The 57538-nt window shown below is 70.3% G+C and carries 44 protein-coding genes and 1 pseudogene (1 of these 45 running past the window's edge); 28 read left to right on the top strand and 17 right to left on the bottom strand.

Features of this window, described 5'->3' with window-relative positions; translation table 11 throughout:
• Positions 1-382: 382 nt before the first annotated feature.
• Positions 383-907 (top strand): annotated as a pseudogene (locus Aco03nite_RS17725) (regulatory protein RecX); the annotation flags it as partial.
• Positions 908-3893: 2986 nt separating this feature from the next.
• The gene (rny, locus tag Aco03nite_RS17720) at positions 3894-5618 is read left to right on the top strand and encodes a ribonuclease Y (RefSeq protein WP_203796451.1); all 1725 of its coding nucleotides are present in this window, start codon (positions 3894-3896) and stop codon (positions 5616-5618) included.
• Positions 5619-5638: 20 nt separating this feature from the next.
• On the opposite strand, the gene Aco03nite_RS17715 is transcribed toward rny, so the two are convergent.
• Genes Aco03nite_RS17715 through Aco03nite_RS17700 form a run of 4 tightly spaced genes read right to left on the bottom strand, consistent with a single transcriptional unit; the run spans position 5639 to position 9054 of the window.
• Entirely contained in the window at positions 5639-6625 is a 987-nt protein-coding gene (locus tag Aco03nite_RS17715; RefSeq protein WP_203796450.1) for an amino acid ABC transporter permease, read from the bottom strand.
• Positions 6622-7332, bottom strand: coding sequence for an amino acid ABC transporter permease (locus Aco03nite_RS17710; protein WP_203796449.1), 711 nt, complete (start codon positions 7330-7332; stop codon positions 6622-6624). The genes Aco03nite_RS17715 and Aco03nite_RS17710 overlap by 4 nt, the downstream gene beginning before the upstream one ends.
• 37 nt (positions 7333-7369) lie before the next feature.
• Complete coding sequence (locus Aco03nite_RS17705; protein ID WP_203796448.1) at positions 7370-8257, bottom strand: glutamate ABC transporter substrate-binding protein; 888 nt, start codon at positions 8255-8257, stop codon at positions 7370-7372.
• Positions 8258-8310: 53 nt separating this feature from the next.
• Positions 8311-9054: an amino acid ABC transporter ATP-binding protein gene (locus Aco03nite_RS17700; RefSeq protein ID WP_203796447.1), complete on the bottom strand. Its 744-nt coding sequence runs from the start codon at positions 9052-9054 to the stop codon at positions 8311-8313.
• A 129-nt stretch (positions 9055-9183) separates the two neighbouring features.
• On the opposite strand from Aco03nite_RS17700, the gene Aco03nite_RS17695 reads away from it, so the two are divergent.
• The 4 genes from Aco03nite_RS17695 to Aco03nite_RS17680 are packed head-to-tail and all read left to right on the top strand — an operon-like array spanning position 9184 to position 13482.
• Positions 9184-9657, top strand: a complete 474-nt coding sequence (locus Aco03nite_RS17695; protein ID WP_203796446.1) for a hypothetical protein — start codon at positions 9184-9186, stop codon at positions 9655-9657.
• A 21-nt stretch (positions 9658-9678) separates the two neighbouring features.
• Positions 9679-11166 carry a tRNA (N6-isopentenyl adenosine(37)-C2)-methylthiotransferase MiaB gene (gene miaB, locus Aco03nite_RS17690; protein WP_203796445.1) on the top strand — a complete coding sequence of 496 codons (1488 nt, stop codon included), beginning with the start codon at positions 9679-9681 and terminating at the stop codon, positions 11164-11166.
• A gap of 22 nt (positions 11167-11188) precedes the next feature.
• The gene (locus Aco03nite_RS54090) at positions 11189-12988 is read left to right on the top strand and encodes an NAD-binding protein (RefSeq protein ID WP_203796444.1); all 1800 of its coding nucleotides are present in this window, start codon (positions 11189-11191) and stop codon (positions 12986-12988) included.
• Complete coding sequence (locus tag Aco03nite_RS17680; RefSeq protein ID WP_203796443.1) at positions 12985-13482, top strand: hypothetical protein; 498 nt, start codon at positions 12985-12987, stop codon at positions 13480-13482. Before Aco03nite_RS54090 ends, Aco03nite_RS17680 begins: the two co-directional genes overlap by 4 nt.
• On the opposite strand, the gene Aco03nite_RS17675 is transcribed toward Aco03nite_RS17680, so the two are convergent.
• Positions 13463-14416 carry an SCO2521 family protein gene (locus tag Aco03nite_RS17675; protein ID WP_203796442.1) on the bottom strand — a complete coding sequence of 318 codons (954 nt, stop codon included), beginning with the start codon at positions 14414-14416 and terminating at the stop codon, positions 13463-13465. The two genes, Aco03nite_RS17680 and Aco03nite_RS17675, sit on opposite strands and share 20 nt — an antisense overlap.
• Positions 14417-14592: 176 nt before the next feature.
• On the opposite strand from Aco03nite_RS17675, the gene Aco03nite_RS17670 reads away from it, so the two are divergent.
• The gene (locus tag Aco03nite_RS17670) at positions 14593-15549 is read left to right on the top strand and encodes an FAD-dependent oxidoreductase (protein WP_203796441.1); all 957 of its coding nucleotides are present in this window, start codon (positions 14593-14595) and stop codon (positions 15547-15549) included.
• A gap of 16 nt (positions 15550-15565) precedes the next feature.
• Positions 15566-19729 carry a HEAT repeat domain-containing protein gene (locus Aco03nite_RS17665; protein ID WP_203796440.1) on the top strand — a complete coding sequence of 1388 codons (4164 nt, stop codon included), beginning with the start codon at positions 15566-15568 and terminating at the stop codon, positions 19727-19729.
• Here the strand turns inward: Aco03nite_RS17665 and Aco03nite_RS17660 are convergent.
• The 4 genes from Aco03nite_RS17660 to Aco03nite_RS17645 form a co-directional block, all read right to left on the bottom strand.
• Positions 19698-20669: an SCO2522 family protein gene (locus Aco03nite_RS17660; RefSeq protein ID WP_203796439.1), complete on the bottom strand. Its 972-nt coding sequence runs from the start codon at positions 20667-20669 to the stop codon at positions 19698-19700. The two genes, Aco03nite_RS17665 and Aco03nite_RS17660, sit on opposite strands and share 32 nt — an antisense overlap.
• On the bottom strand, positions 20666-21583 hold the full coding sequence (locus tag Aco03nite_RS17655; protein ID WP_203796438.1) for an SCO2523 family variant P-loop protein: 918 nt from the start codon (positions 21581-21583) through the stop codon (positions 20666-20668). Before Aco03nite_RS17655 ends, Aco03nite_RS17660 begins: the two co-directional genes overlap by 4 nt.
• On the bottom strand, positions 21583-23478 hold the full coding sequence (locus Aco03nite_RS17650) for an SCO2524 family protein (RefSeq protein WP_203796437.1): 1896 nt from the start codon (positions 23476-23478) through the stop codon (positions 21583-21585). Before Aco03nite_RS17650 ends, Aco03nite_RS17655 begins: the two co-directional genes overlap by 1 nt.
• Before the next feature lie 237 nt (positions 23479-23715).
• The gene (locus Aco03nite_RS17645) at positions 23716-24924 is read right to left on the bottom strand and encodes a DUF349 domain-containing protein (protein ID WP_203796436.1); all 1209 of its coding nucleotides are present in this window, start codon (positions 24922-24924) and stop codon (positions 23716-23718) included.
• A gap of 158 nt (positions 24925-25082) precedes the next feature.
• On the opposite strand from Aco03nite_RS17645, the gene miaA reads away from it, so the two are divergent.
• The 3 genes from miaA to Aco03nite_RS17630 are packed head-to-tail and all read left to right on the top strand — an operon-like array spanning position 25083 to position 27585.
• On the top strand, positions 25083-26009 hold the full coding sequence (miaA, locus tag Aco03nite_RS17640) for a tRNA (adenosine(37)-N6)-dimethylallyltransferase MiaA (RefSeq protein ID WP_203796435.1): 927 nt from the start codon (positions 25083-25085) through the stop codon (positions 26007-26009).
• Positions 26010-26017: 8 nt separating this feature from the next.
• Positions 26018-26866, top strand: a complete 849-nt coding sequence (gene dapF, locus Aco03nite_RS17635; protein ID WP_203796434.1) for a diaminopimelate epimerase — start codon at positions 26018-26020, stop codon at positions 26864-26866.
• Complete coding sequence (locus Aco03nite_RS17630; protein WP_203796433.1) at positions 26863-27585, top strand: glycerophosphodiester phosphodiesterase; 723 nt, start codon at positions 26863-26865, stop codon at positions 27583-27585. Before dapF ends, Aco03nite_RS17630 begins: the two co-directional genes overlap by 4 nt.
• A gap of 45 nt (positions 27586-27630) precedes the next feature.
• On the opposite strand, the gene Aco03nite_RS17625 is transcribed toward Aco03nite_RS17630, so the two are convergent.
• Positions 27631-29091 carry an NAD-dependent malic enzyme gene (locus Aco03nite_RS17625; RefSeq protein WP_203796432.1) on the bottom strand — a complete coding sequence of 487 codons (1461 nt, stop codon included), beginning with the start codon at positions 29089-29091 and terminating at the stop codon, positions 27631-27633.
• A gap of 161 nt (positions 29092-29252) precedes the next feature.
• Between Aco03nite_RS17625 and hflX the strand changes: the two genes are divergently transcribed.
• Positions 29253-30665, top strand: a complete 1413-nt coding sequence (hflX, locus tag Aco03nite_RS17620; RefSeq protein ID WP_203796431.1) for a GTPase HflX — start codon at positions 29253-29255, stop codon at positions 30663-30665.
• A 201-nt stretch (positions 30666-30866) separates the two neighbouring features.
• The gene (locus Aco03nite_RS17615; RefSeq protein ID WP_203796430.1) at positions 30867-32729 is read left to right on the top strand and encodes a hypothetical protein; all 1863 of its coding nucleotides are present in this window, start codon (positions 30867-30869) and stop codon (positions 32727-32729) included.
• Positions 32730-33052: 323 nt separating this feature from the next.
• Here Aco03nite_RS17615 and lexA read toward each other — a convergent pair whose 3' ends face one another.
• Positions 33053-33829, bottom strand: coding sequence for a transcriptional repressor LexA (gene lexA, locus Aco03nite_RS17610; RefSeq protein WP_203796429.1), 777 nt, complete (start codon positions 33827-33829; stop codon positions 33053-33055).
• A 250-nt stretch (positions 33830-34079) separates the two neighbouring features.
• Here lexA and Aco03nite_RS17605 point away from each other — a divergent pair, with 250 nt between their 5' ends.
• The 3 genes from Aco03nite_RS17605 to Aco03nite_RS17595 all read left to right on the top strand — a co-directional run bounded on the left by Aco03nite_RS17605 (position 34080) and on the right by Aco03nite_RS17595 (position 38017).
• Positions 34080-34217 carry a hypothetical protein gene (locus tag Aco03nite_RS17605; RefSeq protein ID WP_203796428.1) on the top strand — a complete coding sequence of 46 codons (138 nt, stop codon included), beginning with the start codon at positions 34080-34082 and terminating at the stop codon, positions 34215-34217.
• 341 nt (positions 34218-34558) lie between these two features.
• Positions 34559-35077, top strand: a complete 519-nt coding sequence (gene nrdR, locus Aco03nite_RS17600; RefSeq protein ID WP_203796427.1) for a transcriptional regulator NrdR — start codon at positions 34559-34561, stop codon at positions 35075-35077.
• 54 nt (positions 35078-35131) lie between these two features.
• A complete protein-coding gene (locus Aco03nite_RS17595; RefSeq protein WP_203796426.1) occupies positions 35132-38017 on the top strand; it encodes a vitamin B12-dependent ribonucleotide reductase in 2886 nt (961 codons plus the stop codon).
• Between the two features lie 51 nt (positions 38018-38068).
• On the opposite strand, the gene Aco03nite_RS17590 is transcribed toward Aco03nite_RS17595, so the two are convergent.
• Positions 38069-39232 carry a Shedu anti-phage system protein SduA domain-containing protein gene (locus Aco03nite_RS17590; protein WP_203796425.1) on the bottom strand — a complete coding sequence of 388 codons (1164 nt, stop codon included), beginning with the start codon at positions 39230-39232 and terminating at the stop codon, positions 38069-38071.
• A 154-nt stretch (positions 39233-39386) separates the two neighbouring features.
• On the opposite strand from Aco03nite_RS17590, the gene Aco03nite_RS17585 reads away from it, so the two are divergent.
• Positions 39387-39929, top strand: coding sequence for a hypothetical protein (locus tag Aco03nite_RS17585; protein ID WP_203796424.1), 543 nt, complete (start codon positions 39387-39389; stop codon positions 39927-39929).
• Here Aco03nite_RS17585 and Aco03nite_RS17580 read toward each other — a convergent pair.
• Together Aco03nite_RS17580 and Aco03nite_RS17575 are read right to left on the bottom strand one after the other, a co-directional pair.
• Entirely contained in the window at positions 39926-40834 is a 909-nt protein-coding gene (locus tag Aco03nite_RS17580) for an alpha/beta fold hydrolase (RefSeq protein ID WP_203796423.1), read from the bottom strand. The two genes, Aco03nite_RS17585 and Aco03nite_RS17580, sit on opposite strands and share 4 nt — an antisense overlap.
• Positions 40831-41277 carry a hypothetical protein gene (locus Aco03nite_RS17575; RefSeq protein ID WP_239145227.1) on the bottom strand — a complete coding sequence of 149 codons (447 nt, stop codon included), beginning with the start codon at positions 41275-41277 and terminating at the stop codon, positions 40831-40833. Before Aco03nite_RS17575 ends, Aco03nite_RS17580 begins: the two co-directional genes overlap by 4 nt.
• A gap of 96 nt (positions 41278-41373) precedes the next feature.
• Here Aco03nite_RS17575 and Aco03nite_RS17570 point away from each other — a divergent pair, with 96 nt between their 5' ends.
• The gene (locus Aco03nite_RS17570; protein ID WP_203796422.1) at positions 41374-41940 is read left to right on the top strand and encodes a hypothetical protein; all 567 of its coding nucleotides are present in this window, start codon (positions 41374-41376) and stop codon (positions 41938-41940) included.
• Positions 41941-41943: 3 nt separating this feature from the next.
• Here Aco03nite_RS17570 and Aco03nite_RS17565 read toward each other — a convergent pair whose 3' ends face one another.
• Positions 41944-42633, bottom strand: coding sequence for an iron-dependent transcriptional repressor DtxR (locus Aco03nite_RS17565; protein WP_275415877.1), 690 nt, complete (start codon positions 42631-42633; stop codon positions 41944-41946).
• 151 nt (positions 42634-42784) lie between these two features.
• Between Aco03nite_RS17565 and Aco03nite_RS17560 the strand changes: the two genes are divergently transcribed.
• On the top strand, positions 42785-43966 hold the full coding sequence (locus Aco03nite_RS17560) for an acetoin utilization protein AcuC (protein ID WP_203796420.1): 1182 nt from the start codon (positions 42785-42787) through the stop codon (positions 43964-43966).
• A 3-nt stretch (positions 43967-43969) separates the two neighbouring features.
• Complete coding sequence (locus Aco03nite_RS17555) at positions 43970-46525, top strand: bifunctional acetate--CoA ligase family protein/GNAT family N-acetyltransferase (protein ID WP_203796419.1); 2556 nt, start codon at positions 43970-43972, stop codon at positions 46523-46525.
• A gap of 2 nt (positions 46526-46527) precedes the next feature.
• Here the strand turns inward: Aco03nite_RS17555 and sigB are convergent, their stop codons facing one another.
• Positions 46528-47481, bottom strand: coding sequence for an RNA polymerase sigma factor SigB (gene sigB, locus Aco03nite_RS17550; protein ID WP_307837644.1), 954 nt, complete (start codon positions 47479-47481; stop codon positions 46528-46530).
• Between the two features lie 274 nt (positions 47482-47755).
• On the opposite strand from sigB, the gene Aco03nite_RS17545 reads away from it, so the two are divergent.
• On the top strand, positions 47756-48544 hold the full coding sequence (locus Aco03nite_RS17545) for a sporulation protein (RefSeq protein WP_203796417.1): 789 nt from the start codon (positions 47756-47758) through the stop codon (positions 48542-48544).
• Positions 48545-48548: 4 nt separating this feature from the next.
• Here Aco03nite_RS17545 and dtd read toward each other — a convergent pair whose 3' ends face one another.
• Positions 48549-48968, bottom strand: a complete 420-nt coding sequence (gene dtd, locus Aco03nite_RS17540) for a D-aminoacyl-tRNA deacylase (protein WP_203796416.1) — start codon at positions 48966-48968, stop codon at positions 48549-48551.
• Positions 48969-49131: 163 nt separating this feature from the next.
• Between dtd and Aco03nite_RS17535 the strand changes: the two genes are divergently transcribed.
• The 7 genes in view from Aco03nite_RS17535 to Aco03nite_RS17505 are tightly spaced (at most 53 nt apart) and all read left to right on the top strand, a layout consistent with a single transcriptional unit that may run on beyond the window.
• Positions 49132-51066, top strand: a complete 1935-nt coding sequence (locus Aco03nite_RS17535) for a methyl-accepting chemotaxis protein (protein ID WP_203796415.1) — start codon at positions 49132-49134, stop codon at positions 51064-51066.
• 53 nt (positions 51067-51119) lie between these two features.
• On the top strand, positions 51120-52691 hold the full coding sequence (locus Aco03nite_RS17530; protein ID WP_203796476.1) for a chemotaxis protein CheW: 1572 nt from the start codon (positions 51120-51122) through the stop codon (positions 52689-52691).
• A 14-nt stretch (positions 52692-52705) separates the two neighbouring features.
• A complete protein-coding gene (gene cheB, locus Aco03nite_RS17525) occupies positions 52706-53746 on the top strand; it encodes a chemotaxis-specific protein-glutamate methyltransferase CheB (protein ID WP_203796414.1) in 1041 nt (346 codons plus the stop codon).
• Positions 53747-53773: 27 nt separating this feature from the next.
• Positions 53774-54397 (top strand): HEAT repeat domain-containing protein, encoded by a 624-nt coding sequence (locus tag Aco03nite_RS17520; protein WP_203796413.1) that lies wholly within the window; start codon positions 53774-53776, stop codon positions 54395-54397.
• Complete coding sequence (locus Aco03nite_RS17515) at positions 54397-55266, top strand: CheR family methyltransferase (protein ID WP_203796412.1); 870 nt, start codon at positions 54397-54399, stop codon at positions 55264-55266. Before Aco03nite_RS17520 ends, Aco03nite_RS17515 begins: the two co-directional genes overlap by 1 nt.
• Entirely contained in the window at positions 55266-55667 is a 402-nt protein-coding gene (locus Aco03nite_RS17510; RefSeq protein ID WP_203796411.1) for a response regulator, read from the top strand. The genes Aco03nite_RS17515 and Aco03nite_RS17510 overlap by 1 nt, the downstream gene beginning before the upstream one ends.
• Positions 55664-57538 carry the 5' portion of a chemotaxis protein CheA gene (locus Aco03nite_RS17505; protein WP_203796410.1) on the top strand. It continues 471 nt past the right edge of the window, so the window shows 1875 of its 2346 coding nt (coding positions 1-1875); its start codon is at positions 55664-55666; its stop codon lies off the right edge, out of view. Before Aco03nite_RS17510 ends, Aco03nite_RS17505 begins: the two co-directional genes overlap by 4 nt.

Raw genomic sequence — 57538 nt, 5'->3', positions numbered from 1 at the left:
GAGTGACGATGGGTCTGCCGATGACAGCGGTGGCTACCTGAGTGGTAATGGGCCTGCCGGTGGCGGTTACCCGCTGGGTGGTGGAACCGTCGATCGCGGTGGGTATCCGCTTGGTGGTGGAGCCATCGATCGCGGCGGTTACCCGTTGGGCGGCGGGACCGTTGACCGTGGGGGGTATCCGCTCGGCGGTGCGGCTGTTGAGCGTGGGGGGTATCCGCTTGGTGGCGGGTCCTCGGGGTGGGACGACGGGGCCTCTGGCGGCGGTCGGGGGCGTTCGGGCCGGCGGCGGGGTTCTGAGCGCGGGCAGGGCTCGGCTGAGCGTGGGCAGGGTGCTGCGGGCCGTGGGCAGGGTGCGGCTGGGCGGAACGAGCCGCCGCGTAGTGAGTCGGAAGTCGCCAGGGAGATCTGTCTGCGGCAGCTCGCGGTTCGGCCGCGGACCCGGGCGGAGCTGGCGAAGGTTCTGGTTCGTAAAGAGATCTCCGAAGAGGTGATCGCCGAGGTTCTCGATCGGTACGACGAGGTCGGGATCATCGATGACGCCGCCTTTGCGCGGGCCTGGGTCTCCAGCCGGCATCACGGGCGAGGACTGGCGCGACGGGCGCTCGCCAACGAGCTGCGGCAGCGCGGTGTCGATGCCGAGGTGGCCGACGAGGCTCTGGAAGTGGTCGACGAGGAAGCGGAGGCCGCTGCGGCGCGGGCGCTCGTCGATCGGAAGTTGCGTACCGCGCGGGGCGAGCCGGATGCGATCTTCCGCAGGCTGGTGGCGATGCTCGCTCGCAAGGGCTACCCAGCCGGCATCGCGATCAGGGCGGTGAAGGACGCACTGGCGGCCAGGGACGCCGAGGCGGCGGAGTTCGCCGATGCGATCGACCCCGACGCTTTGGCCGACGACACCACCGGCCTCTGACCCGGATCGGTCACACCGGCGCCCGATCAATGCGCCGATGCGGCGCGGGCATCGCAATCGGCGCCGTGTGGCTGTATGGCGCGCTGCTCGCCGTTCGTGCGGTCCCCGTAGTGCCGGACCCGCAGTTTGCGCCGGAACTTCAGCCCCTCGATCTTCTCCCAGTATGAGCGGCGGCCGATCCGCCGTGTAGCTGTCCGATCTGGTCGCGGCAGGCCAGCTTGGTCGAAGCAGGCCGTCCTGATCGAAGCGGACCGGCCTGGCTGAAGCGGACCGGCCTGGGCGAGGCGGGCCGACTCTGAGGAACCAGGTCGACCCTGTGGAAGCGGCCAGCCTGGTTGCAGCAGGTCGACCCTGTGGAAGCGGATCGACCCTGGGAAGCGAGCCTTCCCGGTTTCAGCGGACCGGCCTGGTCGAAGCGGATCGACTTGGTTGTGGCGGACCGGCCTGGTTATGGCGGATCCGTGGCAGTGGTGTGACGGGTGGGACGCTCCTGGTCAGGCGTTGGCTTTGCGATCCTTCGGTGGAACGCGGCCCGGGTGAATGTGCTGGCTGCTACTTCGTATGCTTCGGCTCGAGCTTGGCCCTTGGGGGTCTCGCCTGGATGGTGTGCCTGGTCCGGCGGCCCTGATCATCTGTGGTCGGGAGGTTTCCTCCGGCTGAGGTGGTTGGGTTCAGGTCGCTCGGTGGTGCTGTGAATCTGCTGGATGTTTGGTGGATTTCGGGGCGGTGGGCTGGTTGGCTCCGGGCCCGGGCTCAGTGGTCGGCGTCGCCTGGTTCGCTGGTGGTGGTCACTCGGGCGGCTTAACCCGATTGTGGGCTTGGTTACCCGTACCGGATGACGGTTGTCGGGGTGGGGGGTTCGGGAGCGCCGATATAGTTGTGATGTGAGGATTGTTCCTCTGGCACCTATTCGGTGGGTATCACTCGGTGATTGAGCAGGCGGGATGGTCGATAGGTTCCGTTACTGTCGGTGTCTGTCACGCTCCGTGTCGCGCGTGAGGGCGGCGGTGGCGGTGGCGATAATGGTGAGGGTGGCGATGGCACGGCGTGATCGCACGGTACGTCTGGAATGTCCTGTGGGATCGTGAGCTGGGCGTAAGGAAGTCTGTGCCGTACGTCCCATCCGCTGCCGAATCATGAGTCCTTGACCGAAGCGGTGCTTGCGACCTAACCTCGCGTTACACAAGGTTTGTTCGACCATCGCATGCAACAGGCACAACATAGATCGCATTACATTACGGCATCACTTGGGCGGTCAGCCGCTCAGGCGATGCCTCCGTCGGCCGCTGACCGCGTGGCCGACGGCGCGACATACCGGCGGTCAACCCCACAACTCCACATACTCCTGATTCGAGCGGCCTACCGGGCGGTTCGACGACGGGGCGATCCGAGCCGGAAACGGGATCGCCGGGGTCTCGGGTGGCGACAGCCGTTCAAGACGACCGGATATCCCACTGACGGTAACGAGCGTTCCCGTTCGTTGGGACGACCACGATGGCGTGGCTACGCAGGGAAACGTTGCACGGATCGCCGGATGGCGATCATCGGGCAGCGCTGCCGGCCGAAGCTCCGGCCCGGAAACTGTCGGCACGTGCTGACGGCGACGGTGTCGTGGGCGTCGGCCGCCGGAAGCTGAGAGGCGACCGGGGAGCCCAGGTGTCCGAGGATTTCGACACGACCGGGTGAGACGGCACCGAGCCGAACCGGAAGTGACGAGTCCCGGTGATGCCGGATCCGGCGACGATCGGCGCGAGCCGACGGAACCGGACGCCAGCACCGGCCGGCGGATGATCAGCAGGACCGATCGCGGACACCGGCGAAATGGCCACCGCGAGAGATCCGGCGACATCACCCGCCGATCAGCCGGTCAATGTCCCGGAAGGCCGAGCCCGCCGAGCCGAAAGCCCGCGACGGACCAGCAGACCGCAAGGTCGACTGGCCAGGGCCGAAGGCCCGCGAGGGCCGGACAGCCGGAACCCGCAAGCCGGGCCGTAACGACCGGAAGGTTCGCGAGAGCCTGACAGCCGTGGCGACAAGGTTCGCGTGAGCCGCGTGGCCGTTGCCGAAAGTTTCGCAATGACTGGAAAGCCGCGAAGCGGCGGCTGGAAAGCCGCGAAGCGGCGGCTGGAAGGTCGCTAGGCAATGGCTGAAGGCCGCAAAGCGGTGGCTGGAAGGCCGCGGACCATAGGATCCACGACCGACAAGGCACGCGAGCCGGACAGCAAGCGGGCCACGGGCCGGTGAGCCGGGCAAGCGGGCCCTCCGGGTTTCGTGAGCCGGGCAGGCCGGACCTCGCGGGTTTGGTGAGCCGGGCTAGCCGGGTCCTATGGGCTTGGCGAGCCGGGCAGGCCGGATCCTACGGGCTCGGTGAGCCGGGCAGGCCGGATCCTAAGGGCTTGGTGAAGCCGAACCCGACGGGCTTGGTGAGCCAGGCAGGCCGGACCTCGCGGGCTGGTGAGCCGGACCCTACGGGTCTGGTGAGCCGGGCGAGCGGGCCCAACGGGTCTGGTGAACCGGGCGGCCGCGAGTCGAAGGACGGCGTTACCCGCAAGGTGCACGATCGGATGGCCTGAGCAGGCCGGATGTTCGCGAACCGTGAGGGTGCGCAAGGTCAGCGGATCGGACGGCGGCGAGCCGGAAGGCGACGTCGATCAGCGAACCGGCGGCTTGCCGGCCGAGGGATCGCCGTGGCCGGCGGGTCGCGAAAGCCACGCGTTGCGGAAGCCGCGGGTCGCGGAAGCGGCGCGTTGCAGAAGCCGCGGGTCGCGGAAGCAGCGCGTTGCGGAAGCCGCGGGTCGCGGGTCGCAAGGGCCGCAGGTCGCGGGTCGCGGGGCTGGACGGACGGAGACTGGAGTCTCGGGGTAGCCGAAGGCGGAGCGTGTGCTCCCGGGCTTGCCGCCCGCGGTCAGCTGCCTTGGTCGGGCATCCCGCAAGAGATGCTCGCGCGCGTGTGCACCGCGCCGGCGGCGAAGGGAGACGCGGCGAGATGGATCCCGTGGACTGGGTGCTCGTGGTTGCGATCATCGTGCTTGCCGCACTGGTGACAGTCGGGCTGATTCTCGGGACCAGAGCGCTGCGTCAGCTACGCACCGATCGGCAGGTCGCCCAGGAACGCCAGGAGCAGGCGTTCGGTGACGCGCAGGCCAAGGTCGAGGACGCCAATGCCAAGGCCGCTTCGGTACGGGCGGAGACCGCCGCTGCGAAAGCCGAGGCCAGTGCCGCCCGGGCGGAGGCCCGCCGGGTGCTGGAGGCGGCGCACGGTGAGGCCGACACGATCCTGGAGCACGCCCACCGGCAGGCGGAGGCCGACGCCGAACAGTTGCGGAGCGCGGCCCGCCGGTCCGGTGAGCGGGAGACCGCGCTGATCAACGCGACGGTGAAGGAGCAGTCGGCGGAGGTGGAGCGCCGGGCCGCGCGCATCGACGAGCGGGAGCGCCTGCACGGCGAGGCGGTGGAGCGCCTGGTGGAACGGGAGCGCCGCCTGGCCACGCTGGAGGCCGAGCTGTCGAAGCGGGAGTCGGCGCTGACCGGGCGTGAGGCCGAGCTGACCAAGGCGGAGGAGGTCAAGCGCCGGGAGCTGGAGCGGATCGCCGGTCTCAGCGTGGACACCGCCCGGACCGAGCTGATCGAGGCGATCGAGGGCCAGGCGAAGCGGGAGGCGGCGATCCTGGTCCGCGACATCGAGAACGACGCGCGGAACACCGCGGACACCCGGGCCCGGCACATCGTGGTCGACGCGATTCAGCGGATCGCCAGCGAGCAGACCGCGGAGAGCGTGGTCAGCGTGCTGCATCTGCCGAGCGACGAGATGAAGGGCCGGATCATCGGCCGTGAGGGCCGCAACATCCGGGCGTTCGAGTCGACCACCGGCGTGAACCTGATCATCGACGACACCCCGGAGGCGGTGCTGCTGTCCTGCTTCGACCCGGTGCGCCGCGAGGTGGGCCGGCTGACGCTGGAGAAGCTGGTGTTGGACGGGCGGATCCACCCGCACCGGATCGAGGAGGTCTTCGACAGCGCCAAGAACGAGGTGGAGCGGCTCTGCGACCGGGCGGCCGAGGAGGCCCTGGTGGACGTGGGGATCACCAGCATCCACCCGGAGCTGGTGAAGCTGCTGGGCCGGTTGCGGTACCGGACGAGTTACGGCCAGAACGTGCTCAAGCACCTGGTGGAGACCGCGCACATCGCCGGGATAATGGCGGCCGAGCTGCGGCTGGACGTGCCGACGATGAAACGGGCCGCGTTCCTGCACGACATCGGCAAGGCCCTCACCCACGAGGTGGAGGGCAGTCACGCGCTGATCGGCGCCGACCTGGCCCGCAAGTACGGCGAGCACGAGGACATCGTGCACGCGATCGAGGCGCACCACAACGAGGTGCCGCCGCAGACGATCGAAGCGGTTCTCACGCAGGCTTCCGACGCGTGTTCCGGTGGTCGCCCGGGTGCCCGGCGCGAGAGCTTGGAGGCGTACGTCAAGAGGCTCGAAAGGATCGAGGAGATCGCCGGCGGCAAGATCGGGGTGGAGAAGGTGTTCGCCATGCAGGCCGGCCGGGAGATCCGGGTGATGGTCCGCCCGGACGACATCGACGACATCGGCGCCGCGGTCCTCGCCCGTGATGTGGCGAAGCAGATCGAGGAGGAGCTGACCTACCCGGGCCAGATCCGGGTCACCGTGGTCCGTGAGTCCAGGGTGACGGAGCTGGCCCGGTAAAGGGCGAAACGGAAAAGAAGTCAGGAAGCGCCGCCGCCGGCGCCGCCACCCCCGCCGCCTTCGGCCTGCGAGATGAGCGCGGCCGGCGGCGGGTTCTGCGGAGGCAGGGCGGCGGTCTTGCGGCCGCGGGCCAGGCGCTTCTGGACGTACTGGGCGAGCTTCGACAGCGAGTAGTTCACCAGGATGAAGAGCACCGCGATGATCACGTAGACCTGGATCGGGTTGCTCAGCGCGCCGATGATCTGCTTGCCGATGTTGAGGGTCTCCTCGTAGCTGATGATGAAGCCCAGCGAGGTGTCCTTGAGGACCACGACGAGCTGGCTGATCAGCGCCGGCAGCATGATCCGGAACGCCTGCGGCAGCAGGATCAGCGAGGTGGTCTGGAACGGCGAGAGGCCGATCGCGACGGCTGCCTCGCGCTGGCCGGGCGGCAGGCCCTCCATGCCGGAGCGCAGGATCTCGGCGATCACCACGCCGTTGTAGATGGTCAGGCCGATCACCAGGTACCAGAGGTTGTCCATGGTGATGCCGAACTCGGGGAAGCCGCGGGCCACGAAGAAGATCGTGATGACCACCGGCAGGCCGCGGAACACCTCGACGCAGAACCGGGTGAGGCCGGCGAGGACCAGGCTGAGACCGCGCAGCAGGTACGCGACGGGCGTGGCGGAGCCCTCGAACCGGCGGGTGACCAGGCCCTTGAGCTGGATCCGGAGGATCGCCAGCAGGGTGCCGATGACCAGCGAGCTGATGATCGCCAGGACGGCCGCGGTGAGGGTGTTCTGGACGCCGACCCAGATCCGCTGCCAGACCAGCACGAAGTTCTCGTTGGAGGGGTCGATCATCGGCCCCCACAGCTCCATCGAGAACTGCCCCTTCTCGTCCAGGGGCTGGTAGATCAGGAAGTACGCGCCGGCCGCGACCAGCGCGACCGCGAGGATGCTGATGATCAGGGTGAGCCGCCGCTGCCGGGGCCCCGGGATGTCGTACAGAACGGTCTGCTGGCTCATCGGGCCGCCACCGCCTGCCGGCGCTCGATCCGGTCGAGAAGTGCCCCGAGGGGGACGGTCATGATCAGGTATCCGATCGAGATGCCGATGGCGACGGGGACGAAGGCGAAGCCCTCGGCGCCGGTGAGCTGGTCGGCGGTGGCGGAGAGGTCACCGACGACGCCGAAGAAGCCGATCAGCGCCGAGTTCTTGATCATCGCGATGATGACCGAGCCGAGCGGGACGATCGAGGCCTTCCAGGACTGCGGCAGGACCACGTACCGCAGGTTCTGGCCGAAGGTGAGGCCCAGCGAGCGGGCCGCCTCGGCCTGGCCGGGGGAGACCGCGTTGACGCCGGAGCGCAGCGCCTCGCAGACGAACGCGGCGGTGTAGAGGACCAGCGCGATCAGGGCGAAGCGGAAGTACGGCAGGTCGGTGCCGAGCCGGGTGAAGATCTGGTCGAGCACCGGGACGCGCAGGAAGTCGGCGTTGGAGCCGAGCGCCGGCAGCGCGAACGCGGAGAAGAACATCACCACGGTCAGCGGCATGTTCCGGAAGACCGTGACGTAGGCGGTGCCGAGTCCGCGCAGCGGCGGCACCGGAGAGATGCGGAGGACCGCCACGACGGCGCCCAGCACGAGGGCGCCGATCGCGGCGAGCACGCAGATCTGGAAGGTGAGCCAGAAGCCGCCCGCGAAGACGTCGAACTTGTCAACTAACACACTCACGGGCGGAAGCTCCCCGGGTCAGATCAGGCGGTGAGGATCAGTAACGGTTGACGGCGGGCGCGGCGCCCAGCTCGGCACCGAACTTGCCGGCGGTGTCGTCCCAGGCCTTCTTCCAGCTGCCGTCGGCGTACGCCTTCTCCAGCGTGTCGTTGATGAAGGTCCGGAAGTCCTTGTCGTCCAGCTTCACGCCGATGCCGTACGGCTCCTTGGTGAAGTTCTCGCCGGCGAGCTTGTACTTGCCCTCGTTCTTGGCGATGTAGCCGAGCAGGATGACGTTGTCGGTGGTCACAGCGTTGACCTGACCGCCGTCGAGCGCGGTGACGCACTTGTCGTAGGTGTCGAAGAGCACCAGCTGGCTGGCGACGTCCTTGACGTAGGTCTTGATGTTCTCGGCCGGGGTGGAGCCGGTGACCGAGCAGACCTTCTTGTCGCCGGCCTTGAACGCGTCCGGGCCGGTGATCGCCGCGTCGTCCGCCTTGACCAGGATGTTCTGGCCGGCCTCGTAGTACGGCCCGGCGAACGCGATGCGCTCCTTGCGCTTGTCGTTGATCGTGTAGGTGGCGACCACGAAGTCGACGGTGCCGTTCACGATGACGTCCTCGCGGACCTTCGACGGCGTCTCGACGTACTCGATCTTGTCCTCGGGGATGCCGAGTTCGTTGACGATGATCTTCGCGACCGAGACGTCGAAGCCCTCGGGCTTGCCGGACAGGCCCTTGAGACCGAAGCCGGGCTGGTCGAACTTGGTGCCGACCTTGATCGAGCCGGCCGTGTTCAGCTTCTCCATGGTGCTGCCCGCGGCGAACGACTTCTTCTCGCCGCCGGTGCTGCCGGAGTCACCGGACTCGCTGTTGCCGCCACAGGCGGTCATGCCGAAGGTCAGAGCCGCGGCGGTCGCCAGGGCGGCTGCACGAGTGAAACGCATACATATCTCCTTCTACGATCAGGCCCGCCGTCGTGTGGCGGGCCCGAGGGCGCTCAGTGCGTGAGGATCTTGGAGAGGAAGTCCTTCGCCCGCTCACTGCGCGGGTTCGCGAAGAACTCCTCCGGCGCGGCCTGTTCGACCAGCTGACCGTCGGCCATGAAGACGACCCGGTTGGCGGCGTGGCGGGCGAAACCCATCTCGTGGGTGACGACCACCATCGTCATGCCCTCGCGGGCCAGGGACGTCATCACGTCCAGGACCTCGCCGACCATCTCCGGGTCGAGGGCGCTGGTCGGCTCGTCGAAGAGCAGGGCCTTGGGCTGCATGGCGAGCGCCCGCGCGATGGCGACACGCTGCTGCTGGCCGCCGGAGAGCTGGGCCGGGTACTTGTCCGCCTGGTTGGCGATGCCCACCCGCTCGAGCAGGGACATGGCCCGTTCCCGGACGACGTCCTGCTTCTCCTTGCGGACCTTCAGCGGACCCAGCATGACGTTCTGCAGGATCGTCTTGTGCGCGAAGAGGTTGAAGGACTGGAACACCATCCCGACCTCGCTGCGCAGTTTGGCCAGCGCGCGGCCCTCGGCCGGCAGCGGCTGCCCGTCGAAGGTGATGGTGCCGGAGTTGATCGGCTCCAGCCGGTTGATGGCGCGGCACAGCGTGGACTTGCCGGACCCGGAGGGCCCGATCACGACCACCACCTCGCCACGCGCGACAGACAGGTCAACGTCCTGCAGCACGTGCAAGGGGCCGAACCACTTGTTGACGTTCTCAAGGACGATGAGAGCCTCGTCTGTCACCCCTGGTCCATCCACTCGTTGTCGGTTCACTCGAATGCACACACCCTAGGGGCCCGTCCGTATCGGAATGTGTCGAGAATGGTCACGGAGCGGTAACTCCGGTATCGCACTGAGAGAGGGGTCTGAACCATGGACCTTATGGTGGACGGCCCGTGGAACTGGTGTATCGCCGATCGGAAAGACCCCGGGGACGTGACCGGAGCACTGGCCGGCGCCCTGGGGCGCCCGGTGCACGGGATGATCCCCGGCGCGGATCTGATGTGCGACGTCTACCACGTGGGAGGCGATTTCCCGACCGTGGTCGACGTCTACGTGACACCCTCCGGCGTCGCCGAGGAGACCATCGCGAGCGCGGTCGCGGTCCGGTTGCGGTCCGCGGTGCTCCTGCCCGACGACACCCTCAATCCGACTCGGTACGTCCTGGCCGAGCCGGACGGGACGTTACGCGCCGTGCACGTCGACGAGCGGGAGACCGACGACGGCACCGAGCGCTTCCACCTGCGCCCCTGCACCGGTTCCGACCCGGCGTGCGCCCTGCCGCACGGCTGTGGCCGTTCGCGGTTCAAACCCGACCCGACGCCGGAGCAGGATGCGGCGGCTTAGCGGGTAGCCTGGTTGATTGCCATGACTACCGAGATTGCGGGCACCCCGCGCACCTACGACGTGCGCACCTACGGCTGCCAGATGAACGTGCACGACAGCGAGCGGATCTCCGGCCTGATGGAGGACGCTGGCTACGTGCGTGCCGCCGAAGCGGACGCGGCGGACGTGGTCGTCTTCAACACGTGCGCGGTCCGGGAGAACGCCGACAACCGCCTCTACGGCAACCTCGGGCACCTGCGCCCGACGAAGCTGAAGAACCCCGGCATGCAGATCGCCGTCGGCGGCTGCCTCGCCCAGAAGGACAAGGGCGACATCGTCAAGAAGGCGCCCTGGGTCGACGTCGTCTTCGGCACCCACAACATCGGCTCCCTGCCGACGATGCTGGAGCGCGCCCGGCACAACGAGGAGGCGCAGGTCGAGATCCTCGAGTCGCTCGAGGTCTTCCCGTCGACGCTGCCGACCAAGCGCGAGTCGACCTACGCCGGCTGGGTCTCCATCTCGGTGGGATGCAACAACACCTGCACGTTCTGCATCGTGCCGAGCCTGCGCGGCAAGGAGAAGGACCGCCGGCCCGGCGACGTGCTGGCCGAGGTGCGCGCGCTGGTCGCCGAGGGTGTCTCCGAGGTGACCCTGCTCGGGCAGAACGTGAATTCGTACGGCGTCGAGTTCGGTGACCGGTTCGCGTTCGGCAAGCTGCTGCGCGCCTGCGGTGACGTGGAGGGCCTGGAGCGGGTGCGGTTCACCAGCCCGCACCCGAAGGACTTCACCGACGACGTGATCGCCGCGATGGCCGAGACGCCGAACGTCTGCCACTCGCTGCACATGCCGCTGCAGTCCGGCTCGGACCGGGTGCTGAAGGCGATGCGCCGCAGCTACCGCCAGGAGAAGTATCTGGGGATCATCGAGAAGGTCCGGGCCGCCATGCCGGACGCGGCGATCACCACCGACATCATCGTCGGCTTCCCGGGGGAGACCGAGGAGGACTTCGAGGAGACCCTCGAGGTGGTCCGCAAGGCCCGGTTCTCCAGCGCGTTCACCTTCCAGTACTCGATCCGTCCCGGCACCCCCGCCGCGACGATGCCGGACCAGATCCCGAAGAAGGTGGTGCAGGCCCGCTACGAGCGGCTGATCGCCACCCTCGAGGAGATCACCTGGGACGAGAACAAGAAGCTCGTCGGGGAGAAGGTCGAGGTCCTGGTCGCGGTCGGCGAGGGCCGGAAGGACGAGCGGACCGGCCGGATGAGCGGGCGGGCCCGGGACGGGCGCCTGGTGCACTTCGCGACCGGCGGGACGACCCCTCGTCCGGGTGACGTCGTGGAGACCGTGATCACGTACGCCGCTCCGCACCATCTGAACGCCGACGGCGATCCGATCAGCCACCGCCGGACCCGTGCCGGGGACGCGTGGGAGGCCGGGCGTACGCCGAAATTGAAGGGTGTGTCCCTGGGTCTTCCGACCCTTGGAGTGCCCGCGCCGCTTCCGGTGGCTACGGAGGGCTGCTCTCTTTAAGACGGTGTGTCATCGTCGATGAATGGCCACCTTGCCGCGCCCGCCGACTCCGTTCCGCGACGGAAGGGACGACCAGGCTCAGCCCGCGGTCACCGTGACCCGGGCGGTGTTCGCGCTGGCCGGGGTGCTCGCGGTGGTGCTGGGCCTGATCGGCCTGGACGAGTTCCTGGCCGGCCAGGGTGTCGCCGACCGGGATCCGCTGGACCTGCTCTACGGCACGTTGCAGCTGTTCGTGCTGGGTTCCGACCCGCTGGAGGGCGCGACCGGTTTCCCGCCGTCGCTGCAGGTGGCCCGGTTCGTCGCCCCGGTGGTGACGCTGTACGCGTTCGCCGAAGCGGCCCGGGTGCTGCTCGCCGCCGAGCTGCGCCGGCTGGGGGCCCGGCGGTCCCGCGGGCACGTGGTGGTCTGCGGTGACACGTCGGTGGCCCGCACCCTGGCGCACCGCCTGCACCTGAGCGGCCATCGGGTCGTGGTGGTGCGCAGCCAGCCGATCGGCCCCCTGGAACTGCGCCGCCGGGGCCTGCTCGGGGTCAACGGCGACGCCCGCGACCCGGACGTGCTCCGCGGCGCGGGTGTGCCACGCGCCTCGGTGCTCTACGCCTGCGCCGACAGCAGCGCCGCCGACCTGGCGATCGCGGCGGCCGCCGCCCGGATGGCCGCGCCCCGCAACAACCTGACCGTCTACGCGCAGATCCACGAGCCGGACTGGGCGCTCACCCTGCAGGCCCGGCGGCTGGGCGCGCCGTACGTGCCGGGTCAGCGCCTGGACTTCTTCCACCTGGACCAGCTGGCCGTGCACGTGCTGCTGGACCAGCCGCCGCTGCCGAGCCGGCCGGCCCGGGTGCCCCGGCTGCTGGTGGTGGGCGACTCGTCGCTGGTGCCGGCGCTGATCGTGGAGATCGCCAGGCACTGGCGGCTGCGGCGGTCGGCGCCGGAGCAGCGGGTCGCGGTGGACCTGGTCGCCCCGGACGCGATCCGGGTGCGGGACCGGCTCGCCCGCCGCTACGAGGTGGTGTCTGACGGGTGCCGGGTCAACGCGTACGAGACCGAGGTGGGCGCGCTGCTCGACGATCCGGGCCGGGCCGGGTACGACCGGGCCTTCCTCTGTTTCGCCGACGACCGGGAGGGGCTGGAGCTGGCCCTGCGCGAGTACCGGCTGTGGGGCCGGGTGTCCGGTGACATCGTCGTGGTGGTGGACGCGCTGGCCGCGATCACCGAGGCGTTCAGCAGGCACCACCGGGACCAGCAGCCGCTGCTCGACCCGATCGACGGCCGGATCAAACTCTTCTCCGCGGTCGCGGCCGGCTGTGACCCGGCGCTGATCGCCGAGGACCTCTCCGAGCGGCTCGGCCGGCTGATCCACGAGCGGTTCGTCGACGGCTGCCTGCGCCGGGGCGCCGAGCTGGGCAGCACCCCCGCGATGCGCCCGTGGGCCGAGCTGGACGAGGAGCTGCGCCGGTCGAACCGCCTGCAGGCCGGGGACTTCGGGTTCAAGCTGCACCTGATCGGTTGCGCCGTCGTCCCGGCCGACGGCGCGAGCGACGACTTCGGGTTCACCGGGACCGAGGTGGAGCTGATGGCCCGGCGCGAGCAGGAGCGGTGGTCCGACGCGGCCCGCGGCGCGGGGTGGGTGCACGGTCCGGAGCGGGACGACGTACGCCGTACGACGCCCGATCTGGTGTCCTGGGAGGATCTGGGCCCGGAGGGACGTGCCAAGTGCCGGGCCGCGGTGCTGGAGATTCCGCAGATCCTGGCAGACGCCGGGTTCCGTGTCGTCCGTCTGACGGACACTGGAGTGAGCCGGGCGTTGAACCCGGCATGACGAGATCGGAGACGGCAGTGACGACGATCGGTGTCACCGGCCACATCCGCATGCAGCCGCGCACGCATCGGCTGATCTTCGACGAGCTGGTCCGGCTGCTGTCCGGCTATCCAGGCGTGCACGGGGTGACCTGTCTCGCCGAGGGCGCCGATCAGCTGTTCGCCGAGGCGGTCCGGGCCTGCCACGGCACCTTCGAGGTGGTGCTGCCGGTGCCCGCCGCCGCGGTGCCGCCCGCCGCCCCACCGGCCCGCCTGTTGCGCCAGGCCCGGCGGGTGTCCTGGATGGAGGTGGCCGGGCCCCCGGAGGCGGCGTACGAGGCGGCCAGCCGCGAGGTGGTCTCCCGCAGCGACATCCTGGTCGCCGTCTGGGACGGCGACCTCTCCGGCGGCCGGGGCGGGACGGCCGAGACCGTCGACTGGGCGTGCCGGCACGGCCGTGAGGTGGTGCGGGTCTGGCCGGCCGGCGCGCGCCGGATCACCGTGCCGGTGGGCTGACCCGCGGGTTTCCGGCGGCCTGCAGCAGGTCCAGCGCCCCGATGGTGATCTGGTCGCGGACCCGGGCCATCGCGGACTCCCACTGCCTGGTGAAACCGGGCCGCCGATCGAGGTCGGCCCAGACCGATGACAGCTCGTCGATGACGTGCCCGCCCGGCATCCACAGATGCGGCAGATGCTCCAGCAGGGGCTGCAGCCGGTTCATCCGGTCGCTGCGGCTGTGGTCGTGGGCGAGGGTGGCGTCGAGCACCGACAGCACCGTGGTGAGCAGCCAGTCGTGCAGGGCGAGGTCTTCGCAGAGCGTGACGACGGCGGCCAGGTCCTCGGTCCGGACCCGCAGCTGGATGGTCCGCACCTCGTCGGAGATCAGCGTGAACGTGCCGCCCGGATCCTTCAGGTCCGCATCGAGCAGCGCCGTCCAGCGCAACCGGACCCGCGGGGTGCGCAGCGGCGGGGCGTGGTCGACCAGCCGGGACCGCTGCACCGCGTCGACCATCCGGGCCGCGATCGCGTTCAGCTCCAGGGTGTCGGCCGGCTGAGCCCCGCTGAGCACACCCAGCTCGACGTCCTTCGGGTCCAGTTTGCCGATCGCCTCCAGATGACCGGGGCTGGCCAGATAGTGCGACCAGGGCAGCCGCAGCGTGGTCCGGGCCGGGGACACCAGGGCGTGTGCCGAGCCCTGGGCGACGTGGCCGGAGACGACGATGGTGTGGGCGACGACGGTGCCGACACCGCGGGTGGTGCGCCCGGAGATGGTCGGCAGCCGGCAGTCCACCCCTTCCAGCCGGTCCGGGGAGACCGACCGGGCGATCGGCCGTGTCACCGAGCGGACCCGGTCATCGGCGGCGTCAGCGAGCAACTGCTCGGTGGCCCGCCGGGACAGTGCCACGGAGTTCTGCAGGAGGCCGGTCTGGACCTCTCCGAAAGCCAGCATGATTCCTCTTCGTGGCCCGATTGCTCAGTTACATCGTGACGCCCCGGGATGATCGGGGGCAATCACCCAGCGCGGGAAGGATAAGGGCTGCTCGCGCCGTTTCGTCCGCGACGCCGCCGGGGGCCGAAATTTCGGGCCGTGCCGCTCCGGGGCGTGAGCCGTTAGTGTGTCGGGGTGTGACCGTTACCAACATCGATGCCATTGTGGTCGGTGCGGGCGTCTGCGGTTTGACCAGCGCACTGTGTCTCGCCCGGCGGGGGCTGCGAGTGAGAGTGGTGGCGCGGCGTCTTCCGCCCGCGACCGACTCCTGCGCGGCCGGGGCCATGTGGGGGCCGTTCCTGGTCGATCACCCCGACGCGGAGCGCTGGGCGGCGGAGGGCCTGGCGATCTTCCGGGGACTCGCCGCCGAACGGGACACCGGTGTCACCATGACCCGTGGTGTCGAGGTGTCCCGGGGGACCGTCGAACCACACCCGTGGCTGCACCTGACCGGTGACCTCGAACGATGCGCCTGGCCGGGGTACGGCAGCGCCTGGTCGTACACCACCGCGGTGGTCGACATGCCGGTCTACTCGGAGTACCTGCTGGCCGCACTGCGCACCGAGGGCGTCCGGATCGAACGGCGCGAGCTGCGGTCGTTGCGGGAGCTGGCCGGCCTGGCCCCGGTGGTGGTGAATTGCAGCGGCATCGGCGCCCGCCGGCTGGCCGGGGACACCGACCTGACCCCGGTGCGCGGCCGGGTCGTGGTGGTGCGCAACCCCGGCGTCGACACGTTCTTCGCCGAGGAGAGCGACGGTCCGGAGCTCACCTACTACATCCCGCACGGCGACACCGTGGTGCTCGGCAGCACCATCGAGCGCCCGGGTCTCCCGGCGCTGCCGGAGGCGGCGGTGGTCCGGCGCATCCGGGACCGCTGCGCCGACGTGGAACCGCTGCTGCGGGACGCCCCGGTGATCGGGGTGCGGTCCGGGTACCGCCCGGTCCGCGACCGGATCCGGCTGGAGACGGGCACCGTCGACGACCAGCTGGTGATCCACAACTACGGTCACGGCGGTGGTGGCGTGACCGTGTCCTGGGGCTGCGGGCAGGACGCCGCGTCCATGGTGGAGGCTTGCCTCACACGACTAGGGTGAGGGCGAGGGGGCGACCTTGACCGAGGCCTACATCTCCGCCACCTTCGAGGATCTGAAGGAGTGCCGCGAAGCCGTCCGCCACGCGCTCGGCCTGTTCGGCCTGCCCTTCAAGACCATGGAGGAGTACGTCGCCGGGGCCGGAGCCCCGCTCTCGCGCTGCCTCGACGATGTGGAGGCCTGTGACATCTACATCGGGATCTTCGCCTGGCGGTACGGCTACACGCCCCCCAAACAGTCGAAATCCATCACCCATCTGGAGTACGAGGCGGCCGTCGCCAGCGGCAAGGACTGCCTGATCTTCCTGCTCGGCCCGGACGCGCCGTGGCCGGTCAAGTTCGTCGACCGGGACATCCAGGCGGCCCGGGTCGACGACCTGCGCGACGTGCTCCAGCGCGAGCACCTGTGCAGCATCTTCCAGACCCCCGAGGAACTCGGCCTGCTCGTCTACGCGGCCGTCCACAAGCTGCTGGAGCAGCGGGAGCGGGGCACCGTGCGGGCGCCGGTCCCACAGCCCGCGCGGGGGCTCAGTGCGGCCGCCACCGCCCACTACTTCGAGCGCTACCGGCAGCAGTACGGCGGACTCGACCTGCTGAACCTGGCGCAGCAGTCGTCGTTCCTGGGCACCCAGCTGATCGACGTCTTCGTCGAGCCGTTCGCCCGCGCCGACCACCCGCCGCGCCTGACCCCGGCCGCCCTGGGCGATCCCGGTGACAGCGCCGAGGGCCTGGACCGGGAGGCGCTGCCGCTGTCCTGGCCCGGCCAGCCGGTCTTCGACGTGCTCTGCGACCGGCGGCACCAGCGGATCACGCTGATCGGCGACCCGGGGGCCGGCAAGTCCGCGGTGGTCCGTTACCTCACCCTGGCCCTGGCCCGGGCGCACGCCGACGAACGCCTCGCGGTCCTGGCCGGGCACCTGCCGATCCTGATCGAGCTGCGGTCGTACGCCGCCGGGCCCACCCGCACGTTCCGGGACTACCTGGCCCACCGTGCCGCCACCGACGGTTACCAGGACGAACCCGACGGCCTGCACCTCTACCTGGCCCGCGGCGACCCGGCGGTGGTGGTCTTCGACGGCCTCGACGAGATCCTGGACCGGCGGCTGCGCGAGGAGACCACCGGCCAGATCGCCACGTTCGCGGAGAACTTCCCGGCGGCCCGGATCATCGTCACCACCCGCCCCGCCGAGTACAACCGCCGGGCCCTGAGCGCGGCCGGGTTCGTGCACCACACCCTGCAGCGGTTCCTGCCCGAGCAGACCGCCGAGTTCCTGCACCGCTGGTTCCGCTCGCTGCCGGAGGCGCAGGCCGCCGACGTGACACTGCGCCGCGAGGTGGTGATCGGCACCATCGCGCGCTCGCCGGAACTCACCGAGCTGGCCGGCAACCCGATGCTGCTGAGCATCCTGGCCGTCATCGGCCGGCACCGGATGCTGCCGAAACAGCGCTGGCGGCTGTACGAGCAGGTCGCCGTCACCCTGGTGGACAGCTGGGACGACAGCCGGATGGTGGACGCGCCGCCCGGCTCGCAGCGCCTGGACGCCGAGGTGAAACACGAGCTGCTGCGCGGGCTGGCCTTCGACATGATGTCCGGGCTGCTCGGCCCGCACGGCGACCAGGTCAGCGTCGAGGACCTGAAACGGATCTTCACCCGGCACCTGGAACGGCACGGTCTGGGCTGGGCCGACGCCAACGAGTTCGCCAGGCACGCGATCGAGCAGCTCAGCCGCCGCAGTTACGTGCTGGGGCCGGCCGGACGTACCGACTACCGGTTCGTGCACCGCACCTTCCAGGAGTTCTACTGCGCCTGGGCGATCGTCGAACGGTTCAGCCGCAGCGGGTCCGGGCTGGACGAGGTCCGCGGGGTGTTCCGGCTGCACTGGGCCGATCCGGCGTGGCGCGAGACGCTGCGCCTGGTCGCCGGTCAGCTGTCCCCGGGCCCGGCCGCCGGGCTGGTCGAACTGCTGATCACCGAGGTGAACCCGGAGTGGTGGGAGTACGCCGGCCCGTCCACCCGGCAGGCCCGCCCCGACCCGCCGTGGAACGTGGCGCTGGCGGTGCAGTGCCTGGCCGGGGTCCGCAAGATCGCCGACGCCCGGCACGCCGCGGGCCTGGCCCTGCGGGAGGTGGTGCGGCTGCTGGTGCACTGTGCGTCGGCCCCGGACCACCCCAGCTCCGGCCCCGACTACGCGGCCCTGCTGGCCGACGAGTTCATCCCGGCGATCGAGGCGATCGGCTCGCACTGGCCGGACCGGGAGGTCTACCTGGACTGGTACCGGACGTCCGGCGTGAAGATCGTGACCAACCCGGCCGCCACCTCGGCCGCCCGGATCGCCGCGATCCTGGCCGGCCCGGCCGACCACTTCACCGAGATCTTCGAGTCCCGTCTCGGCGCCAAGGAGGACGTCCGGATCGTCTGTGCCGCGGTGGCCGGGCTGGGCGAGACCGCTCAGCAGGCGGTCCGGTCGGAGACCATCGAGTCCGGCCGGCTGGCGCTGAGCCCGCTGGAACGCGCCGCCGGGGACACCCGGGCGGTGGTCCGGCTCGCCGCGGTGCAGGCCCTGGCGCCGCTGGCCGCCGTCTACCCGGAGGCCCGCGCGGTCCTGTTCCGGGTGGTCTCCCCGGAGAAACGGTTCCGGGACGTGTTCTCCGCCGTCCGGCTGGCCGCGGTGCAGATCCTCGGCGAGCGGCTGCGCACCGAGCCGGGTGTCGAGGCCATCCTGCTCGCCTGCCGCCGCGGCGACCCGCACCCCTCGGTCCGGGCCATGGCGCTGCGGGTCCTGGCCCGCGGCCGGCACCTCTCCGCCGAGGTGGCGGCCGATCTGCTCGCCGCCTGCCGGGACGACGAGGCCGCCGAGGTGGTCGAGGCGGCGGCCGGGGTCCTGCTGCCCCGGGCCGGGACCCACGGGCCGGCCCGGGAGCTCCTGCTGCAGCGGATGCGGACCGACCCGTCGGCCGGGGTCCGGCGGGCCGCGGTCCGGCTGCTCGGCCGCAGCGGGCCGGAGGCCGCCCTGCTCGAACGGATCGGCAACGACCAGGAGCGGAGCGTGGTCCGGGCGGCCGCGGTGGCACTGGCCGGGCGTGGGCACCGGCCGGGCGAGCGGTCCTGGCGCGCGCTGGCCGACCGGTTGGCCGCGGAGACCGACGAGGTGATCCGGGAGACCCTGGTCCAGGTGCTCGGCACCACCTACCGGGCGTACCCGGGCACCGAGGAGACCCTGGCCGGGGCGCTCGCCGACGCCGAGCCGTTCGTCCGGCTGGCCGCCGTCCAGAGCCTGGCCGACCCGCCGCTCACCGGCTCCCGGCGGGAGCTGCTGTCCCAGGTCGCCGCCGGGGACACCGTGCCGTTCGTCCGGCTGGCCGCGGTCGAGGTGCTCGCCGAGGACCCGGAGACCGTCGCGACCGAGGTGCTGGTCGCGGCGGCGGCCGAGGACGCCGACACCGAGACCCGGACCGCCGCGCTGCGCGGCCTGATCGGCCGGGGACTGGACGCGAGCGCCGGGCGGATGCTGGTGTCGCTCACCGGCGAGGGCCGCCCGGAGGTACGCCTGGCCGCCCTACGGGTGCTGCTGGCGAACTGCCCGGACGGGGTGGACCTCACGGTGGTCCTGCTGACCCGCAGCCGGGACGACAACGTCGCCGAGGTGTTCACCGAGGCGGCCGCCGCCGGGATGCGCGACGACGCACGATTCTGGGACGTCATCGTGGACCGGGCCGGCGCCGACCCGAACCCGGGGATCCGGGCCGCCGCGATCGAGCTGATCGGCTCCGGCGACCCGGAGCCGGCCGGCGACATGCTGCGCGAGCGGGTCCGCGAGGACACCGACCCGGCCGTCGTCGAGGTCGCGGCCCGGCTGGCCGCGGTCCTGCGGGCCGACCAGACCCGCGACGACCTGCTGGAGCGGATCCCCGACGGCGACCCGCAACTGCTGCCGGTGCTGATCCGGGCGCTGGCGGGCTGGCTGACCGACGAGGCGGTCCGGCGGGTGGTGCTCGGTCACGCCCGGGTGCCCGGGCACCTGGAGGCCCGGCGCGCCGCGGTGGAGACACTCGCGCCGATCGCACACCTCACGGAGGTCCGTGAGGTGTTGATCGACTGTGCCGAGGACGAGGACTTCGCGGTCAGCAGCATGGCCGACAACCTGCTCCGGCTCAGTGGGAGCTGGCCGGAGTCCAGTCGTTGATGAACGCGTAGTCGATCCGGTCCAGGATGTTCGGCGGCAGCTCGATGCGCTCCGGCAGGGCCCGCGAGTCCAGGTCCTCCAGGATCAGCGGATCGACCCGGACCTGGTGCAACACCGTCCGGGCGGCCATCTCGACCTCCATGAACCGGGTCGGCAGGATCGAGAAGCTGCGGTACGCGCAGAACGGGTTCCGGGTGTCGGTCAACTTGATCACCGGCGGCAGCTCCGACCAGTCCCGGGGGTAGTCGCCGTCCAGCTTGACCGGCTTGGTCAGCTGCTTCTCGTCCGGCCGGAGCAGGCCCAGCCGCAGGAGCTGCCACACCGAGGCCAGGAACGAACAGGACCACAGGTCGTCGCGGATCTGCACGTCCATGAAGACCGAGTGCCGGTTGGCGGCGGTCTGTTTCGGGCTCTCCCACGCGTCGGCGCCCATCGCCGGGGCGGACGCGGTGTCCGGTGAGCGCCGCCCGTTGGCCAGCCAGCCGCTCTCCTTCACGGTCGGGCGGTTGCCGTTGGCGCCGGGCAGCGGCTCCGGCACGATCTGGTCGAAGACCCGCTGGGCCAGGCGCGTCTCGCCGAACTCGGCACAGCTCGACTCGCGCGCGATGTAGTCGATCGACAACCCGCTCTTGGCCGCCGCGTCGAGCACCTTCTTGATGATCACGGCCGGCTCGTCGAGCCGGCTGAAGTAGTCGTCGATCAGGAAGCAGGTGCTGATCCGTGGCGTGTTCGTCCCCCAGCGGCCCATCGACTCGATGGTCTTGACCCAGGGGGAGACACTGACGAAGTAGTCGGCCAGACGGCTCTCGCCCTCGCGAGCCATCAGGTCCTCCATGTAGAGGTGTCCCAGCTCCAGCGAGACGTGCGACAGGCCGACGGATGGTGCGACGTGCTGCGTCGTCCGCTCCCGGTAATCCATGCGGTGCAGGGCAACCGTCATAGGGTCTCCCACGAGTCGTCGTCGACGAGGCGTTTCGCCAGCTGTTCGAACGCGTTCCGGGTCTCCGGATTCGCTACGCCGCTCGCCACGTCATTGTCAGTGATCAACTGTTCTTGCCATTGCAGCACGGGGTCCAACGGGACCGACCCCAATAACAGATTTTTGCCGACCTGGTGGTCTCCGGCCAATCTCGTGAGTCGTCTGTTGCACTCATCGAGCCAAATGCCCTGTTTCGCGGTCAGGCCACTCTGTGTCAAGGGGGCCGGGTCTATCACCGCGGTACGGACGTACCGGAGCTTGTTGGCGAAATCCTGCCGGTTGTGCCCGGAGGTCTCGGCGATGGCCAGCAGCCCGCGCGGCCCGTTCACCAGACCGCCGGCCGCCACCACGTGCTGGCGGGTCCAGCGGTGGAACACCAGCCACCGGGTCGGGATCCGCTGCATCTCCGGCATCGCGGTCACCTTCAGCGCCATCTCGACCGCCAGGTTGCGGCCGGCGCTGAGGTCCACCATGCAGAGCGAGAACTCCTCGTTCAGCCGGAGGAAGAGCTCCAGACAGCGGTCCTGGAGATCGGCCCGGTCCGGGAAGTCGCCGTCGCCCACGTCACCGGGGAGCAGGACCAGCCGGCCGGTGTTGGCGTGCCCGGTCCGGAAAACGCGCCGCTCGGTGGCGGTCCACACGTCGATGCGCTCCGGCTCGTACACCTCCTTGAGGAGGTACCGGTGCAGGCCGGAACCGGTGGCCGTGCCGTTCTCGGCCCGCTCGATGCCGAAGATCGCCCCGGCCGTCGGCGAGCCGAAGTCGAAGTCGAGATAGCAGACGTCGTTGCCCTGGAGAGCGCTGCGGTACAGCAGGTTGCTGCTGGTCACCGAACGGCCGGTGCCGCCCTTGTCGGACGCGGCGAAAACGAACATCAGATCGCCGTACTCTCGCTCTGCCGGACGTCGTCGAGGCCGTCGAGTTCCATCAGGATCCAGTTCGTCAGGGCGCACGCGGCGCCGGGACGGGTCCGGGCGATGTTGCGCGCCCGTTCGAGTTTCGCCCTGATCTCCGTCAAGACGTCCATCACCTCACGGCTGGCATCGGCGGAGCCACGCATCAGCTCCATGTCGTACAGATGCTCGGCCTCGTACAGCAGGTCTAACGCGCGGATGACGAGGCGGTCGTTGACGAGGGGTTCCTCGTTCAGCATGTTGGCCGCGCTCACCAGGCCGGCGACCACCCGCTCGGTGTAGTACCACGAGGGGCGGTCGTGCTCGGAGATGCTCTCGAAGACCTGCGACGGCTGATCCCACAGTCGTCTGTGGACGTTGTCGGTCAGCCGGCGCCGCGCCAGATGCTCCCACACCCGGTCGGCCAGGCGCAGCAGGCGCGCCCGTTCCTCCACATCGTTCAGTAAACCGGCGATCGCGATGCAGCGCTGGAGCAGGAGCGAGGCGAACTCGCTGACCCGCCAGATCGCCGTGCTCGCGCTGTCCGGGTCGTCGTCCTCGCTGCCCTCCAGGGTGACCTTGAGGCCGGGGGCGTGCAGCTCGATGCCGGAGTCGCCGGGCCGGTGCTGACGGGTCACCCGCCCCTCGTTCGCCAGGTCGCCGAGGACCGCGCCGATCCGGGCCAGGCGGGCGTCCGCACCACGCTTGCGGACCAGGTCCTTGACCACGATCGAGGTCACCAGCAGCGTGTAGTACTCGCTGCGCAGACCGTCGGTGGTCTGCCAGGGTGGGTCCTCCAGCGGCCAGGTCGGCCCGTCGCCGAAGGTCGCCACCTTCGCCCAGTACGTCAGGGTCAGGTCCCAGCGCAGCTGGAGTGCCCGGGAGAGCCGCTGCTGCTCCTCGTTGAGCAGACCCAGGACACGGGTCCGCTCGGAGAAGAGGTCCTCGATCGCGTCGACCGCCACCACGGTGAAGTAGAGGTACGGCTTGTTCTCCGCGATCCCGTCGGGCTGGACCCCGATGTCCTCGATCTCGTCGACGGCCTGCTCGGAGCTGTCCTTCTCGCGGCCGCCGGTTTTGTATTCCAGCGTGACGACGGGCGCGTGTTTCACGATGCCCCACGACCAGCCGCACTCGAACATCGAGTTGGCGCTCTCCAGCTCCTCGGTCTGCCCCGACCCGATCAGCACCTCGTTGAACGAGGCGATGGTCTCCTGCAGCTCGTTGCGGAACTGGTTGACCAGCGCCTTCGACGGGGTCTGCGTCTTGTTGATGGTGGCCAGCAGGACCCGGCCCGGGTCGTTGCCGGACTCGAAGACGTGGGTGGAGAAGCTGCGCAGCAGGCCGACCATGGCCGCGGTCAGCCGGGTGCTGGCCAGGCGCTCCAGATCGCGCAGCTCGCGGCGGATGTTCATCCGGGTGACCGACTGCCGGAAGATCCGGACGAAACCGATGGTGGCCAGCGACAGGGTCACCGAGACGGCGAACGAGTCCACGATGTCGCGGCCCTGCTGGATGTCGTTGACCTTGAAGTCCTCCTCGGCGCGGAAGTAGCTGCCACCGGAGGAGACCGGGCGGCCGTCCTCGAGGTAGCGCCGGAAGTAGTCGGTGGCGATGCGCACCAGGTTGAGCGGGATGGTCTTCTCGTCGCCGAGCGGGCTGAGAGCGTCCAACATGGCATCGGCCGTGCCGTTCGGGCGGTCCAGCGCGAACGGGTTCACCTGGGTGGCCGGCAGCAGGATGCAGAGCAGCTGTTCGGCGTCACTGATCGAGTTCGTTCCGTCCCGGCCACCCCAGTGCCAGACACCGTTGCGCCAGGAGCTGTCGACAGTGGCCTTCCACGTTTCCAGAAGGCGCTGGCGCGGTTCGATCCTCACCGGTTCACACCACCATCTCTGCGGACGGGCGGGTGCCGGAGCTTTCAGGCCGGGCGTCGCTCAACGGCCTGTTGTCCGGCTGACTCCTTCATGATGTCGCACCCGTCAAGGTAACCGCGGCGACGCACCAAAGTAGCGCATGAGGAGCGAAAAATCAGCCGGACCCTCCACTGAAGAGCGAACGTGAACGGGGGCGACGGACCAGTGGTCCGTCGCCCCCGTGAGTGAACGTGAAACTCAGTTGGCCTGCTCCGCCAGAGCCAGGAACTGCTTCTTCGAGGCGAGCGCCTGCTCGGCCTCCTTGACCCGGCGGTTGTCGCCGGCCGCCTTGGCCCGCTCCAGCCGCTGCTCGGCCTCGGCCACCTGGTCGCGCATCTGACGCAGCAGCGGGTTGTCCTGCGGGCTGGTCTTGCGCCACGCCGAGTCCATCGCCACCCGGATCCGCTCCTCGGCGGCCCGCCAGCGACGGTCCAGCGAGGCGGAGGCCTCCCGCGGCACCCGGCCCGCCTCGTGCCACGCGGCCTGCGCGTCACGCAGCTTGTTCTGCGCGGCGCGGGAGTCCGCGTCGACGTCGACGGCCTCCAGATCGGCCAGGATGGCCTGCTTCTTCTCCAGGTTGCCCTGGTACTCCGCGTCACGGGCCGAGAAGACCTCGCTGCGCCGGGTGAAGAAGGCGTCCTGAGCGGCCCGGAAACGCTCCCAGAGGCGCTGCTCGGCCTCCTTGGCGGCCCGGGGCGCGGCCTTCCACTCGGTCATCAGGTCCTTGAGCCGGTTCGCCGTGCTGGACCACTCGGTCGAGGAGGAGAGCGTCTCGGCCTCCTTGACCAGGTCCTCCTTGGCGGTCTGCGCCTGCTTGCGCTGACCGTCGAGGGTGGCGAAGTGGGCGCCCCGGCGGCGGGTGAAGCCGTCCCGGGCGGCGGCGAACCGCTTCCACAGCTCACCGTCGGTCTTCTTGTCGACGCCGCGGATGCTCTTCCACTCGTCGAGAATCTCCTTCAGCCGGTCACCTGCCGACTTCCAGCCGGTGGCGTCGGCGGCGATCGCCTCCGCCTCCTCGACCAGCGCGGTCTTGCGGGCGAGAGCCTCGGTGCGGGCCACCTCCCGGGCCGCCCTGGCCTCACCGGCCTTCTCCTCGGCGAGCCCGGCGAGCCGCTCCAGGCGGGCCACCAGCCCGTCGATGTCGCCCACCACGTGGGCCTCGTCGAGTTGGGTCCGCAGGCGCTTGACACTCGTCAGCGAGTGCGACGCGTCGGCCGCGCCGGACTTGAGGCGAGCCTCGACGAGGTCGACCTCGGTCACCAGGTCGGCGAAGCGCCGGGCGAAGTGGGCCAGCCCCTCTTCCGGGGTGCCCGCCTGCCAGGAGCCGACCACCCGGTCGCCCTCAGCGGTCTTCACGTACACGGTGCCGTCGGCATCCACGCGCCCGAAGGCCGTCCAGTCGTTCATGAGCTCATCCTCGTTCTCCCGGCGTCACCGGTCCAACCGGACCCGCGGCCACCGCCACAGCGCAGCCTGAATGCCAACTTCCAACCGGCATTCTTTCTCGCGCATTGTCACAGGTCCAACCCGGTCAGGGGAAAGCTCCCACCGATGACCGTGACACAATGGTGTCCTACGGTTGCTTCGTGCGGTTTCGGAGAGGTCAACCCGTGGTCACCGTCGTCGGCCCGACGGCCGCCGGCAAATCCGCCCTGAGCATCGCACTCGCCCATGAGCTGGGCGGCGAGGTCGTCAACGCCGACTCGATGCAGCTCTACCGGGGGATGGACATCGGCACCGCCAAGCTGACCGAGGCGGAGCGCGACGGAGTTCCGCACCATCTGCTCGACATCTGGGACGTGACCGAACCCGCGGCGGTCGCCGAGTACCAGCGCCTCGCCCGGGCCGCCATCGACGGCATTCTGGACCGGGGCCGCGTACCGCTGCTGGTGGGGGGTTCCGGGCTCTATGTCCGGGCCGTGCTGGAGGACTTCGAGTTCCCCGGCACCGACCCGGCGATCCGGGCGCGCCTGGAGGAGGAGCTGGCCGCGACCGGCCCGGCGGTGCTGCACGCCCGCCTGGCCGAGCGGGACGCCGAGGCCGCCGCGAAGATCCTGCCGAGCAACGGCCGGCGGATCGTCCGCGCGCTCGAGGTGATCGAGCTGACCGGGCAGCCGTTCACGGCCAGCCTCCCGGACCCGCGCCCGGTCTACGAGTCGGTGCAGATCGGCGTCGACCGGGACACCACCGAGCTGGACGAGCGGATCGCGCTGCGGGTCGACCTGATGTGGGCGGCCGGGCTGCTCGACGAGGTCCGGGGGCTGGACGGGATCCGGGACGGCCGGACCGCCGCCCGGGCGCTGGGCTATCAGCAGGCGCTCGCCCAGATCGACGGCGAGCTGACCGAGGAGCAGGCCAAGGCGGACACCGTGCAGGGCACCCGGCGCTTCGTCCGGCGGCAGCGCTCCTGGTTCCGCCGCGACCCGGCGGTGCACTGGCTGGACGGGGCCGACCCGAAGCTGTTGGCGGCCGCTCGCGACCTTGCGGGATGATGGGCGGCGTGCGTTTCACCAAAGGTCACGGAACCGGCAACGACTTCGTCATCCTCCCCGACCCGGACGGCGAGCTGACCCTGACACCCACGCTGGTCGCGGCGCTCTGCGACAGGCGCCGGGGCGTCGGCGGCGACGGCGTGATCCGGGTGGTGCGCAGCGCCAAGCACCCGGAGGCGGCCGGGCTGGCCGGCGAGGCCGAGTGGTTCATGGACTACCACAACAGCGACGGCTCGATCGCCGAGATGTGCGGCAACGGCCTGCGGGTCTTCGTCCGCTACCTGCTCACCCACGGGCTGGCCGAGCCCGGCCCGTCGGGCCTGCCGGTGGCGACGAGGGCGGGGGTCCTGGTCGCCGAGATCGGTGACGGCACCATCCGGGCCAGGATGACCAGCCCGCGGGTGTACGCCGGGAGCACGGCGACACTCGGCCACCTGACCCTGCCCGGTGTCGCTGTGGACTGCGGCAACCCGCACCTGGTCTGCGGCCTGCACGACGGTGTGGCGCTGAGCTCCCTCGATCTCGGTAAGGCGCCGTTGCACGACGTCGCGGTCTTCCCGCACGGGGTGAACGTCGAGTTCGTCGAGCGCGCCGAGCCCCTGCACGGCCTGGACCGGCACGTCCGGATGCGGGTGCACGAGCGGGGCTCCGGCGAGACCCAGTCGTGCGGCACCGGCGCGCTCGCGGTCGGCGCGGTGGCGCTGCGCGACGCCGGGCTGACCACCGGCTCGGTCGCGGTGGACGTGCTCGGCGGCCGTCTGGTGGTCACCGCCGACGCGGACGGCTCCTGGTGGCTGGAGGGCCCGGCGGTGCTGGTCGCCGAGGGTGAGGTCGACCCGGAGGCGGTGCTCCGATGACCCATGTCGTCGCGCACCGGGGCTATCCCACGGTCGCCCCGGAGAACACTCTGCCCGCGTTCGCCGCCGCGCTGCGGGCCGGCGCCACGATCGTGGAGTTCGACGTCCGGTGCACCCGGGACGGCGTGCCGGTGGTGATCCACGACCGGACGGTCAACCGGACCACGAACGGCTCCGGCCGGGTCTGGGACCTGACCGCCGATCAGATCGCCGGGCTGGACGCCGGCTCCTGGTTCGGGCCCGGGTTCACCGGCCTGCGGGTGCCGACCCTGGCCGAGACGCTGGACCTGCTCGCCCCCTCGGCGGCTGAGCTGCTGGTCGAGATCAAACCGCCGGCCACCCTGGACGAGGTGAAGTCGGTGGTGGCGGCGCTGGCCGAGCGTGATCTGCTGGACCGGGCGGTGCTGCAGAGCTTCGACGCCGACGTGGTGCGCAAGGTCCGGGACGTGGCGCCGGAGGTCCGGCGCGGGCTGCTGCTGTTCCGGTTCGACGCGGAGACCGTCGAGCTGTCCCGGGAGCTGGGCGTGGTGTACTGCAATCCGTCGGTGGACGACGTCCTCCACGGGCCGGAGACGATGGCAGCCCTGGCCGCGGCGGGGGTCGCGGTGATGCCGTGGACGCCGAACGACATGGCTCAGTGGCGCCCGCTGGTGGACGCGGGGGCGGCCGGGCTGATCACCGATCTGGTCGGCGAGCTGACCGGCTGGCTGAACGCCTGAGCCGGTACGGGCGGGCGCCTGGCCCACCCGTACCGGAAAAGGGCCTTAGAAGGTCGTCTCCGGGGCCTTGTCCATCTCGCTGTCCGGCACCGCGGCCGGGTTGGCCGGGGCCGGAGCGCCCTTGACCACGGCACGGATCGCCGCCGCCACCGCCGGGGTGACCCGCTGGTCGAAGACGCTCGGGATGATCACCGTGGGGTTGAGCTTGTCCTCACCCACCACGTCGGCGATCGCCCGGGCCGCGGCCAGGGCCATCTCCTCGGTGAACTCCTCGGCCGCCGCGTCCAGCATGCCGCGGAACACGCCCGGGAACGCCAGCACGTTGTTGATCTGGTTGGGCTGGTCGGAACGCCCGGTGGCGACGATCGCGGCGTGCTTGCGGGCCTCCCGCGGGTCGACCTCCGGGTCCGGGTTGGCCATCGCGAACACGATCGACCTGTCGGCCATCTTCGCGATGTCGTCGCCGGTCAGCAGGTTCGGGGCGGAGACGCCGATGAAGACGTCCGCGCCGGCGATCGCGCCGGGCAGGTCGCCGGAGTAGTTCTCCTTGTTGGTGTGGTCGGCCAGCCACTGCATCGACTCGTTCAGGTCCGGCATGCCGCGGTGCAGGGCGCCGGCCCGGTCGTACGCGATGATGTCGCCCACGCCCTGCCGCATCAGCAGCTTCATGATCGCGGTGCCGGCCGCTCCGGCGCCGGAGACCACGACCTTCACGTCCTCCATCCGCTTGCCGACCACCCGCAGCGCGTTGGTCAGCGCGGCCAGCACACAGATCGCGGTGCCGTGCTGGTCGTCGTGGAAGACCGGGATGTCCAGGATCTCGCGCAGCCGCGCCTCGATCTCGAAGCACCGCGGCGCGGCGATGTCCTCCAGGTTGATGCCGCCGTAGGCCGGGGCGATCGCCTTGACGATGGCCACGATCTCGTCGGTGTCCTGGGTGTCCAGGACCACCGGCCAGGCGTCCACCCCGCCGAACCGCTTGAACAGCGCGGCCTTGCCCTCCATCACCGGCATCGCGGCGGCCGGGCCGATGTTGCCCAGGCCCAGCACGGCCGAGCCGTCGCTGACCACGGCCACCGTGTTGCGCTTGATGGTGAGGCGGCGGGCGTCCTTCGGGTTCTCGGCGATCGCCATGCAGACCCGGGCCACACCCGGGGTGTACGCCCGGGACAGCTCGTCCCGGTTACGCAGCGCGACCTTGGAACTGACCTCGATCTTGCCGCCCAGGTGCAGCAGGAACGTCCGGTCGGAGACCTTGCGGACGTCCACGCCGTCCTGCTCCTCCAGCTGCTTCACCACCTGATCGGCGTGCGCGGCGTCCGCGGTGTCACAGGTGAGGTCGACCAGCACTCGCGTGGGGTCCGAGTCCACCACGTCCAGCGCCGTCACGATCGCGCCGGCCTCACCCACACAGGTGGTGAGCCGTCCGATGGACGAGGCGTCCGCGGTTACGGCGATGCGGATCGTGATCGAGAATCCTGCGCTCGGCAGGCGGGTGGTCACCACGGTGTTCCCTCCGACGTTGGTGGGGTGAGTACCCGCATTGTCGCCTGTCGGAAATAGCCGTGTCCGGTCCGGTGGTTACTGAGGGGTCACCATCACACGGTGCATATGTGGATGCGACTGCGCGCGAGACGTGCCACGATCGAGGTCGGAGGAGGTCACTTTTGCGAAACACGTACCAGACACCCGTCCTTGACGAGCTGGATCCCACGACCGGAGACCTGGAGCTCGAGGAGCGGCACTCGCTCAGGCGGGTGGCCGGTCTCTCCACCGAGCTGACCGACGTCACCGAGGTCGAGTACCGGAAGCTGCGACTCGAACGGGTCGTGTTGGTCGGCGTCTGGACCGAGGGCAGCGTGGAGGACGCCGACAACTCGCTCACCGAGTTGGCGGCCCTCGCCGAGACCGCCGGTTCCCAGGTGCTCGAGGGCCTGATCCAGAGACGAAAACAACCCGACGCCGCCACCTTCATCGGCCGCGGCAAGGTCGACGAGCTGCGTGACGTGGTCATCATGACCGGCGCCGACACGGTGATCTGCGACGGCGAGCTGTCTCCGTCGCAGCTGCGCAAGCTCGAGGAGCAGATCAAGGTCAAGGTGGTCGACCGGACCGCCCTGATCCTCGACATCTTCGCCCAGCACGCCAAGAGCCGTGAGGGCAAGGCCCAGGTCGAGCTGGCCCAGTTGCAGTACATGCTTCCCCGACTGCGGGGCTGGGGTGAGTCGCTGTCCCGGCAGGGTGGTGGCGCCGGCGGCGGTTCGGGTGGCGGCGGTGTCGGCACCCGTGGTCCCGGTGAGACCAAGCTGGAGACCGACAAGCGCCGGATCAACATCCGGATCGCCAAACTGCGGCGCGAGATCAAGGCGATGAAGACGGCCCGGGAGACCAAGCGGTCCCGCCGGTCCGCCAGCGGTGTGCCCGCCGTGGCCATCGCCGGTTACACCAACGCCGGCAAGTCCAGCCTGCTCAACCGGCTGACCCAGGCCGGGGTGCTGGTGGAGGACGCGCTGTTCGCCACCCTCGACCCGACCACCCGGCGGGCCGCCGCCGAGGACGGGCGGGTCTACACCCTCTCCGACACGGTCGGCTTTGTCAGGCACCTGCCGCACCACATCGTCGAGGCGTTCCGCTCGACGCTGGAGGAGGTGTCGCACTCCGATCTCCTGGTGCACGTCGTCGACGGCGCGCATCCGGACCCGGAGGGGCAGGTCACCGCGGTCCGCGAGGTCCTCAGCGAGGTGGGCGCCGACCAGCTCCCCGAGCTGCTGGTGATCAACAAGCTGGACGCGGCCGACGAGGAGACGGTGCTCCGTCTCAAGCGGGCCTGGCCGGACGCGATCTTCGTGTCCGCGCGCTCCGGCGCCGGCATCACCGAGCTGCACCAGGCGATCGCCGACCGGCTGCCACGGCCGGCGGTGGAGCTGCGGGTCCTGATCCCGTACGACCGGGGTGACCTGGTCGCCCGGGTGCATCGATCCGGTCAGGTGCTCCACTCCCGCCACCTCGACGACGGCACCGAGCTCCTGGCCCGGGTCGACGAACAGCTGGCCGCCGATCTCTCGGAGTTCCGGAGCTAGATCCGGTCATGGGTACGGCCCGGGTAGGCCGTACCCATGAAGGTGCTCCGACCTGCTGGTTGTCCTCCGGTGACCGTCCGGCACGGATCGATGACCGGGTGGCGTGAGGTAAGAGAAAACAATTCGGATTTCACGGACGGTCCGGGCATCGTTGATCCACACGTAATACCGGGAGCGGACGTCGCGTGCGACACTGTGCGGATGCGGCGTCTCGTGTTCCCGGTCATGGCGGCCATGGGTCTGATTCTGGTCGGATCCTCCAGCGCGTCGGCCGACGATCCGACACCGGCACCGACCGTGAGCGCGAAATCCACGCCCGGTAAGAAGCTTTGCAAGATCGCTGACGAGGAGATGACCGAGCTCTCCGGTCTCGCGGCTCTCAAGAACGGCTTCGCCACCGTCAACGACGGTAAAGAGGACAACAGCAACGCCAAGATCTACTTCCTCAACCGCGAGTGCAAGAAGGTCGACGAGCGGAAGTTCAGCGGCGCCGGCCCGGCCGACCCGGAGGACATCGTCCTCTCGCCGGACGGCAAGACCCTCTGGATTGCCGACACCGGTGACAACGGGGTCCGCTCGTCGCCGCCGAGCACCCGCCCGACCGTCGCGCTGTGGAGCCTGCCGGTCGACGGTTCCGAGGACGCGGTCGTCCACCGGCTCTCCTACCCGTCCGGCGACAAGCACGACGCCGAGGCCCTGATCTTCGACGGTGACGGCACGCCGCTCATCGTGACCAAGGAGATCGGCGCGGACGCCGGCATCTACAAGCCGACCACGGCGCTGAAGAAGAACAACAAGACCGGCGTGCCGATGGAGAAGGTCGGGACGCTCAAGCTCTCGGCCACCGAGACCGCCGGCAACCCGGTCGCCCGGATCGGCAACAAGACCATCACCGGTGGCGCGGTCACCCAGGGCGCGACGAAGGTGGCGCTCCGCACCTACACCGACGCGCTCGAGTGGGACGTGACCAACGGGGACGTGCTCGGCGCGCTGAAGAAGACGCCGCGCACCACCGGGCTGCCCAACGAGCCGCTCGGTGAGGCGATCGCCTACAGCACCGACGGCACGCTGTTCTACACGGTCTCCGACATGAGCGGCAAGACCGACGTCGCCAACCACATCCGGGAGTACACGCCGGCCACCACGGTCGCGGTGAAGTCGGAGAAGTCCGGCAACACCGACACCGGCTCGGCGTGGTACCTGGATCCCGACAACCTGGCCTACGCGGTCGGTGGTGTCGGCCTGTTCGGCCTGATCCTGGTCGGCGCGGGTGTCTTCGGCATCATGCGGTTCCGCAAGTCGCCGCCGCCCGCCAAGACCGCGACCGCCTCCGACCGGGCCCCGTCCGGCGGGATCGACACCGGCGACCCGGAGACCGAGCTGATCGGGGTCGGCGGGGCGCCGCAGCGCGCCGCGGCGTTCCGGCCCGCCAACGGCGGTGGTGGCGGTGGCGGCGGTGGTCCGGTCTACGGGGCCAAGTCCGGCCCGGCGGCCGGTGGCCAGCAGCGTGCCGGCGGCCCGGTCTACGGCGGCCAGGGTGGTCAGGGCGGTCAGCAGCGTGGTCCCCAGCAGGGGCAGCCGCCGCGTGGTCCGCAGCAGGGCGGTGGCCAGCGGCCCCAGCAGGGTGGTGGGCAGCGCCCGCAGCAGGGTGGCGGGGGCGGTGGCCCGCGTGGTCCGCAGCAGCCGCCGCGTGGTCCGCAGCAGGGTGGTGGCGGCCAGGGTGGTCGTCCGGCCGGACAGCCGCCGCGTGGCCCGCAGCAGGGACAACCGGGGCGTGCCCCGCAGCAGGGCGGTGGGCAGCGTGGTCCCCAGCAGGGGCAGCCTCGCGGTCCGCAGCAGGGCGGCGGTGGCGGTCAGCGGCCTCAGCAGGGTGGCGGTCAGCGGCCTCAGCAGGGTGGTGGGCAGCGCCCGCAGCAGGGTGGCGGGGGCGGTGGGCCGCGTGGTCCGCAGCAGTCCGGCCGTGGGCCGCAGCAGGGCCCGCCGCGCGGTGGCAACGGGCAGGGTCCGCGTGGTCCGCAGCAGGGCGGCGGTGGCGGTGGCGTCTATGGTGGCGGCGGTCGCTGATCCTCACACCGGGTCGCTGATCCTCACACCGGGTCGCTGATCCTCACACCGGGTCGCTGATCCTCAGCCCGGTGTGTCGCTGATCCTCATCCCGGGTGCGCGGCCAGCGGGATCTCGTAGCTCCCGTCGCGGTTGACCGGATTTCGGGCGTCCTTCGACGGCGTGGCCGAGGTCCCGACCGGGGACGGCGCGGGCGACCGGGGTTCGGGCTGAGCCTGTCCCACGTACCGCAGCAAGGTTTTGATCGGCCGGTTCCGCCCAGCGGAACCGGCCGATTCTGTTCAGGCCCGGTGGAGCACTGTTCAGGCCCGGCGGAGCACCGCTCAGACGCGGCGGAGCACCGCCACGACCCGGCCCATGATGGTGGCGTCGTCGCCGGGGATCGGGTCGAAGGCCGGGTTGGCCGGCATCAGCCAGACGTGCCCGTCGCGCTGGCGGTAGCTCTTCACCGTCGCCTCGCCGTCGATCATCGCGGCCACTATGTCGCCGACCTCGGCGTTGGGCTGCTGGCGGACCACCACCCAGTCGCCGTTGCAGATCGCCGCGTCGATCATCGAGTCGCCCTTGACCTCGAGCATGAAGACGTCGCCCTCGCCGACCAGCTCACGCGGCAGCGGGAAGAACTCCTCCACCGACTGCTCGGCGAGGATCGGCCCACCGGCGGCGATCCGGCCGAGGAGCGGCACGTAGGCCGGCTGGGGCCGGGCGGCCCGCAGCGTCTCGTCGTCGACCATCTCGCTGGGCGCGCGCACGTCCACCGCGCGCGGCCGGTTCGGGTCGCGGCGGAGGTAACCCTTGGTCTCCAGGGCCTTCAGCTGGTAAGCCACGCTGGAGGGGGAGACCAGGCCGACCGCCTCGCCGATCTCGCGGACGCTCGGTGGGTACCCATACTTCTCCACCCAGTCGCGGATGAACTCGAGGATCCGGCGCTGGCGGGCGGTGAGGTCGGTCGCGACCACCTCGGGGACGTTGCCGACCGGTGTGACCGAGCGCAACTGCGGCGCGTCGCCCGCGCGGGGCCGGCTCGTCGTGGTGCGCCTGCGGGCGGTCTCGGGCTTCCTGATCTGATGCTGCTGACTCGTCCGGTCGTCGGTCGACACGTCCGCCCTCCCTGTCGGCCAGTGCCTGGTCGGCACGTGGTGCGTCGCGGAGCCGGGCGGCGCCGTGGGGATGGCGACCGGTCCGGCTGACCCCTCTTCACGGAAAACCTAGTGTGCAGGTCCGACATATTCAAACATCTGTACGAGATTTTCCCGGCGTGTCGCGCCGAAAAGCTCGACTTCCGTACTCGTGTTCTGATAGACCGTCGTACGGGCGTTCTATAGAACGCGTGTCCGAAAGGGGTTAGACATGACGGTCAGTGGTGCTCGACACGCCGAGCCCTCGTTGCGCCTCACCCGGCGTGGTCGTGTGGTGCTGCTCGGTCTGTTCCTGATGACCTCGGTCATGGCCAGTGTCATCCTCTTCACGACTGCTATCCAGGGCTGATTCCCGCCCTGTTTTTGATCTCCGACGGGTGTGCCGTCCGATTCTCCGGCGCGTCGAGCCGCCCGATCCGGCCGCTCCGCGTGATCGTGACATCACCGCTGGTGGTGAGGTGGAAAATACGGCGCGTCGGCACGTTGCTGAGCTTGCATCGGCGTCCGGCGAGGCCTAGCGTCTACCCCAACATCTAGTGGTCACACGGATGTAAGTCATCCACAGGTTGGGTTTCCTTCTTCCTGGTTATCCACATGTCATCCACAGCGCTGCCGATTGTTCCGACATCGGTTCCGCTGCGTTTCGGCATGCCCGGAGCCGGTTGAGAAGGTGCCGGAGGGAGATTCGCGGTGCGCTGTCCGTACTGTCGGCACGCTGATTCACGCGTGGTCGACTCGCGTGAGGCCGACGACGGTCAGCTGATCCGTCGCCGTCGTTCGTGCACCGAGTGCGGCAAGCGGTTCACCACCGTCGAGGAGGCCGTCCTCGCCGTGGTCAAGCGCAGCGGTGTCACCGAGCCCTTCAGCCGTACCAAGATCATGAGTGGTGTTCGCAAGGCCTGTCAGGGCCGTCCGGTCGACGAGGACTCGATCGCTGTGCTCGCGCAGCGGGTCGAGGAGGCAGTCCGGGCCAAGGGCGCCGCCGAGATCCCCAGCCACGAGGTGGGACTGGCGATCCTCACCCCTCTGCGTGAGCTGGACCAGGTGGCTTATCTCCGGTTCGCCAGCGTGTACAAGTCGTTCGACTCTCTCGACGAATTCGAGAAGGAGATCGCCGCGCTGCGCGACGCCGCCCCCGTCCGGGAAACCGGGACGCGACACCCCGTCGCGCCACGGTCCGGGGGACGCGCACCCAAGCTCAACGGCTGAGCACTTCTTACCGACACGTTCAGTAGCGGTACCTACGAGGGGGAGCACATCCATATGGCCGGAGACGGCATCACTGCAGGTCGCCAGCGCAGCCGGAACAACGGCGGCGGCAACGGCGCTGCGGCCGGGGGGCTGCGGGTGGAGCGGGTCTGGACGACCGAGGGCGTTCATCCGTATGACGAGGTGGAATGGGAACGCCGCGACGTCGTCATGACGAACTGGCGGGACGGCTCGATCAACTTCGAGCAGCGGGGCGTGGAGTATCCGGCGTTCTGGAGCGTGAACGCGGCGAACATCGTCACGACCAAGTATTTCCGGGGTGCGGTGGGCACACCTGAGCGGGAGTGGTCGCTCAAGCAGCTCATCGACCGGGTGGTACAGACCTACCGCAAGGCGGGTGAGGAGTATGGCTACTTCGCCACCGCCTCGGACGCCGAACTGTTCGACCACGAACTGACCTGGATGCTGCTGCACCAGGTGTTCAGCTTCAACTCGCCGGTCTGGTTCAACGTCGGCACGTCGTCGCCGCAGCAGGTCAGTGCGTGCTTCATCCTCTCCGTCGACGACTCGATGGACGCGATCCTGGACTGGTACAAGGAAGAGGGGCTGATCTTCAAGGGCGGCTCCGGCTCCGGCGTCAACCTATCCCGGATCCGCTCCTCCAAGGAGCTGCTCACCTCCGGCGGCACCGCCAGCGGCCCGGTCAGCTTCATGCGGGGCGCGGACGCCAGCGCGGGCACCATCAAGTCCGGTGGCGCCACCCGGCGGGCCGCCAAGATGGTCATCCTCGACGTGGACCACCCGGACATCGAGGAGTTCGTCGCGACCAAGGCGCGCGAGGAGGACAAGATCCGCGCGCTGCGGGACGCCGGCTTCGACATGGACCTGGGCGGCGCCGACATCGTCAGCGTGCAGTACCAGAACGCCAACAACTCGGTGCGGGTCAGCGACGAGTTCATGCGGGCGTACGAAGAAGGCACCGAGTTCGGGCTCCGTGGCCGGCTCAACGGCGAGGTCATCGAGACCATCGACGCCAAGAGGCTGTTCCGCGGCATCGCCCAGGCCGCGTGGGAGTGCGCCGACCCGGGCCTGCAGTACGACGACACGATCAACGACTGGCACACCAACCCGGAGACCGGGCGGATCACCGCGTCCAACCCGTGCTCGGAGTACATGTCGCTGGACGACTCGTCCTGCAACCTGGCCTCGCTGAACCTGATGAAGTTCCTCAAGGCCGACGGTGGCTTCGAGGTGGAGAAGTTCGTCAAGAGCGTCGAGTTCATCATCACCGCGATGGACATCTCGATCTGCTTCGCCGACTTCCCGACCGAGAAGATCGGGATCACCACCCGGGCGTACCGGCAGCTCGGCATCGGCTACGCCAACATCGGCGCGCTGCTGATGGCCTCCGGCCTGCCGTACGACTCCGACGGCGGCCGTGGCATCGCCGCGGCGATCACCTCGCTGATGACCGGTACCGCCTACCGCCGCTCGGCCGAGCTGGCCGGTGTCGTCGGCGCGTACGACGGTTACGCCCGTAACGCCGAGGCGCACCAGCGCGTCATGCGCAAGCACGCCGCCGCCAACGACGAGGTCCGCCCGCAGGGTGCCGTCGCCACCGAGATCCTCCGTGAGGCGACCCGGCAGTGGCAGAGCGGTAACAAGATCGGCGCGAAGAACGGCTGGCGCAACGCCCAGGCCTCCGTCCTCGCCCCGACCGGCACCATCGGCCTGATGATGGACTGCGACACCACCGGCATCGAGCCCGACCTGGCCCTGGTCAAGTTCAAGAAGCTGGTCGGCGGCGGCTCCATGCAGATCGTCAACCAGACGGTCCCGCGGGCGCTGCGCAGCATCGGCTACCCCGAGGAGCAGGTCGAGGCGATCGTCGAGCACATCGCCGAGAACGGCAACGTGGTCGACGCGCCCGGTCTCAAGACCGAGCACTACGCGATCTTCGACTGCGCCATGGGTGACCGGGTGATCTCGCCGCTCGGCCACGTCAAGATGATGGCCGCCGTGCAGCCGTTCATCTCCGGCGCCATCTCCAAGACGGTCAACATGCCGGAGACGGCGACCGTCGAGGAGATCGAGGAGGTGCACTACCAGGGCTGGAAGCTGGGCCTGAAGGCGCTCGCGATCTACCGCGACAACTGCAAGGTCGGCCAGCCGCTGTCGGCCGCCAAGAAGAAGACCGACGTCGTCGAGCCGGCGGCCATTCCGGCGGCGGACGTCGAGAAGATCATCGAGAAGGTCGTCGAGTACCGCTCGATCCGCAAGCGCCTGCCGAAGAAGCGCGCCTCGGAGACGGTGTCGTTCTCGGTGGCCGGCGCCAAGGGCTACCTGACCGCCTCGTCCTACCCGGACGACGGTCTCGGTGAGGTCTTCCTCAAGATGTCGAAGCAGGGTTCCACCCTGGCCGGTGTCATGGACGCCTTCTCGGTCGCCATCTCGATAGGGCTCCAGTACGGCGTTCCGCTCGAGACGTTCGTCAGCAAGTTCACCAACATGCGCTTCGAGCCGGCCGGCATGACCGACGACCCGGACGTGCGCATGGCGACCTCGGTGATGGACTACATCTTCCGTCGCCTGGCGCTGGACTTCCTGCCCTACGAGACCCGGGCCGAGCTGGGCATCTTCACGGCCAAGGAGCGCACCGCGCAGGCGGCCGCCGAAGCCGCCGCGGAAGCGGCCACCGAAGCGGCCCAGGCCGCCCAGGCCCAGGTCGTCATCGCGTCGGCGCCGTCGGCGACCGTCACGGTGGCCGAGGTCAAGGCCGCGGCGACCCCGGTCACCGTGGGTTCCTCGACCGAGTTGCTGGAACTGAAGACCGGCCACGCGTCGGACGCGCCGCTCTGCTTCACCTGCGGCACGAAGATGCGCCGGGCCGGAAGCTGCTACGTCTGCGAGGGCTGCGGCTCCACCTCCGGCTGCAGCTGAGTGAGAGGTTCTGAGAAACGGACGGCGCGTATCTACGCGCCGTCCGTTTCGCTAATCAGCAACTTTTTTGTACGTCAGTGAGCGTTTTGCGCCATCCAGTAGCTGCTTGTACGTGATCACTTCGATGCGCGCGTGGTTGCCGTTGAAAATGCGCAGGGCTCGATTGACTGCTTGCTCGTTCTTCTCTTCTGAACCGAATTCCGGATGACCGATGACGACCGTCGCTGTTACTCGGCGTGTGTCGAGGCCTGAGTCCGTCAGCAGGCGTGGCGCTGACTCGTCAAGGGCCACCAGGTAGTTCGTCACTTGTGCCACAGCGCGATGGACGTGGTCGTTCGGTACGAGCCAACCGCGCTGATGGGTCAGGAGCGGAACGTTGGCGCGTTTGAGTTCGACAACGTGCATCGATCCGTCCGGCCGGAGTAGCGGCAGGTCGAATTCGGCGCCGGGTACCAAGCGGCGAGTCGCCGTCTTTGGCAGGTAGGTTCCGCCGAAGATCCAGAGGTTCCTCTCCAAAACCTTCTGGAGATCGTGTTCGGTGCTGTGCGGGCTGAGAACGGTGGATTCGAACTCCGCCAGGCTCCGTTGCCGGAGCCGTAGCTGGGCGACTTCGATCAACATGCTCAGCGGAGCGGAGGCCAGATCGTCCGCATCCAGGATCGGTGCCTCATCCTCGAACCGCAGGCAATGCCGGATGGTCCGCTCGGCCCAGACTGCACCCTCGTCCATTCCTCGAGCCATTCGGTATGTGCCCGGATCGTCGAGGGCCTCAGAGATCTCGAAATGCGGCAGATCGCGGAGGAACGCCAGCAGTTGTTCAGCGTTCGTGCCGGGGTTCTCCTCGTGGTATCGATCAGCCTGGTCCGTGACGAACCGGGCGGCGGTGACCGTCACTTGCTCAATCAGTTGAATTCCGCGTCGGCGGCTGCCGTCGAGAAGCTGATACTTAGCCTCGAGATCCGGCCTGAGCAGGGTATTCATTGCGTAGCCCAGTGCGTCTTCGATTCTCTCGGCGGTGGCGTCGTCGTGTTCTGACCGGGCCCTTGAGAAGGCCGCTCGTAGTAACTCGGTCAATTCCTTCCCGCCTCGGTAAGGGCTGCGATCGCCCACGTGCCGGAGGACGTCCTCCACGGAGGGGCGAACGTTCTCCGTGGGTCCGAGTTCCAGGATCTTTCGCAGCAACCGGTTGAGCGTGGAGTCGGATCTGATTCGCATCGGCCAATGGTGTCCGGAAAGGACAGCGGGCGGCATCTACCGACCGCCGGTGCCGGCGAAGAGCGGATCGCAAACCCCCGGCTGTCGAGGGGTGACCGGCCACATCCGACAATGTCCCGACGGGGCCAGTGGCGCCGTGGGGAGGAGACACAGGATGGGCAGCCCGGAGGACCTGCAGGCGGAGGCGCGTTCGGTGCTGGCACTGCTCGAGCCGCTGGGGGCGCTGACACCCACCGGCAGCTTCGTCTCGGGGCTGATGGTGTGGCGCGACCTGGACGTGATGCTCGACGGTGGGCCGGACTACGGGCCGGCGGACGTGGTCGCGCTGCTCGGGCGGGCGGTCACGATCCCGGGACTGACCGGCTTCAGTTACCGCGACGAGCGTGGTGACCGGTCGCCGAGCGGGAAACCGCGGGACGAACGGCACCACGTCACGCTCACCGTCGGGCAGTGGTGTGTCGGCCTGTCGATCTGGCTGCACGACGACCACGCCGACGTCAGCGAGTGGCACCGGGACCTGGCCGGCCGCCTGACCGGCGAGGAGCGGCAGGCCATCCTCGCGGTCAAGACCGTCTGGCACCAGCGCCCGGAGTACCCGGGTGAGGTCTGCGGTTACGACATCTGCACCGCGGTGCTGGAGAACGGGGTCCGCACCGCGGTCGAGTTCGGTGTGTGGCTGCGGAACCGCCGGACCTAGCGGTTCCGGTTCGCCACCAGGAACTCGGTGATCAGGCCGGCCAGCACGGTGGGCTGCTCCATCACCATGGCGTGCGAGGCGTCGGCCAGCGACACCCAGCGCAGGTGCGGCACCGACTTGGCCTGCTCGACCAGATAGCGCCGGTACGCCGCGTACAGGTCGGCGAACGGCTCCTGCTCCGGCAGGTCCCGGGTCGCCAGCACGACCAGTTGCGGGCAGGTGGTCGCGGCGTACACCGGGCCCAGGTCCAGCTGGTTCATCGTGGTGCGCAGTTGGGCGGTGAGCCCGGCCGACGGGCGCAGCGACGTCTCGCCGTCGCTGTGCAGCAGCCCGCGGCGGAAGCCCTCGACCCACACCTTCTCGTTGGCGCCCATGTCGCGGGCCGCCATCTGCTGCCGCTCGACCAGGTCGGGCAGCTGCTCGGCGGGGATGACCTGACCGGCGGCGGCCTGGACGGCGTCGAACACCGCGTGCAGCCGGGCCAGCTCGGCGGCCGCCTTCTCCGGGTCGAGGCCGGGCAGATGCTCGGGGCGGGTGGGCGGCGGGTTGCCGTCCAGACTGATCACGCCGGGGGAGTCGGGGTGCCGCTCGCCCCAGAGGGCGGCCAGCATGCCGCCGAGCGAGTGGCCGGCCACGGCGGGCCGCTCGATCTCCAGCTGGGCGCAGACGGCGGCCAGGTCGCCGAGGGCGTTGTCCCAGGTCCAGTCGCCGTCGGCGGAGCGGCCGTGCCCGCGCAGGTCGAGGGTGACGACCCGGTGGTGCGGGCGCAGCGCCCGGGCCAGGGTGGTCATCTGGGCGAGGTTGCCGCCGGCGCCGTGCACCAGCAGCAGGGGCGGCTGGTCGCCGCCGAAGTCACGGACCGCCAGCTGCACGGAGCCGGCGTCGATGAGGCGGTCGTTGATCATGAGGTTCCCCCGGAGGATAGGCGGGCCCGGATCGCGGCGACGGGCACGCCGCCGTCCGGGTCGCGCGGCAGGCGGCCGCGGCGGACCAGGTCGTGCACGGCCTGGCGGGTGATGCCGAGCATGGCGCCGGCGGTGGCATAGGAGACCGATGCGGCGTACGGATGACCGGCCCGCCGGAGCACGATCTGCCCGAACGGGCTGCGCCACCAGTCGGCGGGCGGGTTGAACGGCTGGTCGCCCGGATGGAGCGTGCCGATCAGCCGGGCGATCAGCTGGACGGCCGCCGCGTCGTCGTCGCCCTCCAGCACCCGGGCCCACCGGCCGACCCGAACCCGGAGGAGGTCGCGCAGCGCGCCGACCGGCTGATCGTCCTGGAGCAGGATCTCCAGCGGATCCAGTAGCCGGTTGTCGAGCATGCGCAGCAACTGCTCGGCGAGGGTCACGCGGCAATCCTGGCGCTACTTGACACCGGGTGTCAAGTAGCGCCGATCCGGCCGGGACAGTACGGTGTGTGCGCCCGCCCCGGGGAGGATCAAGAAGTGCCTACGCGTCTGGCCGTGATCGGCGCCGTCGCCGTGCTGTTCGCCCTCACCGGCTGCTCCGCCGACGAGGAGAAGAAGGCCGCCATCGTCGAGCCCGTCCCGTCCGCCTCGATCGTGGTGGAGCCCGCCGCGGCCGCGGGCGGCGCCTGCATCCTGTGGGACTGGGACCTGATCGAGCAGACGATAGGCTTCCGGTTCGACGTGGCCGCCGCCGACCAGCTCGACGACACGTCGAGCTGCGTGGTGCAGAAACTGGGCGAGCCCTGGCCGGACCTGTCGCTCTCGGTGGTGGAGACGACCAAGGCGAATGCCGAGGTCTTCATGGCCGAGCGGATGCCGGCGAAGGCGGTGAAGCTCAAGGGGCTGGGCCGGGCGGGTTACCGCACTTACGTCCAGCCCGCGGGTGAGCACGGCATCAGCACCGAGATCGGCTGGCTCAGCGAGGCCAAGCAGGTCCAGACACTGCGTCTCACCTTCCCGAAGGGAACCCCCGCGGCACAGGTGAAGACGTCGGACGCCGGACTGCTCAACCTCGCCAAGGCTTTGAGCACGACAAACGGTTAGGACCTAGCGCGCCGCCACGAACACTCGGGACGCCACCTCGCGCGGCAGGCGGATCTTGTCGCCGGCCGTGCCGTCGATGGTCACCCCGTCACGCTCCTGGGCCACGGTGACCGTGGTGCCCGGGTTGATGCCGGCCGCGTGCAGCTGGCGCAGCACGTCGGCGTTGGATTGGACGCTTTCGCAGATGCGGCGGATGACGACACTGCCGCTCAGCCCCGGGAAAGCCAGATTGCGCTCGCCGTGGGTGAGGGACTCGGAGGTGTCGTCGGGGGCGCCGAATTGATCGAGACCGGGGATCGGGTTCCCGTACGGCGACCGGGTCGGCTTGTTGAGCAGGTCGTAGACGCGTTTCTCGACGGCGTCGCTCATCACGTGCTCCCAGCGGCAGGCCTCTTCGTGGGCCTCCTCGTAGGGCATCCCGATGACGTTGACGAGCAGCAGCTCGGCGAGACGGTGTTTACGCATGACACCGACGGCGGTGGCCCTGCCCAGGTCGGTGAGCACGAGGTGCCGGTCGCCCTCGACGGTCAGCAGACCGTCACGCTCCATCCGGGCCACGGTCTGACTCACCGTGGGGCCGCTCTGGCGCAGGCGCTCGGCGATCCGGGCGCGCAACGCGGGCACACCCTCTTCCTCGAGCTCCAGAATGGTGCGAAGGTACATCTCGGTGGTGTCGACGAGATCGTTCACGATGTGGTCCTCCCAGCAGCGATAATACCGCGTTGCGTTGGGCTGACCTCCGCCCTGGACAAGTGCCTGAAGACCCTACCCGACGCCGGAACACGTGTGCTAACAGCACATCGCCCCATCCGGGGGACGCCCGCGGCATGGGAGCATGGCGGGCATGGCGGACGACACCACCGCGGTGGTCTGGGACAGCACCCTGCTCGAGTACGACATGGGCGACCATCCCCTCGATCCGGTGCGTGTCGAACTGACCATGGCCCTGGCCCGGGAACTCGGCGTGCTGGACCGTCCCGGCGTCCAGTTGATCACTCCGGCCGAGGCGAGTGAGACCGATCTCACCCGGGTGCACCGCGCCGATTATCTGGACGCCGTCCGCTTGGCCCCGATCGACCCGTTCTTCACCGGATGGGGACTCAACACCGCCGACAACCCGGTCTTCGAGGACATGCACCAGGCCTCCGCGCGGATCTGCGGCGCCACCCTGGCCGCGGTCCAGGCGGTCTGGCACGGGGTGGCCCGGCGGGCGGTCAACGTGGCCGGCGGGCTGCACCACGCGATGCCGGCCCGGGCGGCCGGGTTCTGCGTCTACAACGACCCCGCGGTGGCCATCGCCTGGCTGCTGGAGAACGGGGCGCAGCGGGTCGCCTACATCGACGTCGACGTGCACCACGGCGACGGCGTGCAGGCCGCCTTCTACGACGACCCGCGGGTGCTCACGGTGAGCCTGCACGAGACGCCGCTGGCGCTCTTCCCGGGCACCGGGTTCGCCGACGAGACCGGTGGGCCGAACGCGGAGGGCACCGCCGTCAACGTGCCGCTGCCCCCGGGCACCGATGACGACGGCTGGCTGCGGGCGTTCCACGCGATCGTCCCGTCGGTGGTCCGCGCCTTCGCCCCGGAGATCATCGTCAGCCAGTGCGGCGCCGACGCGCACCGGCTCGACCCGCTCGCCGACCTGCGCCTGTCGGTGGACGGGCAGCGGGCCGCGTACATCGCGATGCGCGCCCTGGCCGACGAGATCTGCGACGGTCGCTGGGTGGCGACCGGGGGCGGCGGTTACGCCCTGGTCGAGGTGGTGCCCCGGGCGTGGACCCATCTGCTGGCGGTCGCCACCGGCGAGCCGCTCGACCCGGCGACACGCATCCCGCCGCGGTGGCGGACGCTGGCGGCCGGCCGCCGCCCGGGGACTACGATTCCGGAGGTGATGACGGACGGCACCGAGCCCACGGTCACCCCCTGGCCGGGGACGAGTGAGGACCCGATCGACCGGGCCGTCCTCGCCACCCGGACGGCGGTCTTCCCGCTGCACGGCCTCGATCCCCACGACCCCCGGGATTAGACGATGGAGCGCGGCGCGGACGTCCTTCTCTCCGACGGCACGTCGGTCCACCTGCGCCGGATCCGCCCGGAGGACGCGCCGGCCATCGTGGACTTCCACTCCCGGATGAGCGAGCGCACCCGCTACCTGCGCTACTTCTCGCCCTATCCGCGCATTCCGGAACGCGACCTGCACCGCTTCGTCAACGTCGACCACCACGACCGCGAGGCGTTCGTGACCCTCGCCGACGACCGGATCACCTCGGTCGGGCGTTATGAACGGCTCGGCCCGGACTCCCCGGAGGCCGAGGTCGCGTTCGTGGTCGAGGACGCGCAGCAGGGCCGGGGCATCGGCTCGGTGCTGCTGGAGCATCTCGCCGACGCGGCCCGGCGCAACGGGATCGTCCGGTTCGTCGCCGAGGTGCTGCCGGAGAACAACGGCATGCTGCGGGTCTTCGGCGACACCGGCTACCAGGTCCGCCGGCGGTACGCCGACGGCGTGGTCCACCTGAGCTTCCCGATCGAGCCGACCGAGAAGTCCCGGGAGGTGCAGGAGTCCCGCGAGCACCTCACCGAGGCCCGGTCGATCGCCCGGCTGCTGTCCCCGCGGGGCATCGCGATCTACGGTGCCAGCGCCACCGGGCAGGGCATCGGCGCGCTGATGCTGGGCAACCTGCGTGACGGGGGCTACACCGGTGAGCTGGTGCCGGTGCATCCCACCGCGGACCGGGTCGCCGGGCTCCGGGCGTACCGCAGCGCTGCCGACGCCGGTGTCCCGATCGACCTGGCCCTGATCGCGGTGCCGGCCGACCGGGTGTCCGAGGCCGGCCGCGACGCGGCCCGGTCCGGCGCGGGTGGGGGAGTGGTGGTCTCCGCGGGTTTCGCCGAGACCGGTCCGGAGGGCGCCGCCCAGCAGCGGGCCCTCGTCGAGGCGGCGCGGGCGGCCGGGCTGCGGGTGATCGGCCCGAGCAGTTTCGGCATCGCCAACACCGATCCGTCGGTACGCCTGAACGCCACGCTCTCCCCCCGGCTGCCGATGGCCGGGCGGGTCGGCTTCTTCAGTCAGAGCGGCGCTCTCGGGGTGGCGCTGATGGCCGAGGCGGACCGTCGCGGTCTGGGCCTGTCGAGTTTCGTGTCGGCCGGCAACCGCGCCGACGTCTCCGGCAACGACCTGCTGCAGTACTGGCAGGACGACCCCGGCACCGACGTGGTGCTGCTCTACCTGGAGACCTTCGGCAACCCGCGCAAGTTCGCCCGGCTGGCCCGCCGGATCAGCCGGGTCAAGCCGGTGGTGGCGGTGGCGTCGGCGACCCGCCCACCGGGTCTGGCCGGTGACACGCCGGGCCCGGACGCGAGTTCGGTGACCGCCCTGTTCGCCCGGTCCGGGGTGATCCGGGTGGACACCGTGCAGGAGCTGTTCGACGTGGGCATGCTGCTGGCCCACCAGCCGCTGCCGGCCGGCCGCCGGGTCGCCGTGGTGGGCAACTCGTCGGCGCTGGGTGAGCTGGCCGTGGTCGCCTGCCGGGCCGCCGGGCTGGTGGTGGCCGACGGCTATCCGCGGGACACCGGCTCCGAGGCGGGCGCCCACGACCTGGCCGACGTGCTCGCCGACGCCGCGGTCGACGATCAGGTGGACGCGCTGGTGGTGGTCTTCGCGCCGCCGATGCCGGGCCGGCACGCCGACGAGGACGCCGACTTCGCGGCGGCGCTGGCGAGTGTGGCGCTGGCCGGTGAGAAACCGACCGTCGCGACGATGGTCTTCGGGCAGGCGCCGCCCCGGGTGCCGGCCTATCCGTCGGTCGAGGAGGCGGTCCGCGCGCTGTCCCGGGTGGTCGGTTACGCCGACTGGCTGCGCCGTCCGCCGGGGGTGCTGCCGGAGTTGTCCGGAGTGGATCCGGTGGCGGCGGAGGCCGCGGTGGCGGCCGAGTCCCCGACCGCTCTGCTCGCCGCGTACGGGATCGCGGTGGTGCCGTCCACGCTGGCCGCAAGCGCCGACGAGGCGGTCGCGGCGGCGGCCGAGCTGGGTTATCCGGTGGCGATCAAGGCGGCCGGCGGGGCGTTGCGGCACCGGATCGACCTCGGTGCGGTGCGCCTGGCGATCAACGGCGACGATGCGGTACGAGCGGCGTACGGCGAACTGGCCGGCGCGTTCGGCCCGGAGGTCCTGGTGCAGACCATGGTCGCGCCGGGGGTGGCCTGCACGGTCGAGCTCCGGGAGGATCCGGCGTTCGGCCCGGTGGTCGGTTTCGGCCTCGGCGGGGTGGCCAGCGAGCTGCTCGGTGACCTGGCCTGGCGGGCCGCGCCGCTGACCGACCGGGCGGCGGAGGCCCTGGTCGACGAGCCGCGGGCGGCCCCGTTGCTGCACGGTTACCGGGGGTCCACACCGGTGGACCGGGCCGCGCTGGTCGATCTGCTGCTGCGGATGGGCCGGCTGGCCGACGAGCACCCGCGGGTCCGATCGCTGACCCTGAACCCGGTGCTGGCCCGCCCGGACGGCTGGTCGGTGCTGCACGCCGCGGTCGAGTTCGGCGATCCGGGGGCCCGGCCGGACACCGGCCCCCGGAGGTTGCGGAGCGTCTAGCCTCAGGAGGCGTAGGCCTCGAGGCGGGAGGCGCGCTCCGGGTCACGCAGCTTCAGCATGGTGACCTTCTCGATCTGGCGGATCCGCTCGCGGCTCAGGCCGAACTCGCGGCCGACCTCGTCGAGGGTGCGCTGGCGGCCGTCGTCCAGGCCGAAGCGCAGCCGGATCACCGCGGACTCCCGCTCGGACAGGGTGCCGAGCACGATCTCGACCTCGCTGCGCAGCTCGCCGGTGGCGGTGCCCTCGCCGGGCACGGTCGGGCCGGCGGCGGCGACGAAGTCACCGAGGGCGCTCTCGCCGTCCTCGCCGACTGCCTGGTCCAGGCTGACCGGCTCCCGGTCGTACGAGATCAGCTCGATGACCTGGAACTCGGGCACGTCCATGGCCTTGGCGATCTCGGCGATGCTGGGCTCGCGGCCGATCGTGGCGGCCAGGTCGCGGCGGCAGCGGACCATCCGGTTGACCTGCTCGACCATGTGCACCGGGATGCGGATGGTGCGGGCCTGGTCGGCCATGGCGCGGGTGATGGCCTGCCGGATCCACCAGGTGGCGTACGTGGAGAACTTGTAGCCCTTGGTGTAGTCGAACTTCTCGACGGCGCGGATCAGGCCGAGGTTGCCCTCCTGGATCAGGTCGAGGAAGGCCATGCCGCGGCCGGTGTAGCGCTTCGCGATGCTGACGACGAGGCGCAGGTTGGCCTCGAGCAGGTGGTTCTTGGCGGCCTTGCCCTCGGTCACGATGACCTTCAGCAGGGGCGCCAGGTCGGCGGGCGCCGTGGGGAGCTTCTCCTCGGCGTAGAGGCCGGCCTCGATCCGCTTGGAGAGGGTCACCTCCTCGACGGCGGTGAGCAGCCGGGTGCGGCCGATGCCGTTGAGGTAGGCACGGACCAGGTCGGCGGAGACGCCCCGCTCGTCGGTGGCGTCCAGGTCGGTGAGCGTCTCGACTTCGTCGGTCATGATGTTCTCGACAGTCATGGACTCCGGCGCCTTCTTCATCTCCAGGACCACTTCGAGTCCCCTCCCCCGCGATAACGTCTCGTGCGTACCCAGCGCTTCGTGCCGGTGTGAGGGCAAGCTTCGTCCGAGGCGCGTTAAGCGGAGGTGAGGCCGGGCACCAGGTGGCATGAATCAGGGAGAACCCTGAGGTCACCAAACCGACAAGCCGGACTTGCGTCACCGTGAGTGTTTGCCGGAGCTCGATATCGTGTTCAGCCCTACGAAGGGGAGCAGCGTGGTCTTCAAGCGAATGATGCAAGCGTTCGGTGTCGGCGGACCCTCGGTCGACACCGTGCTCACCAATCCGAACACCTACCCGGGCGGGTTCCTGGAGGGCCAGGTCCACGTGGTGGGCGGTGACCACGCCGTCGACATCGAGTACGTCGCGATCGGCCTGACCACCCGGGTCGAGGTGGAGAGCGGCGACAGTGAGTACCAGACGAACCAGGAGTTCCACCGCCAGCGGCTGACCGGCTCGTTCAAGTTGGAGCCGGGCGTCCGCCACGACGTCCCGTTCCGTTTCGAGGTCCCCTGGCAGACCCCGATCACCGAGGTGTACGGGCAGCACCTGACCGGCATGACGATGGGTCTCGCCACCGAGCTGGAGGTGGCCCGGGCGGTCGACAAGTCCGACCTGGACACGGTGGCCGTGCACCCGCTGCCGGCCCAGGAGCGGATCCTCAAAGCGTTGCTGGACCTCGGTTTCCGGTTCAGCCGGGCCGACGTCGAGCACGGCCGGGTCTACGGCGTGGAGCAGCATCTGCCGTTCTACCAGGAGATCGAGTTCTACCCGCCGGGGCAGTACGCGAGCGGCATCAACCAGCTCGAGCTGACCTTCCTGCCGACGCCGCAGAAGCTCCAGGTGGTGCTGGAGCTGGACAAGCGCGGCGGGGTCTTCACCGAGGGGCACGACGCGTTCGGCAGTTTCGACATCGACTACGCGACCGCCGAGCAGATCGACTGGGTGGCCCGGCTCGACCAGTGGCTGCGCCAGTCGGCCCAGCGGCGGGGCCTGTTCTTCTGACCCGTCAGAGCTCCAGCAGGACCGTGCACGGTCCGACGTTCACCGATTCGACGAGCATGTGCGCCCGGAAGCGGCCGGTTTCGACCACCGCTCCCCGGGCGCGCAGTGCGTTCACGTACTCCGCGATCAGGGGTTCGGCGATCTCGGCCGGCGCGGCGGCGCTCCAGCTCGGCCGGCGGCCCTTGCGCGCGTCGCCGTAGAGCGTGAACTGGCTGACCACCAGCAGCGGGGCGGACCGGTCGGCGGCCGAGGCGTCGTCCAGGATCCGCAGCTCCCAGGTCTTGCGGGCCAGCTCGGCGGCCTTGGCCGGGGTGTCGTCGTGGGTGACCCCGACCAGCACCAGCAGCCCGTCCTTGATCTCGCCGGTGATCTCGTCGCCGACGGTGACGCTCGCCCGGCTCACGGTCTGTACCAGTGCACGCATCCGCCGACCGTATCCCATCGATTTTCCCGGATTCCGCCTCTCGGGTGAACGGCCCGGTGCCAGGATTTGCCTGGTCGGCGGGGCAGTGGAGGCGTGCTCTCCATCTTCGCGGCCCGACCCCCGCGTGCACCGGATCAACCGGACCCAGATGGGAGAACCACCCATGCCCCTCACCAGCACCGCCAGCGGGCGCGGCACCGACGCGACCCGGATGACCAGGCCGGCGGCCCCGGCCCGCCCGGGTCGGGTCGCCGCCGATCAGGACGCCAACCGGCGGCAGGCTCGGTCGGTGGCGAAACAGCAGCAGGCCGCCGAACGGATCGCCTCGGCGACCGCGCAGATCTCCGCCCAGAACGCCCAGGCCGCGGAGGCGTCCCGGCAGCTCGCCGAATCGATGCAACAGATCGCGGCCGGCGCCGAGGAGTCGTCCGGCGCCACCCAGCAGAGCCTGGCCGCGATGAACCAGGTCGAGGAGAAGGTCGCCCGGCAGGAGCAGACCACCAAGCAGGTCGCCGATCTCTGCAACGCGCTGCAGGGCCTGATCAACGAGACCCGGAACGGCATCATCAGCCTGCTCGGGAACGTCGAGGGCGCCTCCAACCGGCAGTCCAGCTCGGTGGCCACCATCACCGAGCTGGAGAAACAGGCCGACGAGATCGGCGAGATCGTCAAGACGGTCGCGCACATCGCCGACCAGACCAACCTGCTGGCCCTGAACGCCGCGATCGAGGCGGCCCGGGCCCGGCAGCACGGCAAGGGCTTCGCCGTGGTCGCCGACGAGGTGCGCACCCTGGCCGAGACCAGCGAGCGCAGCGCCCGGCAGATCCGCGGCCTGATCGACGAGGTGCGCAGCAGCGTCACCGACATCGCCGGTGCGGTGCAGACCTCCGCCGAGGCGGCCCGGGGCGAGGTGGAGAAGGGCAAGACGATCACCTCGCAGCTGGAGACGATCCGGGCCGACATGGGCACGATCATGGCCGGGTCGACCGAGATGGCGACGTCCGCGACCCAGGCGATGAAGGCCGCCGCGGCCGCCAAGCAGCGGACCGAGGAGATCGCCGCGGCGTCCGAGCAGCAGTCGGCGGCCTGCGAGGAGTCGCTGCAGACGGTGGCCCAGCAGACCCAGGCGCTGCGGCAGAGCGACCAGGCCGCCGAGTCGCTGGCCGAGGTCGCCGAGACCCTGCGCAGCAGCACCGACATCGCCAAGAGCGCGGAGGAGGTCGCCGCGGCGGCCGAGCAGTTGTCCGCCGCGGTCGAGGAGATCAACCGGGCCGCGAGCCAGATCAACGTCGCGATCAACGAGATCAACGCCGGCGCGCGTACGGCCGCTGCCAAGGGTCAGCAGACCGCCGACTCGGTGAACCAGATCGAACAGGGCGCGCAGCTCTCGGCCAACCGGGGCGCCTCGGCGGTGGAGCGCTCGGACGTGATCCTGGAGCTGATCACCGGCAACAAGGAGGCGGTCGACTCGATGATCGACGCGATCGGCACCGCCGCGCGGGAGGGCATCGAGAACGTCCGCAAGGTGACCGAGCTGGAGCAGATCTCCCGGCGGATCGACAAGATCGTGGACGCCATCGCGAACGTCTCGATCCAGACCAACATGCTGGCCGTGAACGGGTCGGTCGAGTCCGCCCGGGCCGGCGAGTTCGGCAAGGGCTTCGCCGTGGTCTCCACCGACATCCGCAACCTGGCCCGGGACTCGGCGGACAACGCCGACCGGATCAAGGACCTGGTCAAGGCGGTGCAGGACCGGATCATCGAGGTCCGCGCCGACCTGGAGGAGACCAGCCGGATGTCGCTGGCCGAGGTCGAGTCGGCCAAGGCCACCACGGCCCGGCTGCTGGAGATCGAACGCGACATGCAGCAGGTCCGCGGCGGCAACCAGGAGGTCCGCGAGTCGGCGCTGGAGATCGCGAACACGCTCGGCGAGGTCAAGTCCGGTCTGGAACAGATCTCGGTGGCCGCCAGCGAGGCGGAACAGCTCGCCGGGCAGGCCTCCACCGCGGCCCGGGAACAGGCCCAGGGCGCCGAGGAGCTCGCGGCCGCGGTCGAGGAGATCGCCGCCCTCGCCGACGAGCTCCAGAACGCCGCCTGAGACCCGGAGCTTTCGTACGCCGCCTTGACGCCCGGATAAGGGGAACCGTGAGCATGGACACCGCCGAGGACTACGGCGTCGAATACGGCGACGAGTTCGACGAGAACCGCGAGTTCGTCACATTCGACATGGCCGGGGAGCGGTACGCCTTCCCGATGCGCCGGGTGCAGGAGATCATCCGGATGCCCACCGTGGTGAAGGTGCCGCTCGGCCCGCCGTCGCTGGAGGGCCTGGCCAACCTGCGCGGCCGGGTGCTGCCGGTGGTCAGCCTGCGACGCTGCTGCGCGATGGAGCCGACCGAGCACGACGAGACCACCCGGGTGATCGTGGTGGACGGCGGTGTGCCGCTCGGCTTCGTGGTGGACCGGGTCTCCAGCGTGGTCAGCATCGACCCGCAGCAGATGGAGACGGCCGACGCGGTGCAGGCCACGGTCAACTCCGACGTGCTGGTCGGGGTGATCAAGTCCGGTGAGGGCGGGATGACCACGGTGCTGGACGTGGACCGGCTGATCGGCAGCCAGTTCACCCGGCTCGCCGAGAAGCGGGGCGGCCGGGACACCTCGGCGGCGACCCGGCTCGCGGCCGAGGACGACGCCGAGGCCGAGCTGGACGACACCCTGGAACTGGTCAGCTTCGCGGTGGAGGGGCAGGAGTACGCCCTCCCGATCGACCAGGTGCAGGAGATCGTGCAGGCGCCCGAATCGGTCAGCCACGTGCCCAACGCGGGCAGCCGGGTGCTCGGCGTGATCGACCTGCGCGGCCGGCTGCTGCCGGTGGTGAGCATGCGGCGAGTCTTCGGGCTGCCGGTGACGCCGCTGGAGCCGCAGAACCGGATCGTGGTGGTCTCCATCGACGGCGGCATCGTCGGCGTGGTGATGGACACCGTGCGGGAGGTGCTGCGGGTGCCGCACCAGCTGGTCGCCCCGCTGCCCGGGGTGGTCGCCGGCGAGGGGCGCAAGACCGAGGTGGAGTCGGTGTGCCGGCTCGAGGCCGGCAAACGGCTGGTCTCCGTGCTGAACGTGAACCGGATGTTCGACTCGCCGGAGGTACGCAACGAGATCGCCGACTACCGGCGGGAGGACGAGCAGGACATGATCGACGAACCGGAGGACATCGCGGACGACGACGGCCGCGGTGACGAGGAACTGTTCGTGGTGTTCCGGCTCGACGACGAGGAGTACGCCGTCGACGTCGACACGGTGCAGGAGATCATCCGGGTGCCGGAGGCGCTGATCCGGGTGCCCAAGTCGTACGCCTTCGTCGAGGGCCTGGTCAACCTGCGCGGGACCGTGCTGCCGGTGGTGGACCTGCGGACCCGGCTGGGACTGGGCCGGACCGAACGCGACGAGCGGCAGCGCATCGTGGTGCTGATCATCGGCGGGGTCCGGACCGGGTTCATCGTCGACTCGGTGGCCGAGGTGGCCCGGGTCGGCCGCAACGTCCTGGAACCGGCGCCGGAGCTCTCCGCCGAACAGGCCCGGGTGGTGTCCCGGGTGGCCAACCTGCCGGAACAGCAGCGCATGCTGCTGCTGGTGCAGGTGGATCAGCTGCTCGCGGCGGATCAGGCGGATCAGGCCGCGCAGTTGTGCGGCGACGTCACCGGCGACGCTCTCGTCGGGGTCTGAACGGGAGCCGGCCGGTGTCTACGTCCGTGCTGGTGGTCGACGACTCGGCGCTGATGCGGCGAGCGCTCAAGGGCATCCTCACCGAGGCCGGGGACTTCGAGGTGTTCACCGCCCGCAACGGGGTGGACGCCCTGGAACAGATGGGCCGGTTGCGCCCGGACGTGGTGACCCTGGACGTCAACATGCCGGAGATGGACGGGCTCACCTGCCTGGCGAAGATCATGAAGGAGCAGCCCACCCCGGTCGTCATGGTGTCGTCGCTGACCGAGCACAACGCCCTGGTCACGCTGGAGGCGCTGGAACTGGGCGCGGTGGACTACGTGCCGAAGCCGGGCGGGACGGTGTCGCTCAACATCGACGACGTCGCGGTCGAGCTGGTCAACAAGGTGCGCAGCGCCTCGGCGGCGAAACTGAACCGGGCCGCGGTCCGGGCCCCGCGGGCGCCGGTAGCTCCGCCGGCCCGGGAGATCGGCCCGGCCGGCTCGGTCGACCTGGTCCTGATCGGCTCCTCCACCGGCGGCCCGGCCCTGCTCTCCGACCTGCTCCCACAGCTGCCCGGCACGCTGGGGGCGCCGGTGGTGGTGGCCCAGCACATCCCGGCGTCGTTCACCGCGGCGCTGGCCCGCCGGCTCGACGAGGTCTGCGCGCTGCGGGTGCACGAGGTGGACCGGATCATGACGCTGCGGCGCGGCAACATCTACATCGGCCGGGGCAACGCCGACGTGGTGGTGGCCCGGCGTACCGACGGATTGATCGTCAAGTCCGTCCCGGCCGCCGCCGAATACCGCTGGCACCCGAGCGTGGACCGGATGGTCGCCTCGGCCCGGCGCTACATCGATCCGCAACGGCTGGTGTGCGCCCTGCTCACCGGCATGGGTGACGACGGGGCCACCGAGATGGCCGCGGTCCGGGACGGCGGCGGCCGGACCATCGCCGAGGCCGAGGAGACGGCCGTGGTGTGGGGCATGCCGGGGGAGCTGGCACGCCGGGGCGGGGCCACGGCCGTGCTCCCGGCGTACGAGATCGCCGACCGCCTGGCCGCCTGGGTCCGCTGAGCTTCGCGAGGGAAGAGGTCGATCACCATGGGACTCGTCCGCAAGCAGGCTCCGCAGCAGCCCGAGGAGGTGGCGCCGGAGCGTCCACCGGCCGAGACGCTGCTGCGGCGGCTGGACGACCCGGACACCGATCTGCGCCGGGAGGCCGCGCTCGGCCTGGAGGGGATCGCCGAGGCGGTGCCGGCCCTGCTCGCCCGGGTGCACGTGGAGGACGACCCGCGGGTGCTGGAGTCGATCCTGATCACCCTCGCGGCGCACGACACCGACGAGGTCGCCGGCAGCCTGGCGGTCCACCTGGCCAGCGACGAGGCGGCCCTGCGCACCGCCGTCGCCGCGGCCCTGGCCACCATGCCCCGATCGGTGCCGGACCTGCTGCCGGCCCTGCTCGCCGCCCCCGACCACGACGTCCGGGTGATGACCGCGATGATCCTGGCCGACCTGCCGCACCCGGACGCGCACGTCTGGCTGTTGCGGATGGTCCAGGACGACCCGCACCCGAACGTGGTGACCGGCGCCATCGACGCGCTGCTGCCGTCCGCGACCGCCGACGACATCCCGCTGCTGGAGCACGCGGTGCAGCGGTTCCCGGACGACCCGTTCCTGCGGTTCACCGTGCAGGCGGCGCTGCCCCGCCTGGCCGGGACGGCGTGATGACGACCGCCACGGCCGGGGCCGGGCTCTCCGACGCGGACTTCACCCGGTTCTGCGAGTACTTCTACAAGCGGACCGGCATCCACTTCACGCCGGGGAAGCGGTACTTCGTCGACAAGCGGATCGAGACGTGCATCCGCAACTCCCGGTACGACAACTTCGCCGGCTGGTTCGCCGCGCTGCGGACGTCCGACCGGGGCGAGATGGCCCAGGACCTGATCAACCAGCTGACCGTCAACGAGACGTACTTCCTGCGCGAGGACTACCAGTTCGACGCGATGCTCAACACCGTGCTGCCGAGCGTGATCGCCGACCGGGGCGGGCTGCAGCGGATGACCGGGCCGGTGAAGATCCTGTCGCTGCCCTGCTCGACCGGTGAGGAGCCGTACTCGATCGCCCTGCGCCTGCTCGAGGAGTGGGACCTGATCGACCACGTGGACGTGGAGATCCACGGCGCCGACATCGACAGCGAGGTGCTCGCCAAGGCGTCGCACGCCAGTTACGGCGAACGCTCCCTGCACCGGGTGCCCAAGGCGTGGCTGGCGAAGTACTTCGTCGCCGTCGGCGCCGGCCGCTACCAGGTCGAGGACGGCATCCGCAGCGCGGTCACCCTGCACCGGGTGAACATCTGCGACACCGCGTCGATGCGGGCGTTCCGCGACTACGACGTGATCTTCTGCCGCAACGTGCTCATCTACTTCGACGAGCTGTCCAGTCGACGGGCGGCGGAGAACCTGTACGGCGCGATGCGCCCCGGCGGCTATCTCTTCCTCGGGCACTCCGAGTCGATGAGCCGCATCTCCCCGATCTTCACCCCGACGCGCCTGCCGGAGGGCCTCGTCTACCAGCGACCGACCGGAGGCAACTGATGACCTCGGATACCGCGACCGGAGCCCGGGTGCTCGTGGTCGACGACGCCGCCACCGTGCGGCTCTACCACACCACCCTGCTCGGCGGCGCCGGGTTCGCGGTGAACGAGGCCGCCAACGGGCTGGAGGCCGTCGAGGCGGCCCTGGGCACCGACTTCGACCTGTTCGTGGTGGACGTGAACATGCCGAAGATGAACGGCTACGCCTGTGTCGAGGCGCTGCGGTCGGACACCGTCGGCAGCGACGCCCCGGTCGTGATGATCAGCACCGAGGACCGGCCCGGTGACGCCGACCGCGCCTATCAGGCCGGGGCGAATCTCTACCTGGTCAAACCGGTGGCCGGGGACCGGCTGGTCCGGGTCGCCACGATGCTGACCGCCGGGAAGGACGATGTTGCGTGAATCCCCTACTCGCGCAGTTCCTCGCGGAGGCCAACGACCTGCTCGCCCAGGTCGACGAGGGCCTGCTCCAGCTGGAGCGGGATCCCGGCGACCCGGAGCTGGTCAACGAGGTCTTCCGGGCCGCGCACACGTTCAAGGGCTCGTCCGGGCTCTTCGACTTCCCGGAGCTGACCCGGCTCACCCACGCCGCCGAGGACCTGCTGGACGCGGTCCGCGGCGGCCGGCTGGCTCTCGACTCCGGGATGACCGACGACCTGCTGGCGTCGTTCGACCTGATCCGCGGCTGGCTGGCCCACGTCACCACGCACGAGCGGCTGCCGTCCGGCGCGGGCAGCGACGCGGCCGGCCTGATCACCCGGCTGCGCGCCCCGCTGGGCGGTGAGGCGGCGCCGTCCGCCCCGTCCGCCGCCGGCCCGGCCGTGCTGGTCGACACCGCCCCGGACTGGCTGGCCTACCTGGACGCCGAGTGGCTGACCGAGACCGCCGGCTGGCTGTCCACCACCGGGTCGACGCTGCGGTTCCTCTGGTACACGCCGGACACCGACTGCTTCTTCCGGGCCGAGGACCCGCTGCACCTGATCCGGCAGCTGCCCGCCCTGGACCGGCTCAGCGTGGTGCAGCCCGGCACCTGGCCCGCGGTGCAGGAGTACGACGAGTACACCTGCATGCTCTCCTTCCTGGTGGTCACCCGGGCCTCGCTCGGCGAGCTGAACCACCTGTTCCGGTACGTCACCGACCAGATCGAGATCGTCGAGCTGGACGCCGACGCGATCACCAGGCACCTCAGCGGTGAGCCGCCGCTGCGGGCCGAGGAGGTGATGACCGTCGCGGTCACCCCGGTGATCGACACCGAGATGGCCGCCGACGCCCGGAGCGTGCTGCACGCCGCCCACCGCGCGCTGACCATGGACGGCGTGGTGACCGAGGGCACCCGGATCCGGTCGGTCCGGCACGCGGTCGCCGCGGCGGCCCGGTCGCTCGGCGTGCCGGTGGACCTGGGCGCCGCCGGCCCGGCCGAGCTGCTCACCGCGATCGACCTGCTCGCCGGGGAGGCCGCGCCGGCGCCGGTCGCGATCGCCCCGGTCCCGGCGGCGCCACCCCGCGCCGAGGAACGGGTCGAGAGCCGGGCCGACGACCCGGGCGGCCAGGTCGGCACCCGCGTCCTCAAGGTCGACCAGGAGAAGGTGGACCGGCTGATGGAGCTGGTCGGCGAGCTGAACGTGGCCAAGAACGGGCTGACCTTCCTGGCCGCCTCGGCCGAGGAGGAGTTCGGCAGCCGGGCGCTCAGCCGCCGGATCAAGGACCAGTACGCGGGCCTGCACCGGATCGCCGAGGAACTCCAGTCGGCCGTGATGGACGTCCGGATGCTCCCGCTGTCGGTGGCGTTCAGCCGGTTCCCGCGGCTGGTCCGCGACCTCAGCCGGCGGCTCGGCAAGAACATCGAGCTGGTCACCGAGGGCGGCGACACGATGGCCGACAAGGACGTCATCGAGGCGCTCGGCGACCCGCTGGTGCACCTGGTGCGCAACAGCCTCGACCACGGCATCGAGACCCCGGACGAACGGTCGCTGCGGGGCAAGTCGCACACCGCCCGGCTCACCCTGACCGCGGTGGCCGACGGCGACGCGGTCATCGTCGAGGTGTCCGACGACGGGCGGGGCGTCGATCCGGATCGTGTCAAGCACAAGGCGTACGAGAAGGGCCTGATCTCCGAGGAGGAACTCGAGACCCTGAGCGACGTGGACGCGGTCGACCTGGTGTTCCGTCCCGGGTTCTCCACCGCCGACCAGGTGTCCGACCTGTCCGGCCGCGGGGTCGGCATGGACGCCGTCCGGGCCAGCGTGGAGAAGCTCGGCGGCGCCGTGACGATG

The sequence above is a fragment of the Actinoplanes couchii genome (assembly GCF_016862075.1).
Classification (GTDB): domain Bacteria; phylum Actinomycetota; class Actinomycetes; order Mycobacteriales; family Micromonosporaceae; genus Actinoplanes; species Actinoplanes couchii.
Note: the sequence above shows the minus strand (reverse complement) of the source record. Positions and strands in the feature narration are given on the sequence as shown.

What these genes read in the sequence shown, in the direction of transcription:
- Aco03nite_RS17585 (WP_203796424.1), top strand. Translation starts at nt 39,387, where the DNA reads ATGGGCAGCCCGGAGGACCTGCAGGCGGAGGCGCGTTCGGTGCTGGCA.
- Aco03nite_RS17590 (WP_203796425.1), bottom strand. Translation starts at nt 39,232, where the DNA reads ATGCGAATCAGATCCGACTCCACGCTCAACCGGTTGCTGCGAAAGATC.
- Aco03nite_RS17555 (WP_203796419.1), top strand. Translation starts at nt 43,970, where the DNA reads ATGGAGCGCGGCGCGGACGTCCTTCTCTCCGACGGCACGTCGGTCCAC.
- Aco03nite_RS17680 (WP_203796443.1), top strand. Translation starts at nt 12,985, where the DNA reads ATGACGAGATCGGAGACGGCAGTGACGACGATCGGTGTCACCGGCCAC.
- Aco03nite_RS17675 (WP_203796442.1), bottom strand. Translation starts at nt 14,416, where the DNA reads ATGCTGGCTTTCGGAGAGGTCCAGACCGGCCTCCTGCAGAACTCCGTG.
- rny (WP_203796451.1), top strand. Translation starts at nt 3,894, where the DNA reads ATGGATCCCGTGGACTGGGTGCTCGTGGTTGCGATCATCGTGCTTGCC.
- Aco03nite_RS17510 (WP_203796411.1), top strand. Translation starts at nt 55,266, where the DNA reads ATGACCTCGGATACCGCGACCGGAGCCCGGGTGCTCGTGGTCGACGAC.
- Aco03nite_RS17535 (WP_203796415.1), top strand. Translation starts at nt 49,132, where the DNA reads ATGCCCCTCACCAGCACCGCCAGCGGGCGCGGCACCGACGCGACCCGG.
- Aco03nite_RS17655 (WP_203796438.1), bottom strand. Translation starts at nt 21,583, where the DNA reads ATGTTCGTTTTCGCCGCGTCCGACAAGGGCGGCACCGGCCGTTCGGTG.
- Aco03nite_RS17520 (WP_203796413.1), top strand. Translation starts at nt 53,774, where the DNA reads ATGGGACTCGTCCGCAAGCAGGCTCCGCAGCAGCCCGAGGAGGTGGCG.
- Aco03nite_RS54090 (WP_203796444.1), top strand. Translation starts at nt 11,189, where the DNA reads ATGGCCACCTTGCCGCGCCCGCCGACTCCGTTCCGCGACGGAAGGGAC.
- Aco03nite_RS17695 (WP_203796446.1), top strand. Translation starts at nt 9,184, where the DNA reads ATGGACCTTATGGTGGACGGCCCGTGGAACTGGTGTATCGCCGATCGG.
- Aco03nite_RS17630 (WP_203796433.1), top strand. Translation starts at nt 26,863, where the DNA reads ATGACCCATGTCGTCGCGCACCGGGGCTATCCCACGGTCGCCCCGGAG.
- dtd (WP_203796416.1), bottom strand. Translation starts at nt 48,968, where the DNA reads ATGCGTGCACTGGTACAGACCGTGAGCCGGGCGAGCGTCACCGTCGGC.
- miaB (WP_203796445.1), top strand. Translation starts at nt 9,679, where the DNA reads ATGACTACCGAGATTGCGGGCACCCCGCGCACCTACGACGTGCGCACC.
- Aco03nite_RS17560 (WP_203796420.1), top strand. Translation starts at nt 42,785, where the DNA reads ATGGCGGACGACACCACCGCGGTGGTCTGGGACAGCACCCTGCTCGAG.
- Aco03nite_RS17645 (WP_203796436.1), bottom strand. Translation starts at nt 24,924, where the DNA reads ATGAACGACTGGACGGCCTTCGGGCGCGTGGATGCCGACGGCACCGTG.
- Aco03nite_RS17705 (WP_203796448.1), bottom strand. Translation starts at nt 8,257, where the DNA reads ATGCGTTTCACTCGTGCAGCCGCCCTGGCGACCGCCGCGGCTCTGACC.
- Aco03nite_RS17615 (WP_203796430.1), top strand. Translation starts at nt 30,867, where the DNA reads ATGCGGCGTCTCGTGTTCCCGGTCATGGCGGCCATGGGTCTGATTCTG.
- sigB (WP_307837644.1), bottom strand. Translation starts at nt 47,481, where the DNA reads ATGACCGACGAAGTCGAGACGCTCACCGACCTGGACGCCACCGACGAG.
- Aco03nite_RS17530 (WP_203796476.1), top strand. Translation starts at nt 51,120, where the DNA reads ATGGACACCGCCGAGGACTACGGCGTCGAATACGGCGACGAGTTCGAC.
- Aco03nite_RS17660 (WP_203796439.1), bottom strand. Translation starts at nt 20,669, where the DNA reads ATGACGGTTGCCCTGCACCGCATGGATTACCGGGAGCGGACGACGCAG.
- Aco03nite_RS17580 (WP_203796423.1), bottom strand. Translation starts at nt 40,834, where the DNA reads ATGATCAACGACCGCCTCATCGACGCCGGCTCCGTGCAGCTGGCGGTC.
- miaA (WP_203796435.1), top strand. Translation starts at nt 25,083, where the DNA reads ATGGTGTCCTACGGTTGCTTCGTGCGGTTTCGGAGAGGTCAACCCGTG.
- Aco03nite_RS17515 (WP_203796412.1), top strand. Translation starts at nt 54,397, where the DNA reads ATGACGACCGCCACGGCCGGGGCCGGGCTCTCCGACGCGGACTTCACC.
- Aco03nite_RS17595 (WP_203796426.1), top strand. Translation starts at nt 35,132, where the DNA reads ATGGCCGGAGACGGCATCACTGCAGGTCGCCAGCGCAGCCGGAACAAC.
- Aco03nite_RS17715 (WP_203796450.1), bottom strand. Translation starts at nt 6,625, where the DNA reads ATGAGCCAGCAGACCGTTCTGTACGACATCCCGGGGCCCCGGCAGCGG.
- Aco03nite_RS17605 (WP_203796428.1), top strand. Translation starts at nt 34,080, where the DNA reads ATGACGGTCAGTGGTGCTCGACACGCCGAGCCCTCGTTGCGCCTCACC.